This window comes from Rhizobium sp. CC1099, assembly GCF_029714385.1.
Taxonomy (GTDB): domain Bacteria; phylum Pseudomonadota; class Alphaproteobacteria; order Rhizobiales; family Rhizobiaceae; genus Rhizobium.
On the sequence record NZ_CP121642.1, the window covers coordinates 864,257 to 921,045 of the forward strand.

The window sequence follows — 56,789 nt, forward strand, 5'->3', positions numbered from 1 at the left end:
ATCTTCCGCACGCTGTTCTTTTCGCCGGTCGTCGTCTCGCTGGTTGCCTGGACAATTGTCTGGGGGTTCCTGCTTCAGAAGAATGGCGGCATCAACGGCGTACTGCAGGTCTTCGGCATCGAAGGGCCGAACTGGCTTCGCGAGGAAACGACCGCGATGATCTCCGTCATCGTCGTGCAGGTCTTCAAGAATGTCGGCCTCAACATGATCCTGTTCCTGGCGGCGCTGCAGGGCGTGCCGAACGAGCTCTACGAGGCTGCGCGGATCGACGGCGCGCCGCGCTTCAAGCAGTTCCGCCGCATCACCCTGCCGCTGATCAGCCCGACGATGCTCTTGACCTCGATCATCACCATCGTCGGATCGCTGCAGGTTTTCGCGCAGATCGCGGTGCTGACCCAAGGCGGCCCAGGGCTTTCGACGACGGTGCTCGTCTATTACCTCTACCAGCAGGCCTTCCAGTTCCATTTCTTCGGCTATGGCTCGACGCTGTCGATCCTGCTCTTCGCGATCGTCGCCGTGCTGACCTTCGCCCAGTGGCAGATGCGCAAGAGGATCGTCTTCTATGAAAGCTGAGTTCTCCCCGCGCATGAAGGTTTTTCTCTACGGGTTGATGTGCGTGCTGCTCATCCCCTTCGTCTTTCCGACCTGGTGGATGGTGACGTCTTCGGTGAAACCGATCAGCGACATCTTCGCCTTTCCGCCGCAACTCGTTCCGGCAAGCTATGACTGGACGACCTACCGCAAGGTTTTCGAGCTGCAGCCTTTCGTGCAGCAATACTGGAACTCGGCCTATATTGCCGCGGTTGTGACGGTCGGCACGATGATCGTCTCCTCCATGGCTGGTTACGCCTTTGCGCGCATTAAATTTCCTTTCGCTAACACGATCTTCATGATCGTGCTGCTCGGGTTGCTTATCCCGTCTGAGGTGACGATCGTGCCGCTTTTCCAGATGTTCCTGAAAGCCGGCATGGTGAATACCCACTGGCCGCTGGTCCTTGTGCCGATCTTCGGGGCGCCGAGCGTCTTTGCCACGTTCGTCATGCGGCAGTTCTTCGTGACGCTGCCGGCGGAGCTGGAAGAGGCGGCACGCGTCGACGGCCTCGGCCGCTTCAAGATCTTTCGGAAAATCGCCCTGCCGCTGGCGAAACCGGCGCTCGCCTCAGTGGCGATCTTCACTTTCCTCCATTCGTGGAACCTGTTCCTCGAACCGATCGTGTTCCTGTCGAGCGCGGAAAAATTCACCCTGCCTCAGGCGCTGACCCAATATACCGACGCCTATGGCGGTCCGATGTGGAACATCCAGCTCGCCGCCGCGACGCTGACGGCGCTCCCCGTTCTCATCGTCTTCATCATCGCGCAGAAGCAATTCGTCGAAGGGCTCGCGCATACCGGCCTCAAGGGCTGAAGAACCGGAAACCTGATTGATGGCTGAAGTTACCCTTTCCCGTGTCCGCAAGAGTTATGGCGCCGTCGACATCATCCACGGTGTCGATCTCGGCATAAGCGACGGCGAATTCGTCGTGCTGGTCGGTCCATCCGGCTGCGGCAAGTCCACGCTTCTGCGCATGATCGCCGGGCTGGAAACGATCACCGGCGGAGATATCAAAATCGGCGGGCGTGTGGTCAACGACCTCGACCCGAAGGATCGCGACATCGCCATGGTCTTCCAGAACTATGCGCTTTATCCGCATATGACCGTCGCGACCAATATGGGCTTTTCGCTGGAACATCGCGGCACAGGCAAGGCCGAGATCGCGGAGCGGGTGAAGTGGGCGGCGGACATTCTCGGCCTGTCGCATCTGCTCGATCGCTATCCGCGCCAGCTTTCCGGCGGCCAGCGCCAGCGCGTCGCCATGGGCCGGGCGATTGTCCGAAACCCACAGGTCTTCTTGTTCGACGAACCGCTGTCGAACCTTGATGCGAAGCTCCGGGTCGTCATGCGCGGCGAGATCAAGAGCCTGCACCAGAAGCTCAAGACCACGACCATCTATGTCACCCATGACCAGGTGGAGGCCATGACCATGGCCGACAAGATCGTCGTGCTGAATAGCGGGCGGGTGGAGCAGATCGGCGCCCCGCTCGATCTTTACGACCGGCCCGCCAACCAGTTCGTGGCAGGTTTCATCGGCTCGCCGGCCATGAATTTCCTATCCGGCACGATCACCTCGACGGGTTTCGCCGCACCCGGCATACTGCTGCCGCTTCCGCAAGCCGCCCACGAGTTCAGTGACCGCAAGGCGGTTTACGGCATCCGGCCTGAGCATTTTGTTCTCGACGACAACGGCGTGCCGGCGGAGGTCGCGCTCGTCGAGCCGATGGGTTCGGAGACACAGGTAACGATGAAGCTCGGTGAAACGCAGGTCAAAGGCGTCTTTCGCGAGCGCGTATCGCTCTCAACCCGCGCAACGATCCGCGTCCGTCCGGAACTCGCCAATATCCACCTCTTCGCAAGTGGCGGCCAGCGACTGAACTGAGGTTTCGTCCAAGCCGACTTACCCGGAAGGTTTCTTACGAGGAGACGCCGTCGTAGGAATGACGCAGTCCACCCATAACACCGTCGGACTAGCGGGCCAGGCGGTGACCACCGCTGGCTGCGATCAAGGCTGATGAGACACAATTGAGTGTTGTTCAACGCTGCATCGAAATGGCCAGACCGACAACAATATGAGCGATGAGAAGACCTAGACCGAAGATCTGCGTCAATGTGAAGTGCGGTTGCGCCGGACTTATACGGACCATACAATCTTTCCCGAAAGCTCCTTCGAAGCAGCATTGTCGAGCATGGCATCCGCCGGGGTTCTGCTTCGTGGTCTTGTCTTAGAGCGTCTTCAGCCGCTTGGAGAGCGGCAGGCCTTCTGTGGACTATCATCGGCGAAAAGGTGTGGGCGCTGCGGGCCAACATCGATTTCGCCAAATGCCGGGCGAATGATCCTTCGGCGAGCCGTGAGCGCAATGGCTAGATCGAGGATGGTGGCGCTGGTCACGGGCGGCTATCGTGGCCGATCCTTGCACCAGACTTCCGGTTAATGAACGCGTTGGCATGGCAGCGGCGTTCATCTCGCGTGAGGCAACATAGGACGCTGCCCCTGGCTTGGCGTCAATTTTAAGTTGGGAGGAGGACGTGGTAAAAGCGAGCTTTAACGTTGCAAGGAGATGGTGCTTCCCAGGTTGGTGGGCCGCCACAGCGTTGGCGGGTGCCACCGCCCTTGCATCAGTCGCCGTTGCCGACACGATTGAACCGTTAACGGTAGCCGTTGCCAATTTTGACTTTAAGGACACGTCCGGCGAAGCTGGTCACCAGCTCGGCGACCACGATGCTCGGTTGACGGCGTTTGTCTCAACCCTACGCGACAGTCTCTCGAAACGTAGCAAGATCAGCATCACTTCGTTGGCTTGCCAGAATGGGCGGTGCACGGCGCGCGAACCGGGGATCGCGCAGCTTTCGAAAGAGGCGAAAACGGCTGGCGCGAATTACTTGCTGATAGGCGAGATTCACAAGATGAGCACCTTGGTGGGCTGGGCGAAGTATGTCCTGTTGGACATCCACACCAACAAGCCCACCTGCGACCGGTTTATAACGTATCGAGGCGACACAGGCGAAGCCTGGAACCGTGCTGCAAGATTTGTGGCAAATGACATTGAAAATAACTGCATTCCGTGAGGCAGTTGTTGCGACCGCGGATCGGACCGTCGAGGTGCCGAAGTCTAGGCGTTTAACTGTCCCTCGATCATCACCTGCATCTCGGTGCTGCGTTCGCTCAGCGCGTGCGGCGGCCTCTTTCATGCCGACGGGGCCTCAGACATTGGTCCCGAACTATGATTGAATGAACACTAGATCGTTCATAGCAACATCCGTCTTGAGCTGCAACGACTAGAATGAGCTGTCGCACTTCGTCGCCAACCAATCGAAAAGTCGACCGAAGGATGGATGAGATTGAACAGCCCCCGCGGGTCAACTCGTGTGCTTCTCGATGCTGTTAGCCTCCATCGGCGGTGGCCGCGGCTTCACGAAGACTCCTCGTCAATTGCTCGCTGTCGCCCGACAGGAGTTGACCATAGACGTGGAGCAAGGCGGCAAGGGCGATGACAATGACGACGGCCGCCACGCTCCAGCCACTTTTGCCACGGGTGGATCCATCGTCCTTCATTGCAAACCTCCTTTGACAGTTCTTCCGGCACGCCACCCCAATGCCGGGCAGTGAATGACGTTCCCGATCCGGGACCACAGTCTGAAATTCAGAAGGACTTTGGACTTGGTTTTTCATGGGGCCAAAGTCCGATCGATCTGGGACCGAAGTCCGACACAGGAGATCGGGCCGGCGCGCTAGCGGAACAAAAAAGCCATCCAACGCTTCCCTTATTCATCAGAAAGCGGAGAATGAAGATGACGTACGACCCTAACAATCCGAACGATCCTAATCGCACAACGATCCCGAACCCCGATCTGGACCTCCGCACGACACCGGTGGAGCACGCCCGATCCAGCGCATGGGTGGGCTGGGCCGCCGCCATTGCAGCGATCGCCGTGATTGCGGTTGCCTACACCCTGTGGAGCGGTGCTCCGGATACAGATCCGCAGCCCACGGCATCCACGACGAATTCTGAGCCAACCCCTGGTCCGGCAAAGCCGATGGCACCAGCTGATAACAACGCGACGCCGGCACCGGCTACGCCGCCGGCCTCTCCCGCGCAGCAGTAGTATCGGCAGATAAGGAGGCGTTCAAAATGATGAGAAAAATTGTCCTTGCGAGTGCCTTCGTTGGTGCCCTGGCATCTTGAACAGCGACGGAGAAGGGAACGGCCATTGGGGCCGGCACCGGAGCAGTTATCGGCGGGGCCGTCAGCAATAGCTGGGAAGGTGCTGCGGTCGGAGCCGTCGCCGGCGGCGTCGCCGGCGCCCTGATTGGCCGCTCGACCGAACGTCGCCGCTACTGCGTGTATCGAGATCGCTATGGACGGACCTACGAGGCGCGCTGCTAATACGGCGGAATCGCATCCACCCAACAGATAGAGCTGGCTCTTTGGCAGATGGCGGCCCATTTAATGTTTTTGCGGCCTTTGCCCAGGAACGTGTCGCGCCAGGTGTCGCAGCGTGGGGTAAAATGCTGCGGCGCGCACGCCCACCCAACCCCTCGTCCCGCGATGCCAGTGGCGCACCAGGGAGATAAAGCGAGATCGGCCGGATTTCATAGACTGCGGAGGGATTGGCGCGGCGCAGGTCGCGCGCTGCGGCGACGGCTGCCTCAAGCGTTGGATAATCCACGACGTAGAAGCCGAGCAATTGCTCCTTGGTTTCAGCAAAGGGCCGTCGGTGATCATGCCGGCACCCGTCCCCCAAGCCGCGCAGCCGATCCCAAATGCTTCTCCTCGACGAGGCGATCATTGACCTGGAGCAGTTCGCTCATCAGCGCCGCATCCTCCTCTTTGGTCCAGGATTCGACCACTTTCTCTTCGTGATAGGCCAGGATGGCGTAAAGCATGGAATGTCCTGTGCGCCCGTCATTTTCCTCAAGGTCTGTCACCGGTCTTGCTTGAGCTTAGAGCTACCGGCACAACGGCATCGACACCTGCCGCGAAGATCGAAACGTGTTACCGATATCTCCGGCTGGGAATTCCGACAGCCTGAGCGATGAGTGCGGAATTTGCCGGAGACAAGTGTAACGTGCCGAACGGCCTAGTCGAGCACCTTAATCCCTTACACGGGTCTGTGCATACTCAGGAATTCTGAAACGCCGTCGATAGCCCCCTGGCGTCAAGCCGGTGACTCGCTTGAAGAGACGGCGGAAAAAAGCCGGTTCCTCGTAACCGACCTGCCAGCCGATCTCGTCGACCGATGCCTCCGTGCGCTCCAAACGGCGTTTCGCGTCCTCGATCCTTAGGCGCTGCACGTAGGCGATCGGGCTCAATCCGGTCGCGACTGTGAAACGGCGTTTGAAGGTGCGCTCGGCAAGTCCGGAGCGGCGGATCATTTCCTCAAGCGGGCTCGCCACGGGGAAATGCGTGGCCACCCATTCCTGAGCCGCCTGGACAGCGACGTCTCCATGATCGTTGCGCCCCTCGAATACCATGTAGGGCGTAAGTCCGTCCTGATGCCATTGGAGGGCAAAGCAGCGCGCAACTGCCTGTGCGGCGGTCGCTCCCGCATGTCTAGCAATCAGGTAGAGGACCAAATCATGCCAGGTCATGGAGGCTCCTGAACTTACAAGTTCTTCGCGCCCGCCCGAGACGACCAGAACCCGCTCAGGGTGGATATGGACCTGCGGAAAAGTTGCCGCGAAGGCGTTGGCGTAACCGAAATGTACCGTCGCCTCTGCGCCATCGAAGAGCCCTGTTTCGGCGAGCAGGAAAACACCGGAGCAAGCCGAGCATAGAAGCGCACCGCGCCGGTGCATGGCTCGCAGCCATTCTACTAGTTCCGGGTGTCGACCTTTTCGCCACCCCTCAGGGCCAAGCAGGATGGAAGGGACGATAATGATGTCGGTCGTATCAAGTGCGGCAATGCTGCGTTGGACCATGACGGGGACGCGACTGGCAAGCGACAGCGGCCCGGATTCGAGCCCAACAATCTCGGCCTGGAACGGTGGCGCGCGGCGCTGTGCGTCGCCTAGCGGAGGCATAATAACAAAGGCGTTCATCACGTCGAAGATGCCACTCAGCGTCGACACAACGGCCTCGGGAATAGCGATGAGGCTGACATGGAGCGGCTCCGGACCCGTCTGCTCAGCGTTTTGCAGCATGTTAGATTTCCTTTGACGCAAGGACGACACGATAACGCGGATGGGGCAACCGCGCCACGCCCCGGTGATGTGGCACGATCGGCCCGTTTCTGGACAGTTCCGCTCTGCCGGGCACTCCCTAAAACTGCGATGCTCTCCCCGCCCTCCGCTTCCGAAGGCTCTTGAACAGGGGAATTGAAATGGGACATGTCCAAATCAGCACGATCGATTCTGCAAAGCTAGATACGCTTCTTTCGCGCGTGGTCGGAGATCTTTCGGCCGGCTATGGCGGCGTGATGGTGAGTCTTGGAAACCGGCTCGGCCTTTATAAGACAATGGCCGAAGCAGGCCCGCTTACATCGCACGAGCTTGCCCGCCGCGCCGGATGCGCCGAACGCTACGTTCGCGAATGGCTCAATTCGCAGGTCGCTGGCGGCTATGTCGCTTACCACGCGATCAGCGGTACATATGAGCTCACGCCGGAGCAAGCGCTTGTCCTTGCCGACGAGGATAGCCCTGTCTTCATTCCTAACGCCTGGGCAGTCCCTGCTTCAATGTGGGCGGACGAGGACAAGGCGGTAGAGGCCTTCCGCACTGGCAACGGCGTACCGTGGGGCGACCATGACGGACGTCTCTATTGCGGAGTTGCCGCCTTCTACCGCAATGCGTACAAGGCAAGCTTGGTCGCCGAATGGCTGCCGGCTCTCGATGGAGTCGTCGAAAAGCTCAAGGCCGGGGCATTTGTGGCCGATATCGGCTGCGGACACGGACATTCCACCGCCCTCATGGCCAAGGCATTTCCGGCTTCGAGATTTTGTGGCTTCGACACTCATCAGGGCTCCCTGATCGAAGCCCGGAAGGTTGCCACCATGACAGGCGTTTCGGAGCAGGCAACCTTCGCGGCAGCTCCGGCCGACAACTATCCAGGAACCGGCTACGACCTGATCTGCTTCTTCGATTGCCTGCACGATATGGGAGATCCCGTTGCCGCGGCCGCACATGCCGCTAAGGCGATTGCACCAGATGGTACGGTCGTACTCGTGGAACCCTTCGCCAACGATCGGGTGGAAGACAATATCTCGCCGGTTGCCAGAATGTATTATGCGGCTTCCACGACGATCTGCTGCGCCCACGCAATTGCAGATGGCGGCCGTATGGTACTTGGTGCGCAGGCCGGCGAAGCCCGCCTGGCAGGAGTCTTCCGCAAGGCGGGCTTCACCCGTTTCCGCCGCGCTATGGAAACGCCGTTCAACCTGATCCTCGAAGCGCGGCTCTAATCCGGCGATCGTACACTCAGCAGGAGTGGCCTGCATTAGGACGGCAGTGCCTCTTCCGTGAAAACATCCGGCGGAGACCACTTGCCGGCCCAAGGCAAAAAGGGAACCGGTGATTGCGTAGCCTCACGCCGTCCACCTCTGCAGAGTTCGCAAATTGCAGCCGCCAAATTGGAGAGCATTGCAAATGACGTCAGCCACAAAACGGCCGCTCCGAACGGTGGAGTGGATGCTCAAAATATTGCGGGCCGTCATTGGAACATTTGGCGGCAGGGAGGAACCGCCAGCCACCAGCTGTGCGCTTTCGGCTCTAAATGATCACCTGCTGAAAGACATAGGAGTTACCCGCTTGGAAATTGATTTTGGCCACCTGGCACCCGCGGATCAGCGACCCTGCTCAACGTGCGATCCCGCCAAATCCCGGGGCCTCCTCAGCCCATCAACCACTTGGTGAGCGTTCGAAGTCGAAAATGTCTGCGTCGCGAGTGCGGCAGCGCCCCTTGCCCAGGAACTCGGAACCCAATCTGCGACGAGTTCCGGCTTGGTGAAGAACGCGAATTCCTCCATTGTTTTGCGGATCGGGTCGAGTAGCGCATCACCGAATTGCACGGCTTCTCCGCCCACGACGATGATCTCCGGATCGAACAGATTGACCATGTCGGCCAGATGTCGTCCGATCCTCGAACCACAGTCCGACAAAATCGAAAGTGCGAGGTCTTCTTGATGTTCGACGGACCTGGCAAACTCATCGCGGCTTATCGAAGAGCCGGACCGGCTCTGCCATTCGTCCAGCATGTAGGGCTCGGCTGCATGCGCCATCAGGCATCCCCGCCGGCCGCATTCACACAATCGGCCATTCGGAACGGAGGTCGTGTGGCCAAGCTTGCCGGCGGCACTGTGGCTTCCGTGATAGATCTCGCCCTTGATCACGAGCGAACAGCCGATACCCGGACGTCGAGGTGCTTGGGCAGTGGAGCAGCCGCTTTGCCAGCGGGCGGGCAGCCATTACGAACCGCAAAGTGGGCAGGGGTCGTGCTGTCTACATAGGCACGTATCTTACGGAGGCCTTGGTCGAAGGCCTGGCTGACCAGCTCTTCGCACACACCGGTATCGCGCCGCTGATCGCCGACCTTGCCGCGAATGTGGAAGTGACCGTCCGTGAAGCTGCCGACAGGAAACTGCTGTTCGTGCTCAATACGGATGAAGGCAGAGTCGAGGTCTCGTCACTGCCAACCGGCGTCGACTTGCTCACAGGTAAGGAGGTGAACGGTTGCCTTTCACTTGGGCCGCATGAAAGTGTGGTCATTCGGTTCTGAGGATGCGTTCTCGTTTGAAGAAATGGAAAATCGCATTGGCAATTCTTCACCTTCGCGGCGACTTGCCGGTTTTAAAGGCTACGCAATTGCGTGTGGCCGGTTCGCATTCCTTTCGACGAAATGCCTCTTAGCGTGGGCAAGCCGAAGCTGAGGCCGCCGTCTAGCGTCTCAAGCAGGCCGATGAGATCCTTTCAGCGGGACCGCTTGAAAGCGGAACGCTTCGGCTAGTAGGGAAGCCCAACATAGTTTTCCGCAAGCGCTGTCGCGGCTGCCTGGGAATGCGTCAAATAGTCGAGTTCGGCTTCCTGGATCTTCTGGTCGAAGTCGCTCGTATCGGGGAACCGGTGCATCATCCTCGTCATCGACCAGGAGAAGCGGACGGCTTTCCAGACGCGCGAGAGCGCGCGTTCGGAATAAGCATCGATACCGGCATCCGAGCGATCCTGATAGTGCTCGATAAGGCCGCCAAAAAGGTAGTGTACGTCGCTGGCGGCGAGGTTGAGGCCCTTGGCGCCCGTTGGCGGAACGATATGGGCGGCATCCCCGACCAGGAACAGCCGGCCGAAACGCATCGGCTCGGAGACGAAGGATCGAAGCGGTGCGATCGACTTTTCGAACGACGGTGCGGTGATCACTGCGTCTGCGTGGTGAGTTGGAAGGCGGCGGCGGAGTTCCGCCCAGAAACGGTCGTCGCCCCAGTTCTCGATTTTTTCATCGAGCGGGCACTGGATGTAATAGCGGCTGCGGGTCTGCGAGCGCATCGAACAGAGCGCGAAGCCGCGGGGATGGTTGGCATAGATCAACTCGTGGCTGACCGGCGGCACGTCAGCCAAGATGCCGAGCCAGCCGAAGGGGTAGACCTTCTCGAAAGCGCGGAGCGAACTTTCCGGCACGGCTTTGCGGCTTGCACCATGAAAGCCGTCACAGCCGGCGATGAAATCGCAATCGATACGGTGCGTGGTGCCGTCCTTATTATAGGTGACGCAGGGGAGCCGGCCGTTGAATTCGTGCGGCTGGACGTCAGCCGCGTCGTAGATCGTCAAGGTGCCGCTCTTTTCGCGATGGTCCATCAGGTCGCGTGTGAGTTCCGTCTGGCCATAGACCATGACGCGCTTGCCTCCGGTAAGCCCAAAGAGATCGATGCGGTGATCGCGACCGTCGAAGGCAAGCGAGAAGCCGTCATGCGGCAGGCCTTCGGCATGCATTCGGGCGCCGGCCTTTGCCTGATCCATAAGGTTAACCGTGCCTTCCTCCAAGACCCCGGCACGAACGCGTCCGAGAATGTAGTCCTTGCCGACCCGATCCAGAATGACGTTTTCAATACCGGCCTCCGTCAAGAGCTGGCCGAGCAGAAGTCCGGATGGCCCGGAGCCGATAATCGCAACCTGTGTGCGCATGCTTCCTCCCCGCGCTTGTCTTTCGTCAAATTCTCCTCTCAGGCGACAGCCCCGGCAATGGACTTTTCATCCGAGAAATTGCACAAATCGAACATCAAGGGATGTGCGTGCGATGACGAAATTCGTTCCGACCTATGAGCTCTATGGCGAGAGTGCCGGCAAAAAGCCGGATTTCTGGGTGCATTGCGAGACAATTCCATCGCGCAGCAGCCTTCATCACTGGGAAATCCGGCTGCATCGGCATGAAAGCTTCCTTCAGATCTTGTACATCGATTCCGGATCGGGCGATGCGATCTTCGGCCAGGAGCGGCATGCAATCCATCCGCGCTCGGTGATCACCGTACCGCCCGGCCTGAGGCATGGCTTCCGCTTTTCGAAAGATATCGATGGCTTTGTTATCACGGTGCTCGCCTCGCATCTGAAGGCCACACCTGGCGATCGCAGCTGGTTCGGGGAGTGGCTGGCGAAACCGCACCTGACGGAGCTCGATATGCAAAACGAGGATGCCGCTTACGTGGCGCAGACGCTGACGCGGTTGGGAGAAGAGTTTTCGGGGCGGCGGAGCGGCCGGAACGATCTGCTGGATGCCTATCTGACTTCCGCACTGCAACTGACGGCGCGGATTTGCGAAGGTGCCGAGAGTGAGATGGCCGATGAGAATAGCCGACGCATGGAGGTTCTAAGCGGCCTGATGCAGCAGCATCTAAGGGGACATAAGCCGGCCGCCTTCTACGCTCGCGCGCTCGGCATCTCGCCGACGCATCTGAACCGCATCGTCAAGGCTTCAACGGGACATAGCATGCACGAACTCATCGCCCGCAAGCTGACGGATGAGGCAAAACGCGAACTGGTCTTCACCTTCGGCAGCGTCCAGGAGATCGGCTACCGGTTGGGCTTTGCCGATCCGGCCTACTTCTCGCGCTTCTTTCTGAAACGGACGGGCGAGACGCCGCGCATATGGCGTATGGCCGAGCGGACGAGGCTCGGGGTATGACTTCGCTTCGGCTTGCGGGGAAGGGCTTTCGCCCGCTATCGCAAAACCAGCCGCAAGGCCCTTTGCGTCTCCTGTAAAAGAGGCAGATAGCGCCCGGCCATTTCCGATGCAGGGGCGTGGGCTGCCGGCGCTCCGATGTTGATTGCCGCAACCGTCTGACCTCGATCGTTTTCGACCGGAACGGCGATGGAGCAAAGGCCGATTTCAAGCTCTTGATCGATGATGGCATAGCCTTTTGAGCGGATGCGGCGGAATTCGGCAATCAGGTCTTCCAGGTCGGTCTTGGTGTTCGGCGTGTTCTGCTTCAATTCCGTCCGGCCAAGAATAGCACGCGCTTCACTTTCCGGCAGTGCTGCGAGCAGCACACGGCCCATCGAGGCGCAATAGGCAGGCAGACGGCTGCCAGGCGTCAGATTGATCGACATGACGCGGCGTTGCGAGGCGCGGGCGATATAGACGATCTCGCTGCCATCGAGAACCGAGGCCGAGGCGCTCTGCCCGGCCTTTTCGGACAATTGGTCGAGATGCGGTTGGATCTGCAGGGGCAAGGGCGTTGCCGAAAGATAGGCATGGCCGAGTCGCAGGATCTTCGGCGTCAATGTGAAGAACTTTCCGTCGTAATCCGCATAACCGAGCTCTGCGAGCGTCAGAAGCGAGCGGCGGACGGTGGCGCGGTCAAGGCCGGCGAGCTTGGAAGCTTCTGTGATCGACAGACGCTGGTGCGTCTCACCGAAGGCTTCGATGACTTTCAAGCCGCGGGCAAAGCCGCTGACGAAATCCGTTTCCCGCATTTTGACCTCCAATCAGAATTTTAACTATGTGCGATATACGAACAAAAGTCAAATAGCGCACAAAGTATCTTGCCGCCGATTTCGTCTCGCACTATTCGTGATCACGGGCATGGGAGGAGCGTGTCCCGCCTATTCGGCAAGGAGAGATCCCGCATGGACAAGACAATCAGGAGCGCGGCGGAAGCTGTCTGCGAAATCAGTGACGGCGCCAGCATCATGATCGGTGGTTTCGGCGGCTCAGGGGCACCGATCGAGCTTATCCACGCTCTCATCGACAAGGGACCGAAGAACCTGACCGTCATCAACAACAATGCCGGCAACGGCCGCATCGGCATCGCCGCGATGATCGACGCCGGCATGGTGCGGAAAATGATCTGCTCCTTCCCGCGTTCCTCGGATCCGCGTGCCTTCACGCAAAGATATCTTGCCGGGGAGATCGAGCTGGAACTCGTGCCGCAGGGGACGCTTGCCGAACGCATCCGTGCGGCCGGTGCCGGCATCCCGGCTTTCTACACGCCGACGGCCTACGGCACCGAGCTTGCCGAAGGCAAGATAGTCGCCGAATTCGATGGCAGGCACTATGTCCAGGAGCGCTGGTTGAAGGCCGATTTTGCGATCGTGAAGGCGCATATCGGCGACTTGCACGGCAATCTCACCTACAACAAAGCCGGCCGGAACTTTAACCCGCTGATGTGCATGGCGGCTGCAAAGACGATCGCACAGGTCTCGAAGATCGTGCCTGCGGGCGGGATCGATCCCGAACATGTCGTCACACCTGGCATCTTCGTCGACCGTCTCGTCGAGATATCCAATCCGCAGCAGGAAGAAGAGCTCGTTCGAGCCGGAGTGGCTTACCTATGACCGTCGATACCCGACCCGCGACAACGCGCGAAGACATCAAGCTTTCCAATGCTCAGATCGCCTGGCGTGCCGCTCAGGATATTGCCGACGGCGCCTATGTGAACCTCGGCATCGGCTTTCCCGAAATGGTGGCCCGCTACCAGCCGCCCGGTCGGCAGGCGATCTTCCATACCGAGAACGGTATCTTGAACTTCGGTGAAGCGCCACCTGTCGGCGAAGAGGACTGGGATCTGATCAATGCCGGCAAGAGGCCGGTGACGCTGAAGCCTGGTGCGTCCTTCTTCCACCACGCCGACAGTTTTGCCATGGTGCGCGGCGGTCATCTCGACGTCGCCATCCTCGGTGCCTATCAGGTTGCCCAGAGCGGCGATCTGGCCAACTGGCGCGTCGGCAGCAAGGGCGTGCCGGCCGTCGGCGGCGCGATGGATCTCGTCCATGGTGCCAAGCAGGTCTTTGTCATTACAGAACACGTCACCAAGAACGGCGAGCCGAAGCTCGTCGCCAGATGCACTTTCCCGCTGACCGGCGTCGGCTGCATCACGCGCGTTTATACGAGCCACGCCATCGTCGACATTGTGAAGGGACATTTCGTGCTGCGTGAGAAGCTGGCGGCGATCTCGATTGAGGAACTGCAGGCCATGACCGGTGCGCCGCTCCATGTCGAGGAGCCGGTTGCCGACCTTGTCGTTCCGGAACTTTGAGGAAGAGACCATGAGCGACGCCTATATCTGCGACTATATCCGCACGCCGATCGGCCGCTTCGGCGGCTCTCTGTCATCGGTGCGCGCGGACGATCTCGGGGCGGTGCCTCTCAAAGCACTGATGCAGCGTAACCCATCGATCGACTGGGAGGCCGCCGACGACGTCGTTTTCGGCTGCGCGAACCAGGCCGGCGAGGACAATCGTAACGTGGCGCGGATGTCGCTGCTGCTTGCGGGCCTGCCGATTGCAGTCCCGGGGACGACGATCAACCGGCTCTGCGGCTCGGGCATGGATGCGGTCATCGCCGCTGCGCGCGCCATTCGCGCCGGCGAGGCGGAACTGGTGATTGCAGGCGGCGTGGAGAGCATGTCGCGCGCACCATTCGTGATGCCGAAGGCGGACACGGCCTTTTCGCGCAATGCCGAAATCTACGACACGACGATCGGCTGGCGTTTTATCAACCCGCTAATGAAGAATCAGTATGGTGTCGATTCCATGCCGGAAACGGGCGAGAACGTCGCCGAGGATTACAAGGTCAGCCGCGAGGATCAGGATACCTTCGCACTGCGTTCGCAGGCTAAGGCCGCCGCCGCTCAGGCAAACGGCCGGCTGGCGAAGGAGATCACGCCAGTCGTGATCCCACAGCGCAAGGGCGCTCCCGTGGTAATCGAGAAGGACGAGCATCCGCGCGCAACGACGATGGAAGCCCTAAGAAAGCTTGGTACGCCGTTCAAGAGCGAAGGCGGCACGGTCACGGCCGGTAATGCGTCTGGCGTCAACGACGGCGCCGCGGCATTGGTCTTGGCCTCCGAAGCAGCGGCGAGGAAGCATGGCCTGAGGCCGATCGCGCGTATCCTGGGCGGTGCTGCCGCCGCCGTGCCGCCGCGCGTCATGGGGATCGGACCGGTTCCGGCATCGCGCAAGCTGATGGCGCGGCTCGGCATGACCGAGGATCAGTTCGATGTCATCGAGCTGAACGAAGCCTTTGCTTCGCAGGGGCTGGCCGTGCTGCGCGAACTTGGGATTGTCGATGACGATCCCCGCGTCAACCCCAATGGGGGCGCCATCGCGCTCGGCCATCCGCTTGGCATGTCGGGCGCGCGCATTACCGGAACGGCTGCGCTGGAGCTCATCGAATCGGGCGGGCGCTATTCGCTCTCGACGATGTGCATCGGCGTCGGCCAAGGGATTGCGATAGCTCTCGAAAGAGTTTGACGGCGCACAGCGGTTCTCGCTTTCGCGCGTTGTCCATCCGCAATTTCGCCTGCTAAGACGCTCGTCAAATCCATTTCACTATCTATTTCATGTCTTTTCGGGAGGCTGCTGCTGCCATGGCTAATCTTGCTCAATCACTCGCGTCCATAAAAATACCTGATCTGAACGGCAAAGCGGTTCTGATCACCGGTGCATCGACCGGCATCGGTGCAGCTCTTGCCCGGGCGTTCGCGGCGCAGGGCATGAAGGTTGGCATCCACTATAATGCAAGCCGCGAGCCGGCCGAAAAGCTTGCCGAGGAGATCAGAGCGACTGGTACCATTGTGCATCTGGTGCAGGGCGACGTTTCAAAGGAAGGCGAGACGGAACGCGTTGTAGAGGAGACCGCTAAGACCTTCGGACATCTCGATGGCCTCATCAACAATGCTGGCGGCATGCTTGGCCGCAAGCCGACCGCGGAATATACCGACGAGCATTATGCCAAGGTAATGGATCTGAATGCCCGTTCTGTTCTTGCCGCAACGCGCGCCGCGCATCCCTGGCTGAAGAAGCAGGGCGGCTTTATCATCAATACCACCTCGATCGCTGCACGAAATGGCGGCGGCAACGGTGCGATTCTTTATGCAGCCTCCAAAGGCTTCGTCTCGACGATCACGCGGGGCCATGCCAAGGAGTTCGTCGGCGACCGCATCCGCGTCAACGCCGTCGCACCGGGCGTCATCGCAACGCCGTTCCACGAACGCTATACCAACGTCGAACAGATGGAGATGCAGCGCAAAACCATTCCGATGGGCTTCGTCGGTACATCGGAAGACTGCGTCGGTGCTTATCTGTTCCTCGCTTCGCCGACGCTGTCAGGATACATCACCGGCCAGATCATCGAGGTGAATGGCGGCCAGCTCATGCCGTAGCGCCCTTGGCGCCGGCGCAGGGAACTTTCGCACTGCGGTAACGTTTCCCGCTCGGCGATCCACCAAGCGGAGTGATCATGAGTTTTTCTTTTTCCGAACTCGATTTCATGAAGCCGGAACTGGGCGCCGAATATACCGGGACCGGGACTCATTTTGCTGTCTATTCCGCTCACGCCGAGCAGATCGACCTTTGTCTCTTTTCCGACGACGGCAAAAAGGAAATGGCACGCATGCCGTTGCCCAAGCGCGAGGGCGATATCTGGTCGGGCTATATCGCCGGTCTGAAGCCGGGCACCGTCTATGGCTATCGCGCAAGCGGACCCTATGATCCAAAAAGCGGCCACCGTTTCAATCCCAACAAGCTTCTACTCGATCCCTACGCCAAGCAGGTGGTTGGCGATCTAACATGGGACGATGCGCTCTACGGCTATACGATCGGCAAGGACGATCTCTCCTTCGACGAGCGCGACAGCGCACCCTTCATGGTGAAGGGCGTGGTGCAGGATCCCGATTTCGACTGGGACGGCGATGAGGCAATCCGGCGCCCGTGGACGGAAACGGTCATCTATGAAACGCATGTGCGCGGTATGACGATGACGCATCCGAGGGTACCGGACAGATTGCGCGGTACCTTTCTTGGCATGTGCAGCGACCCGATCATCGATCATCTGACGAAACTCGGTGTCTCGGCCGTCGAATTGCTGCCGATCCAGTTTTTTCCGAACGACCGGTATCTGGAAGAGAAGGATCTCACCAACTACTGGGGCTACCAGACGCTCGGTTTCTTCGCGCCGCAGTCGCGCTACATGTCGAGCGACAAGATCACCGAGTTCAAGACGATGGTGAGAAAGTTTCATGCCTCCGGCATCGAGGTGATCATGGATGTGGTCTATAACCACACGGCCGAAGGCAGCGAGAGAGGTCCGACGCTTTCCTTTCGCGGCCTCGACAATGCAAGCTACTACATCCTTTCACCTGACGATCCCCGCCACACCTTCGATACGACAGGTACCGGCAACACGCTGAACGTTGCCAATCCCATGGTGATGCGCATGGTGCTCGACAGCTTGCGCTATTGGGTTGGCGCCATGCACATCGACGGTTTCCGCTTCGATCTGGCGAGCACGCTCGGCCGGCAGGATATGGAATTCGACCGGCAGGGCATCTTCTTCAGCGCGATTCGGCAAGATCCGATGCTTGCCGGCGTGAAGCTGATTGCCGAGCCTTGGGATGTCGGCGAAGGCGGCTATCAGGTCGGCGGATTTCCCCACCCCTTTCGCGAATGGAACGACAAATTCCGCGATGACGTTCGACGTTTCTGGAAAGGCGACGGTGGCCAGGTGTCGGAGATGGCAGAGCGCGTTACCGGCTCGGCGCTGCAGTTCAACCATTCGGACCGTGGCTCGACATCGTCCATCAATCTGCTTTCGGCTCATGACGGCTTCACGCTGATGGATACGGTCTCCTTCAACGGCAAGCATAATGAAGCGAACGGCGAGGACAACCGGGACGGCCATTCCGACAATCATTCGGACAATATGGGAGTGGAGGGCGCGACCGGCGACGCCGATATCAATGACGCGCGCCGCAGGCGGCGGCGCAACATGATGGCAACGCTGCTGCTCAGCCAGGGCGTGCCGATGATCCTTGCAGGTGATGAGGTCGGCAACAGCCAGGGCGGCAACAACAATGCCTATTGCCAGGACAACGAAATCGGTTGGATCGACTGGAGCGGGCTTGACGATCCATTTCTGACCTTCTGTCAGAAGATGATTGCTTTCCGTAAGGCGCAGCCGGAGCTTCGGCAGGAGCGCTTCCTGACAGGTGAAACCGCAGAGGACGGACGGATCGAAATCGCCTGGTACAAACCGGATGGCGACTTCATGGACGATGGTGCCTGGAACGACAACGAATTGCGGGTGCTGAGCGTTTACGTGTCACGGAGTGTCCTCGCATCGGATGCGGAAAAGATGGATGGTCTCTTCATGGTATTCAATGCTGGCGGTGATTGCGAAGTCACGCTTCCGGGAGTGAACGGCATCAAGACGTGGCAGCGGGTGGTCGACACTGGTGCCGACGATCCCTTCACGGTATTCGATCCGGAAAACCCGGTGATGGTCTACCGCGAAAGCATTGCCGTCTTTGCGCCGAAGGGTGCCTCGGTGCCACCGAAGAATGCCACAAAGACTGAACGTCAACGCTGGTTTCGCTTCGGCCGCCGGAACAGTTAGCAATCGAACAAAGCGATGAGTGCTGAAGCCCTAAGTGACATTGGCCTGGTTTATGTGAGCGACACCGAACCCGGTATTCGCAGGCAGAGAAAGGGCCGAGGCTTCTGTTACCGGCTACCGGACGGCCAGTTGGTCTGCGAGCCGCAGCAGAAGCACCGTATCGCCGCACTCGGGTTGCCTCCCGCATACGAAAACGTCTGGATATGTCTGAAGGAAAACGGCCATTTGCAGGCGACCGGATTTGATGCACGGGGCCGAAAGCAATATCGCTATCACAAGGATTGGCAGTCCTTCCGCAGCATCGCAAAATTCGATCAGCTGATTGCCTTTGGCCACGCCTTGCCAAGGATACGGCGGCAGGTGCAGCGCGATCTTGAGGTCGGTGCGGAAAATGTCCGCGGTGTCCTCGCGGCGTTGACGACATTGCTCGATGAGGCACATCTTCGCGTCGGCAGCCAAGCCTATCTTAAGGAAAACGGCACTTATGGCGCAACGACGCTGTTGAAGCGGCACATCACGCTGGTGGAGGGCCGGATCGAACTGAAATTTCGTTCCAAGGGCGGAAAGCGTGTCGGGCGCAGCCTCAGGCATCCCAGATTGCAAAAGATGCTGGAAGAAATCGCCGACCTCCCCGGTCGCCAGCTTTTTATCTGGAAGGACGAGACGGGCACGCTGAAACCGATCGAATCCGGGCGTCTGAATAGCTACCTGGCGGAAATTTCAGGTATTGCGATCACCGCGAAGACCTTTCGGACGTGGGCAGGCTCGCTCGCCGCCTTCGCCGTTGCGCGCAATGCGTTCGAAAGGGGCAAACGGCCGACCGTGAAGGACATGGCGGAGGCTTCAGCCGCCGTGTTGCACAACACGGCGGCTATCTCGCGCTCAAGTTACATTCACCCTTCCATCATTGCGCTCGCCGACAAGGACTATTCTGGAGGCGAGGGGATTTTGCCCGCCGCTAAGCCGTTGTGGGGGCTACGGGCGGCGGAGAACCGACTGCTCGATTTCCTGTCTCGCGATCGGCAGTCGGCGGAGACGCCTGTCCGCAAAGCCTCATAAAAAAGAGCCCGCGCAGGGGTGCGCGGGCTCAGCGAACAGGAGGTCCTATCAAGCGGCTCGCTTCTCGTGGCGGCCTTCCTCGATCTCTTCGACGATCTTTGCAACGAATGCGTCCAGATCGTCCGGCGAACGGGAGGTGATGATGCCTTGGTCGGTCACGACCTTTTCATCTTTCCAGGTGGCGCCGGCGTTCTTCACGTCGGTCTTGATCGACCAGTAGGAGGTTGCCTGCCGGCCTCGCAACGCATCGGCTTCGATAAGCAGCCATGGTGCATGGCATATGGCGGCGACAACCTTACCCGATTTCACGAATTCGCGGACGACGCGCATTGCATTCTCGTCGGCGCGCAGCTTGTCGGGATTAATCTGGCCTCCGGGCAGGACGAGGGCATCGAAATCGGCAACCTTTACCTCCTTTGCCAGAAGGTCGACACTGATGCTATCGCCCCAGTCGCCTTTGCTCCAGCTCTTGATGCTGCCCTCCCTGATAGAGGCAATCTTGACGGTGGCGCCACGCCTTTTCAGCTCCTCATGCGGTACCCGTAGTTCGGAGCGCTCGTAACCGTCAGTTGCAAGAACAAGAATTTTTGCAGAACTGATGGAAGGCATGGACATGTCCTTTCCTTCTCCTGTTGAATTCGAGATGCATATGCACAACTACCCGAAGCGCGGTTGGTTCCCCAGATTTTCGGGAACCCCTGGAGGCAATGGCGATTATCGTTCAGTGGAGGAAAGGCGCACATATGGAACCCGAAGCAATCCGGCTTGAGCCTGGCAATGTCATTCCGAACAATCCGACATTTCCGCTGCTGCTTTATCGTGGCGTGCTGAAGGGTGACGACCGGGTAGCCGGCTTTGAAGCGCTGTTCGGACGAAACGGCTGGGGCAATATGTGGCGGAATGGCGTCTATCCGTTCCATCATTATCATTCGAAAACCCATGAGGCGCTGGGTTTTGCCATCGGTTCGGCGACGTTGATGCTCGGCGGGCCAACGGGCCTCACGGTCGAGATCCATGCCGGCGATGCAGCGGTATTGCCTGCTGGAACCGGCCATTGCCGGCTTTCGGCAAGCAGCGATTTCCTGGTGGTCGGTGCCTATCCGGCTGGAGCCGATTATGACCTCTGCCGTGACGAGCCAACGCCGGAACAAAAGAAACGGATTGAAGACCTCGCCGCGCCAATCACCGATCCCGTTACCGGCGGAAGCGGCGGGCTTATTGCGCTGTGGCGCTGAAATGCCGGAACTTTTGGCCGCTCGCCGAGATTGAATTGGAGGCAGAGGGAGGACGGAATGTGTGGGGCTGGTCAGTGGCTTGATTAACATGGCCGCGAGCATCATTTGAGTTGCGATTAACCTGTAACTGACAGCTTCTTGCTCTTTTGTAGACGCTGCCGGTCATCAACGTGACGCGTCCTGCGTCCGAGGAGTTTTTCAATGGGCTTCATTGATCGCGACATCCAGCCGTCTTCGGACACCGGATTGCTGGATGCCTATTCTTTAGCAGTGTCTTCATCGGTCGATCTTGTCGGCCCTGCGGTCAGTCGGATCGAAAGAGCCGGTGGGCGTGCCGGTCATGGATCGGGCTTTGCAATCTCGCCGGATGGCCTTGTCGTCACCAACAATCATGTCGTGGATGACGCCAAGAATATCCGGATCACCACGCCGGAAGGAGCGGTCGTCGATGGCAGGGTGCTAGGACGCGATGCTGACACCGACCTCGCTTTGATCCGCGCGAACGACTGGACGGGTGTTTGGGCGAAACTGGGAGACTCAAAAAGCCTTAAGCGCGGCCATATCGCCATAGCAATCGGTAATCCTCTGGGCTTTGAATGGACGGTCACGGCAGGAATAGTATCCGCATTGGGTCGGTCGATGCGCGCGGCCAGTGGTCGTTTGATGGAGGACATCATCCAGACCGATGCGGCGCTCAACCCAGGCAATTCCGGCGGTCCACTGGTGTCGTCTGCGGGTGAGGTGATCGGCGTTAACACCGCGGTCATCCAAGGCGCGCAAAGCATCGCGTTCGCGGTCGCGTCCAATACGGCAAAGCATGTGGTCTCCGAGCTTCTGCGCTTCGGTCACGTTCGTAGGGCCTATGTCGGCATTGCTGCGGACACCGTCGAGCTCCATCGAAGGATAGCTTTGGAAGCGGGTATCGTGCAAAAGACGGCTGTCCGACTTCGCCGCGTCGAGCCGGGCAGCCCAGCCGAGAAGGCGGGGCTGCAGGAGGGCGACTATCTCCTGTCAATCGACCGCCATCCGGTTTCGGGCATCGACGACGTCGTGAGATTGATGGACGGAGAAAGGATCGACACGGACAGCGATTTCCTGATCTTCTCGGTGGCAGGCCGGATAGAAAAACGTACGGTCAGGCCGCAGCGCAGGCATTCATAGCGCCCCAAAGCTGTGAGTCCTGTCATTGGTATCAATGCCCGATAATGCCGCCCGCAATCGCTAGCAAATGAAGGGCCGGAAGGGGTAGCGCGCTGCCAGCGGAGCCCTTTAGTTCCGGCACGACGCGGTGCACCAGATAAATGGGAAAGGCATAGGCAGCAGGGTCGTCACATACTGGCGGTTGCCCCGATCCAGACCCCCTTCCAGAAGGCGATAGTCAAGCATGTTACTGCAACGGCCGTCAGAACGAGGCTCTTTGCCGGATCATGGTGGCGCCAAAAGGTCCCCCGAGCTGAAAGACTCAGTAGATCGTGAAGATCTGACGCGGACCGAAGTCAAAGACCAGCGGCAGTGAAAAGCGGTTGTGCAGCGCCAATCTTTGGAGCGAAATTGCCCGATCCTTCGAATATGTTGACAATCATAGTCATGTTATCTAACACCCCTCAAACCAACGGCATCTTGCACCTGTCGAGGCAGGCGAAGTGTTTGATTGGTCCGCGCATGAGAGGGGCTGTGTATGGAACTGCGTGTTGGACTGCTGACTGTTTTGCTGGCGACGGTAAGCCGCGCCGCACTGGCGCAAGATGCTACGGTGTTGGAGCGCATCGAGATCAAGGCGGGGTCTTCGACATCGACGATAGGCACGGCTCCGGACGAATATCCGGGCGGACAGGTGGCGCGCGGCGGTCGCATTGGATTGCTCGGCAACCGGGACTTCATCGATACGCCGTTCAACATTACCAGCTACACCGCGGAGACGATCGAAAATCGAGGCGCTCAGACGGTAGCCGATGTTGTGGCCAATGATCCATCGGTGAGAAGCACCCATGCGTCCGGCGGTATGCTCGATTCCTTCTATGTCAGGGGATTCCCGCTCAACGAGGGGAACTTCGGCGAAGTCGCCTTCGACGGCGTATTCGGTGTCGCTCCGACCTACCGCCTGTTCACGGACTATGCAGAGCGCGTGGAGGTTCTTAAGGGGCCGACGGCGCTTCTTTACGGCATATCGCCGAACAGCAGCGTCGGCGGCACCATCAACATTGTGCCGAAGCGCGCTTCAGACGTCGACTTGACGCGGGTGACAACCGATTATGCTTCGGATCTTTACGGCGGCAGCCATCTGGATCTGAGCCGCCGCTTCGGCGAGGAACGCCAGTTTGGTGTGCGCTTCAACGGCAGTTTTCACGGTGGCGACACGCCGATCGACAATCAGTCGCGCGACATTGCGGTGGGCGCTCTCGCTCTCGACTACGAGGGCGAAGATCTAAGGGCGACGCTCGACTTCATTGGCCAGCGCGAAGACTTCGACGCTCCGCAGCGTCCGTTCTTTCCGATGGCCGGCATAGAAATTCCAGACGCGCCAGATGGCCGGTCAAATGTTCAGGAACCTTGGGAGTGGTCGAAGAGCAAGGATCTGTCCTGGCTGGGGCGCCTCGAATATGATCTCAGTGACACCGTGACAGTCTTCGGTGCCGTTGGCGGCGGCAATTCGCGCGTCGAACGTCTTTTCGGCACGCCAACCATTCTTAACTCCGCCGGCGACGTCAGCATTACGCCGCAGAATTTCATTTTCGATGTCGACCGGCTCACGGCCGAGACAGGCATAAGGGCTGCGTTCGAGACGGAGGCCGTGGAGCATACCGTCACGTTCCAGGTCAGCGGTCTCCAGCAGACCCTCAACCGAGGCTCGAACTCGGGTACCGCGCAACTTACCAACCTCTTTGATCCGCTTTTCCGCCCCGAACAGGACGTGCCGCAACCGAGCCACGTGCCGAAGGTGTCCGAGAACACGTTCTACGGTTTTGCTCTCTCCGACACGATGTCAATGCTGGACGAGCGTGTGCAACTGACGCTGGGTGGGCGCTGGCAGCATATCGATACCGAAAACTTCAGCCCAGTGACGGGCGACGTCACCAGCTCTTCCGATGAGGCCGCAGTGACCCCACTCGCTGGTATTGTCGTCAAGCCGTGGGAGAACGTCGCCCTCTACGCCAACTATGTCGAAGGCCTGAGCGTCGGCGACACCGCTCCCACGACAGCCGTCAATGCCGGCGAGACGCTCGCTCCCTATCGGTCCAAACAATACGAAATCGGCACGAAAATCGACCTCGGACGAGTGGCGGTAACCGTCAGCGCGTTCCAGATCGAAAAGCCCTTCGGTCAGCTTGAGACGCGCGGCAGTGACCTCGTCTTCGTCGAGGGCGGCGAGCAGCGCAACCGCGGCGTGGAGCTCAGCATCTTCGGCGAAGTAACGCCTGAGATCCGGGTGCTTGGCGGCGTGACCTTCATTCATGGCGAGTTGACGAAAACGAACAGCGCAACAACCCAAGGCAATACCCCGATTGGCGTGCCGTCGGTGCAGCTCAATGTGGGAGCGGAATGGGATACGCCCTTCCTGCCGGGCCTAACGCTTGCCGGCAATGTCATCCACACGGACGAGCAGTTCGTCAACACGGCGAATACACAGAAAATCCCCTCATGGACGCGCCTTGACCTCGGCGCCAGATATCACACCGAAATCAACGAAAAGCCTGTCACCTTCCGCGCCGAAGTCGAGAATGTCTTCGATCTCGATTATTGGTCCGGCGTCGCGAGCTTCGGCACGATCTCGCAGGGAGCACCGCTGACGGTGAAGGTCTCGATGACGACTGATTTTTAACGGCGCGGTGAGTGCCGCCGCCGACGGGCGAACCACCTTAGTGATACGCACCGAAGCGCCGGCCAAATGCCGGCGCTTCGGCCGTTTGGAGCTCGACTGACCGGAACACGTAAAAGCGATTTTGCCGATCAACCAATTGCGGCTACGGGGAAGCAATCTTCGCTTCAGCTTGCGTTGCGGACAAAGAAGAGACAAGAAGAGGCTCTCCTAGTATCAAGAGCCTCGCCTGCGGAAAGCCAATTGCGCGGCTGGTTCCTGTCTAATTCGCCCTGTCAGAAAGGCTGACGGCATAGCCCGGCCGATAGGGGATAGGCAGGAAGCGGCGGTGGTATTCCGCAAATGTCACGTCCGGATCAAGATCGGCGAACAGGTCCGGATGGAACCATTTCGCCAGTTGCTGGACCGCAAAGAACTCGTAGGGGCTGTTGTAGAACTGGTGCCAGATACCGTGGAAATTCCGCGTCCTCTGCGCGGCGATGCCGGTATAGGCGCTACGGGTGGTGAACCATTCGAGCTTCTTGCGGGTCACCTCGGGATCGGCGCCCGGGCCAAGCGGGATCCACTTGCCACCTGGGACATAGGCTTCCCAGTCGGCGCTGGTAACCACCACCTGCTCAGGATCGGCGGCGATCACCTGCTCGGGGTTGATCTGTCCGAAGGTGGAGGGAAGCAAGTCGCTGCCGATATTGTGGCCGCCGGCAAGTTCGACATATTTGCCGAAGTTTTCCGCACCAAATGACAGGCAGCAATCATCGGCATACCCGCCGATCCGTTCGACGAACACGCTCGGGCGTTGCGGCTTGGCACGGGCGAGCACATCGGTCACGCGGGACATGGCCTGATGCCGGAAAGCGATAATCTCTTCCGCACGCGTATCGCGCGCCATGATCTTGCCAAGGAGGCGAATGGTCGGTTCGGTGTTCTTCAGCGGGGCATGACGGAAGTCGATATAGAGGACCGGAATCTTCAGCTCCGCCAGCCTCTCGATATAGTTGACGTCCTGATTGGCCCTCATCGCTTCGAGATTGAGCAGGACCACATCGGGCTTCTGGACGATGGTCGATTCGATGTCGATCAGCCCATTCTCCTTTCCTGCGAAGGCCGGAAGCTTCGCCAGTTGGGGAAAGGCGTCGAGATACTGGGCGTAGGTGGCCGGATCGGCCTCGACCAGATCGTTGCGCCATCCGACGACGCGGGCCAACGGGTCTTCCTTGTCGAGCGAGGCGATGAGATAAAGCTGCCGCCCCTCTCCAAGGAAAATCCGCTTGACCGGCGCGTTCACTGTCACCTCACGGCCGGCGATGTCGGTGACAGTGATCGGTGCTTGCGTTGCCTGTTCGCCGGCGAATATGATCGCCGGGCCCATTGCAATCAACACAAAAGCCGCAATCACGGCACGCAAGGCCGATAGGTCTCTCCTCACGATAATTCTCCTTTGTCGGATGACGGGCGCGATTTGAGCCATAGGCCAAGCGCCACTAAAAAAGATAGGCCGTAAAGGCTCGCAACGAGCGGGAACGCGATTTCGAGACCGTACCGTTGCGTGGCAACAACGCCGGCGATGATCCCGACGACCGAAGCAATCTGCTGGCAGCTCTGCGCGAGCCCCAGGACCGATCCCTGCCGGTCGCTTTGCGTGGCTGCCGAAACGAGGGACAGCAGCACCGGCGTCGTTCCTCCAAGGAGCGCGCCCCAAGCGAAATAGAGCGCAGCGAAAAGGCCGATGGCACGGGTCGAGCCGGCAAAACCGGTGACCGCGAGGCAGCCGGCTGCGATCAACACGCTCCATCCGAGTACAAAGGACGGCGCGCGATCCTCGAAGAGCCGTGCCCATAGGGGCGCGGTGACCACGAAACCGAGCGCCATGAGCCCGTAGCTTAAGCCGGTGATCCAATGATGAGCGCTGTAGACCTCCGACATGAAGAGCGAAAACGGGACCTGCAGGACCATCCTGCTTGTCAGCAGTATCCCCATCAGTGCCAGGAGTCCGGGCACGGATAAGCCGGCCGATGGTGCAAGACCCGCCGTGCTCCGCTTTGCCGGACCCTTGAAGCCCGCCCCTCCTGGCGGTACCGGCAAGCTACCCCAGGCAACAATGGCGCAGAGCGCACAGATCACGCCGGCGGTGAGATTGACGGCCGCGAACGGCAAGGCATCAAGGATAAGGCCACCCAGGAAGGCGCCACCAAGAGAGCCGACATTGGTTGCCACCTGGAGCCAGGCGAAGAGACGCGCGCGATCGCGCCCGCCTGTGACCTGCACGCTATAGGCCTGGGACGGGGCGATATAGCCGGCGCACGCCCCCTGCAGGAAGCGCAGAGCCAGAATGGTCCACACGTCGTTCGCAAAGGCGACAAGTAGTTGCGTGACCGCCAGGCCCGCCAAGGCGCGGACCATCATCAACCGATTGCCGTAGCGGTCGCCCATGCGCCCCCAAAAGGCGCTCGTCAGCGATACGCCGAGCATCGGACATACATAGACGCCGATTCCGGCGAGACCGAAGATGGTTCCGGAAGTGCTCAACGCCTTGATCTGGATCGGCCAGAAGGGGCCGCTCATTTCCATGGCGCCCATGGAAATGAATTGCAGGCCGAACAGCAGCGCGAAGACAGGTCCGAAGCCACGCAGGACGGCGACTGCACTGGTCATTGCGCCCCCGCCAGCGGGTTGGGCAATTGGTGTTCGAGCCGATAGTCGCGATAGCGTTCCAGATGCATCCGCAGGACCGAACGGGTCGGCCAAGGCAGTTCAAGAAAAGCTTCGCGCTCCGCAAGCCAGAACGCATCAGACAGCATCCGGGGCCGCAGTGTCTGGAACGCCTCTTCTGTCTCCTCCCGCAGGATGCACCATAGAAGGTCGCCGGAAAGCTTATAGTGCTCGGTAAGGCAAAGGGCGATCTCATGAAGGTGGCAGACAAAGCAGGCATCGATGACGAAGGAGCGGACGAGACTGATGTCGTCGTCGAACGTCGTCGGCAGAATCCCCTTGCGGCTGAACGGCTTCAGCGCGTAACCGCGCTCCTTGAAGAGCGGCACGAAACTGCGGCCGTCGCCGAAGTCGCGGATCAGCAGTTTCCGCGGCTGGCCACGATCGTCGAAGAGAATCGTACTGTTTTGCTGATGCGCCTCGAAAGCAATTCCGTAGAGAAGATACATGGCGAGCGCCGGCCGGACGACGGTGCGCGCATAGGCGCGGAAGAATGCGGCAACCGCCGCCTCGCTCTCGTTGCCATTTCTGGCGATGAGCTCGCAGATGAGAGGGTTGCCGTCCAGCGGGCTTGCCGTCAGCAGCGCCGCGACGGTTACGGGCAACATGCCATCGCCGCGTGCCAAGGCACCGGTGCTGCGATAGACCACCGACAGGAAACGGCCGGGATGCTCGTCGCCCGTGTCCGGATGATGCAGAATGGCGCCCAGCTCTTCGGTGAAAATCTCCAGCTCATTTTTGAGATCTTCCTCCTTCGACAGAACGTCGGAAATCAGCGCGCTGAGGCGAGGCCCCATATGGATCGATTTGGCCTGCAGCGTGCGCTGCTCGCTCGTCATCCAGATTGCTACCGGCAGCTTGATGAAAGGTCTCGGTGCCTCTGTCTCCGGCAGCATCGTGCGGAACGACATGGACGGCAGCGTGACGATCTCCGGGCCTTCCGGGTCGAAAACACCCGCCGAGATCTCGGGCGCGAATTCGCGATGCACAAAATTCTTCAGGTGCCATGTGTGGACAGGGAAAGGAAGCCAGTCTTCGGGTAGTTTCCCGCGCTCTCTCAGGCGATCGCTCCAGTCCTGCCAGAGGTCGGGGAAGTTCTTCGAAAACCATCCCGAATAGCTTTCCACATGCGGCATCTTCTCCACATAGGTCCAGTCGTTGCGCAACGCGGCGATGCGAAGCCGCACACGGGCGCCGAACTCCGGTGATAGTGCAATAACGTCTTCGGGCGGCAGGCCGGGCTTTGCCTTCCATGTCGGATAGAAGGGGTGGCCCTCAAGCGCACCCCATTGGTCGAGGGTCATGGCAGCCAAGTGCGGGGACAGGTTTCCTTCGAGATAGGCAAGGAAGCCTGATGCATCGGCCTCAGCGATTTTCTGGCGTAGTTCGGCGCTCCAGCGTTCCCGATGGCGCCGTGCGAGAACGTCGTTGCGCATGCTATCGTCTACGTCGCGGAGCAGGTGCTCTAGTCCGTCGGGCGCAGGCGTAAGCGCGAGAGACGGCGCAACCTCCCGCATCAGGGCGGCGGGACCATCGATCCTGTATCGGATGCCTGTTCCGTCCAGCACTTCGATTTGCCCGCGATTTTGCAATGTTCCGGCCGGCGCAAGGTACAGGTCGGCAAAGTGCAGCACACGCCGCGAAACCCAAAGGGGAATCCAAGCCTGCCTGCCGTCATGAGCCCACAACAATGCATTCGGATCCAACAGACGTTCCGCGAACAGGCAGCGGACCAGGCGGCTGATCGCATTGCACGCCGCCTTCTCCAGAAGCTCTGTCTCACCTGTCGCAATTTGATCTGTTGCAGAAGAAATTTTCTCGTCCATTAAGCTGCCTCCGGCCAGTCAGATGGTACATAGTCGAGCGCTCCGTCGGCCAATCCGCCATGATAGTCGCGCGCCCATTGATAGGTTTTGGCAATGGCGGGAACCGCCACATTGAGCCGTTCCGCCATTGTGACGAGCAGGGCCTGTCCGAAGGCGATATCCTCATGGAAGGCGCGGCTTTCGCGATCGACGATGAGTCCCGGACCGTAGGGGTTGGCAACGAGGGGCGCACGGATGCCCGCATAGGCGCGATTTGTGCGCAGAAGCGTGTACAGAGTCCGGTCGTCCGCGATCTGGTTCCCATAGGCCTCCACGAGTTCCTGCTGAAGCGGCTTTACGGAACTCAAATCAATGCTGAGACGCGCCTCACTCGCTCGCCGGATCGCCTGATTCTCCGCGTCGCAAGCTTCCAGGAGCTCGGCGCCTGCTTGAGGGCAATCGCTCCACCAGCACAGGGGTTCGTTGAATGGCCTGTTCTCGAAGGGTGCGCCAGGGCCGATGAGAGTGTAAAGGATGGCGGGATGCATCAGTGCGTTGCCCGGCGTCAAAGTGATCTCAAGGTAGTCTCGCAAAAGGGTGACGGGCGCCACGTAGAGGCGATTCAACATTGCCGTGAGTCCGGCGCCGCTGGCAGCGCTTTCGCGACGATGAAGAGCGACAAAGAGTTCTGCTTTGGCCCCACCCATTCGCACCTTCTGCCCCGCGACCAGGTCGAAGGCGATGTGGGGCACGTCCTTCATGCCCCAGATCACTACATTCTCGCATCCTGAAAGCGCTTTTGCCGCGAGCCAATCGAAGCCACAAAAGCCGGGAATTGCTCCGACATACACGCTCTTATCCCGAGGCAAATGCGGCGCGATTCGATGCAAGAGTGCCGGTCTAGCCTGGGCTGGCTGCGTGATGACGACCATATCGGCATTCTCAAGCGCCTTGGCAGGATCGGTTCCGACATGGTCGGGCCTGGCGCTCAAGATGTGATCGTCCCGGGTCTGTGCTTGCCAGAGATCGTCGCCACTTGCCCATCGCCCGGCGACCGTGTTGGAAGTGGTCAGGACAGAAACCTCAATACCTGGAACCTGCTTGAAAAGAACCGCGTTCAAGTGGCCCGTGCGGCCAGCGCCACAAATGGTCACCTTCATGCTGCGCGCGCCCGTCCGGAGAGCCAGCCATCCAGCTGGATGGCGATTGCCGGGTCGAGAAGGCGGCGCTTTGCCATCCATTCGTCGTCGAAAATCGAACCCAGATATTTCTCTCCGCCATCCGCGACCGTCGTCACGACCGTGCCTGTCAGCTTGCCGGCGGCGATAAGCTCCAGCGCCTTGTAGATGGCGCCGCCCGTTGAACCGCCCACCAGCAGTCCTTTGCTGCGTGCGATGTAGCGCGCCGTCTCGAAGGCTTGGGTGTCCGTCACCTGGACGCCCTCGTCAATGCAGCCATAGTCCAGCACTTTACCGACCTCGTCACCTGCCGGCGTTCCCGTTCCGGATTGATAGTAGGGATGCCCAGGCTTGCCGAAGACAATCGATCCTGCCGGCTCGACCGCGATCGTGCGCACGGCCGGGTTGTGGCGCTTGAGGCGCTGGGAGATCCCAGTCATAGAGCCGCCTGTCCCGACGCAACCGACAAAGGCATCAATGCCGTCCGGGAGTTGGGTCAGCAACTCGTCGACGAGACCGGCATAGCCTTCCGGATTTGCCGGATTGTCGGATTGGTTCATGAACAACGCGCCTGGAAGCTGGGCTCCTAGCTGTGCGGCCAGCCTTTGTCGCTCGACGACGGCAACTTCGTCCTCGCGAAAATCGCCTTCGACGTAGCGGATCTCGGCGCCGAGTGCCCGCATCATGCGGACCTTGTCGGGTGCCGCATGATGGTCCACCACTGCGATAAAGCGCAGCCCGAACTCCAGTGCAGCGAGCGCAAGGCCGGTGCCAGTATTGCCGGAGGATGATTCGACGATGGTGCCTCCCGGCGCGAGGCGCCCGTCTTCGAGAGCGGCGACAACCATGCTGCGTGCCATGCGGTCCTTCATCGAGCCGCCGGGATTGTTCTTCTCTATCTTCAATACCAAGACGGCTTCGCGGTTCGGCACGTCAATCGACATTACCGGAGTTTGGCCGATCAATTGCGTTACGGTCGTGTGCAGCATTTAAACCTCTTCGACTGCGTCGGGAATGAGGATGGGATGCCCTTTAGCGTCCCCGACGACGCATAGGCGGGCGGGCATCGGGTGGCGGTGGAATTCGTTTTCGAGAAGATCCATCTGGTAACCGCCAGTATTGGCGAAGACCAGGAGGTCTCCGGCTTGCGGGGTGACGGGGAAGGTCAGCCACCTGTTGCTGAGAACGTCCTCGTCGAGACAACTATGTCCGGCGAGATAGGCCCGGATTGGGGAAGACACGGAGAGCGGTCTGGCGGCTGGCACGAGAATCGGATCGACCAGAAACTCGGAGGCAAACCAGGTTTCGCAGGCGCTGAAGCTGCTGCCTTCAACGAAGATGACGTACGTGCCCGCATCGAGGGATTTCACGCGCGTTACCCGAACGACCGTAATGGCCGCCTGGTCCGCCAAGGCGCGGCCCGGCTCCATTGCCAGAACGAGCTGCTCCTGCCTAAAATAGGTCGCGACGCTGCGGCCTTCGCTCATCTCAGCCTGCAAGAGGCGGCGCAGCCAATCCGGCGCTGCGAGAGCGCTGCCGTAGGGATAGAACGAGCCCGGTATTTTTCCGGTACGATAGTCCTCAGGCGTCTGGGCTGCGATATGCGCCTGATATTTCAACTGATCGACGTATTGAACTGGCAAGCCCCCACCGATGTCGATCATGCGCGGAGAAAGTCTCATGGCCCGCGCTTCGGCAATGAGTTCAGCGGCCTCGTTCAGTGCTGCCAAGCGGGTCTCCCAGCCATATCCGCTGAGATGGAAATGTAGCCCGTCGAAGCGCAATCTGCTTTCCCGTGCAATACGGGCAAGGCAAGGAATGACGGTCTCCGCCGGCATGCCGAAACGGCTCTTGCTCTGATCCCTCGCCCGAAGCCGCAGGAGGATCGGGTGCGGGCTGGCATGTGCCGGCAAGCGAACGACCAGTTCTTCCAGCTCCTCGGGCGAGTCCACCGATATCAGCGCGTTGCAATCAATGAGCTCTTGATGGAATGCCCCCGTTTTCGCCGGTCCGGTCGCCACGAGCCGGGCACCATTGGCCCCAAGCCGCCTTGCGTCGCGAAGTTCATAAAGACTGGAGACGTCGAGTCCAGCGCCTGAGCCGAGCGCCGCCTGCATGAGGCCGGGCGATTTGTTGACTTTCACTCCATAATAGATCGCATGCTCGACGCCGCCCTCCGTCAGCACGGTTCTTAACGCCGCAAAGTTGTCCTGCAACGCGTCCGGCCAGACCAAATTGAGCGGTGAGCCGAAACGGGCAACCCAGTCGAGAAGAAGAGGATCGTGCCGGGTGAGAAGGTCCGCAGTCGCCGATCGTAAAATCGGCGGCAGGTCAGAGTCGATCTTGTGGCAATGCAACGTCATGACAGCGCCCCGGAAGCGCGTAGAGGCGCCATTTCTGACGAAGCGGGCTTGCACAAAAGCTCAAGAGGGACATCGCATGTCGGCACGCCCTGGGCAAAGATGTGCCGTGTTGTTTTGTAGGGAAACTTGCGGCCGCTGCGCGCCATTTCGAAGATTTCCGCAGGGGTGATCTCCTCACCCAGGCGCCAACTTTCCACCCGCACTGAATTGTAGTCGAGAAGGACCACGGGTATCTTGGCGAGCTTTAGGCGATGTGCAACCGTCAGTCGGTGATGGCCGTCCATGACGAACAGGGCATCTTTTTCTGCCGTTATTGGCGCGGTCCATGCACCTGCTTTCAGGATTTTGGCTTGTAATGCATCGACTCTGTCGAAATTCACCTCTTCTGTTGGGATCAATCGTGCTGGGGAGAGAAGGCAATATTCCATGCGGTCCGGCCTCATGCTCGCTTTGCATCGCATTTTATACTTGAGTCAATGACTCAAGATAATGGCCGCTATAACCAGCGGTGATTGCGGCGTCAACAGCGCCTCAATGACCGATTGCTACACGAGTTAGAGAACGCCTAATAGCGTTACCGCTTTCCTAAAGGCCGTGGATCCATCTCGTCCAAAACGAGACAAGCCTCGGACGTAGCGACGAAAGAGGCCGTTTGCCGTTGGGCAATGCTTCGCGGGCATGACAAGCGAGACTGCGGCTGAAATCATTCCTTTTCGTAAGGGTCAGCCAGCGCTGCATCTGGCTGGCTTACGGGATAGTCGATGTTGGAGATCTTCTCTGCCAGCCTCTTAGGGCCGTTCTGCTTGAGAAGCACTCGAAAGCTTGGGTGCATGCCGCCGTCGACATAGGCTGTCAGATGAGAAGGGCCGTCCTTTTCGAGCAGCGCGGCAAGCTCGGCATCTTCCGTCTTTATCCTGGCGGCGACTGCAGGATCGGGGGTGTCGATGCGCGCAGGGCACGCGGCCAACGGATCGTCTGGATCGCCTCCCTGAAATTCGGCGTTAACGACGTATTTTCCCCCACATGCGGAAATCCTGGGTTCCGTCCTCGTCGCCTCGAAGGCGTCATATCCCGACTTCAATGTCTTCCAGAAGGCGAAATTGGGGTCGCTTCTGTGTTCGGCCATGTTTTTCGCCGTCATACGGAAGGGGAGCGCCTGAACCTGGAATGATGTTTGGCCGCCGCCCAGCGAGGCATTGACGATTGCATAGATCTCGCCGACGCCCTGGTCAGTCATCGCGTAGCAGCCGGCGGAGGAGCACGCACCATGCACCATGAGCGCCGTGCCGCTATATCCAAGGGCGGATTCGAGCCTGTTGGGATAACCCAGGTTGAAGGAAAGGTAGTACTGGGACCTAGGGTTCAGCATGCTCTTGCTGACCGAATAAAAGCCTTCGGGAGCTTGGCGGTCGCCGTCGGTCTTCTTGGGTCCGAGCTTGCCCGACCACCGACATATCGGGAAGGATTTCAGCAGGCGATAACGCCCCGTGGCGTCCTGCTTCCACACCTCGAGCTCGCTCTCCTCCTTGAAGGTTCGAACGAGCACCGGGCTTTGAGGCGACATTTTCTTCTTACGCATCTCCGCCATTGTCTTGGTTGAGATCTGAGGAGCAGCGTCGCCGAGATCGTCCAGCGCCGTCTGCACGCAGCCGCTGGTCGCAGTCGCGATCAGGATCATCATGGCAGCCGGCACGACGCCTCGCAGGCGTGACAGGCGGTCAAGAGGACTGCGACAGAGTTTGGTATCATTCATGTCTTGTCTTCCGGGGCGGCATCGCGCGGTGCCTCGAGGTGGCTCTTTGCCGGGAAGACAAAGACAGCGGCAGTCACTTCTTATCCCAGTCCGTTTCGGAATTCGACGGGGAAGGTGGACGAAGGATATGGATGTCGGCCTTCCTGCAGTTCGAGAGGGCGGGCCTGATCTCCGCAGCAAGGGCCGACGGGGACGACCTGCGGAGGATCACGGCCGCCGCCGCGATGACGAATGTGCTTAGCCCTCGGGGGGTGAGGCAAACCGGTCGGCGTCGAACCGGTCAGTGGCGGCGACCGGAATGATGTTCGTACCGGATGCGGCATCCGAATTATGCTGAACCGTGCGGCGCGAAACGCGAGGCGCTCTCATTCCAATCACCGCGCCCGGGGGATGCAGCGCCCAATTCATCAGCGCCCCGTCTGAAATCGATCCGAATAGATCTGCCTCCTCCCAGGAGGCAGTCATTGGCAGGGAGGCGATCACGTTCGCGTCCTCTTGTGAGGCGCGATGTGCGGCAGCGAAAGGCTTGAAGCCGCTATAGGTCGGCAATGCAGATGTCCGTTTATCCGGAAGCATGCCGATTGGGCCAATCGAAGCAATCTCCAGCTTGGCGTCGGCCCCCAAGTCGGCTGGCCGCATTGCCGGTATCGGGATCGGGAACGATGAAAGATCCAGGGAGGACCGTTCGTCGTCCCGCTCGGCCGCGTCGGTCTGCAAGGCCAGCGCATTCAATGCGCGGCTTCGCGGCGTGGGCAGGAGCGCCGTCACGAGGCTATTGTCTATCGCGTCGCGGCCCGACGTTCCTGCGTCATCGTCTTCTCCAGCGGTGCTGGCGATCTGGATGGAGGCGGCGCCGGCGCGCTTCCTATAGTTGGCAACCGCCTGGTTATATCCCGGCAGCGGCCGGCCATCGGCTGGAAGATGCATCGTCTGCCCGTTCGGGAATATTCGAGCAAGTTCTTGCCGAGACATGCGGGGCCAAGCCCGGACGTTGCCGACGTCGAGATGCACGAACGGCGATCCCGATGTCGGATAATATCCGACACCACCGGCCTGCATCTGCATTGCAAGGGTACGCAGCGTCGAAAGCTTCACACCTGGAACGTAGAAGTCCATCGCCTTGCCAAGCATGTGCTGGCTCTTCTTGGCGACGCCCGTACTGCGCGAACGGTTGCGGAGCATGTTATTGGTGGCCGGAGAACGGTAGGCGGAGACGATGTGGATGTAGTCCTTCGCGGCGCTGCGCTCGTACACTTCCCAGACCAGGTCAAGCAGCCGGGGATCCATCCGGGTGGGCTCGTTCCTTCGCCAGTCGCGCAGAAACCGATTTATCTGGGACAGGCCCTTTGGATCGAACCTTCCGTCGCGCTTGTAGGTAATCGTGGCCCTCTCGCCCGTATGGGTAAAGAACAGCTTCAGCGTACGATCTTCCGCGGAGGCAAAAGATGCAGAACCGATAAGCGCGGGGAGCGCGAGCAGAGTTCGCAGGATGGTCTGCGCGACGAGCCGTCCCACACGCGAAAAGAGTGCGGCGACCGCGCCGTCCGATGCTGCACCCCAGAACCCTTTCACTGGATATTTCGACACGAACAATCCCGTCTCACACAAAAACACTCGACGACGTGCGGGAACGTCCGCATCAATCGCGCTCAGTAGAACCACTTTATGGTCAACAAATTCCTAACAGACGGATGCTTAGGCTCGGTGAATCGAGGCAGCGGGGCCATCCGAGGACGGCCAGCTTTTCAAACGCGAATATCGTCTCCATTTTCTGGCTTGGGCTTGCCAGATCGTGCAGCCCCTCGGACTGAACTCATTGATCGGCTTTGCGTTCACGAAAACGTTGGTTGTTGCCACGATTTCGGCGCCTCGACGACTTCCAGGTCCTGGACTGCAGCGCCTCAGCCTCAGGGTGCCGCTCAGGACCCGGTTGCGTGTCGGGCAGAGTCCGAAGGATGGCAGGGACTCAAATCAGAAGCCGAGCTAGGTAACAAACCGCATCCCGGCTCCATTCGTTTCCGAGCTGCTGCTGTGATGTGACTTTTCGCGGGAAAACTCGGTTTCATCATGGACTTTGCTCATGGCACCTGCCCTCCAAGGACAGGTGATCCGCAGCCAAGCATCGCCCAGTCGCGCTTTGGTGCTGAAATATCGGAACTTTTCGGGCTGTAATCAGTTGAAAAGCTTTGATCAGGAGAAATCTCGAAGGGCCACCTGCATGCCGAACATCCGGAACATGGCGCCGAAGAGCGGGTTCGATCCCCGCGACCGGCTGATCGTGGCACTCTATGCGCAGCTGAAGGCAGAGCGGGAAACGCGTGAAACATTGGAATGGGCAATCCGCAACGGCGCGCTTTCAGACGAAGTGCTCGAAGCGATCGCCGCGGACCCCGTGCGGCCCGTTACCAGCGACGATATCGCATCCGTCGAAAAGATTATCGCCTTGGATGAGCGCCGCAAAGCAGCGCCACGCGATGACGACTGAAGAGAGGACAGGATTATGGTCGACATTACCTATCAGATTGTGCCGCATGACGAAGGCTGGGCATACAAGCTCGGCGGCACGCTTTCCGAAACCTATGCGACCGTCGAAGAAGCGATCAATCACGCCAAACGCGCAGCGTCCCGCCAGAAGATCGGCGACGGCGACGCTACGCTGGCTTTTCCGGCTCCGGACGGCGGCTGGCGGTTTGTGCCGCTTGAAACGGATAAGAGCGGAAGCAGGCTCTGATCGACAACGCAGGAGACGGGGATGGCAGCGCGGGCAAGCTGGAAGGGTCATCTGAGGATCGGCGACCTCGTCTGCGCCGTCGGGCTTTATACGGCAATTTCCGCATCGGACCGGCTCTCCTTCAATATCATCAACCGGAAGACCGGCCATCGCGTCGAGCGTCAGTTCGTGGACAGCGAGACCGGCAAGCCTGTGGAGCGTGAGGATCAGGTCAAGGGTTACCGGATGGACAATGGCGAATACATCGTCATCGAAGGCGACGAGATTGCCAATGTCATGCCCGAGAGCGACAAGGTCATGGATGTCCAGAGCTTCATTGCTCTCGATGAAATCGACAAGCTCTATTTCGACCGTCCTTACTATCTTGCACCTGTCGATGAGAATGACGAAGAGGCGCTGCGCCTGATTGCGAGGAGCATGCGTGAAAACAAGGTGGCAGCGCTTGCCGAGGCCGTGCTCTTCCGGCGCAACCGGACCCTGCTGATCCGCCCGCGTGAGGACTACGTCATCGCGACGATGTTGAACTTCGACTACGAGGTTCGTTCTGCCGATCCGGTCTTCAAGGACATTCCGGACATCAAGTTCGACAAGGAGATGCTCGAGCTTGCCGGTCATATCATCGGTACGAAGAAGGGCGTGTTCGAGCCGAGCGAATACGAGGATCGCTACGAGGCGGCGCTGACCGAATTGGTGAAGGCCAAGGTCGAGGGAAGGGCACTGCCGAAGAGGAAGCCGAAGCCGGAGGGCAAGGTTGTCGATCTGATGGAGGCGCTGCGCCAGAGTGCCAAGTTGAGTGAAAAGAAAGCGCCTGCGAAAGGGACGGCGCAGCGCCCTGCCTCCGATAGCCGCCGCACGAAAGCTGGCTGACCATGGCGCTCGAGACCTATCAGGCAAAACGCAACTTCAGGATCACCCCTGAACCGCGTGACGCTAAAGGCCGCAGGCTTAGAAACAGTTTTGTCATTCAAAAGCACGATGCCACGCGGCTGCATTATGACTTCCGGCTGGAGATAGACGGGGTCCTGAAAAGCTGGGCCGCGACCCGGGGACCAAGCCTCAATCCGGAGGACAAGCGCCTCGCCGTCCACGTGGAGGATCACCCCCTTTCCTACGGCGATTTCGAAGGTATCATCCCGAAGGGGCAGTATGGCGGCGGTACTGTGATCATCTGGGATCGTGGCACCTGGACGCCGCTTGCCGATGCAAAGATCGCCTATCGAAAGGGTCATATCGAATTCGAGCTTGATGGCGAAAAGCTGAAAGGACGCTGGCATCTGGTGCGAATGCACGGGCGCCCGGGTGAAAGGCATGAGAACTGGTTGCTGATCAAGGGAGACGACGCCGAGGCGCGCCATGACGGCAAAGACATTTTGGAACAACGGCCGGAATCGGCAAAGACCGGACGGCGCATTGAAGAGGTCGCCAAGAATCCGACCGATACCTGGAATTCCAAACCGAAGGGCGGCGACAAGACTGTCACGTCAAGGACAAAGAAGGTTGGACCGCAAGTCCACGATTGGCCAAAAGGGCGCCAAGAAAGCGGCGATGCCCGATTTTGTGGAGCCGTTACTTGCCAAGCTGAAGGCCAGGCCGCCGGCCGGCGACGGCTGGATCCACGAGATCAAATTCGATGGTTATCGGCTGCAGGTCCGGATCGAAAAGGGAAAGGTGACGATGCTGACCCGCACGGGGCTCAACTGGACGGAAAAGTTCGGCAGGGACATCGTCGACGCCTTCATGGCATTGCCAATCCAATCGGCGATTATCGACGGGGAGCTGGTGGTAGAGCGGGATACCGGCGCTTCCGATTTTTCCGCGCTTCAGCAGGACCTGAGCGAGCGACGCTATGATCGCTTCATCTTCTACGCTTTTGATCTGATGTATCTTGACGGCCGTGATCTACGTGCCGCGCGTTTGATGGAGCGCAAAAGTCTGCTTGAAAAAACGCTGCTTGGCGGAAACAACAAGCTGCGTTTCAGCGAGCATTTCAACGAGAACGGCGGCCTGGTTTTCGATCACGCCTGCAGGCTGAGCCTGGAGGGCGTCATCTCCAAGCAGTGCGACAGCCCCTATACGTCCGGCCGCAATGGCAATTGGATCAAGGCCAAGTGCTCGCACCGGCAGGAGCTTGTCATTGGTGGTTATGTGCCATCGACCTCCATGAAGAATGCGATCGGCTCGTTGGCGATGGGTTACTATGATAATGGCAAGCTGAAGCATGTCGGACGTGTCGGCACCGGCTACACAGCCACGGTGGCCCAGGATCTCTATGAGCGGCTTTCCAAAATCGAAGAGAAGGGGAGTTGTTTTGACGGTAAGCTGACGTCGGAGGAACGGCGCGGGCTTATTTATGTGAAGCTGGAGCTTGTCGCGGAGGTGGAATTTCGCGCGTGGTCCGCCGATGGTAACCTGCGGCACGCCGCTTTCCGCGGTTTGCGCGAGGACAAACTGGCGAAGGACGTGGTGCGCGAGATGGAAAAGACGACCGCAAAAAGCCTGCCGAAATCGCAAGTGACGCTGACCCATCCGGATCGCATTTACTGGCCGGATGAAGGCGTTACCAAGGAAGGACTTGCCAATTATTACGCGCAGGTCTGGCGCTTCATGGAGCCTTACGTGGTCAATCGTCCTTTGGCTCTGCTGCGTCTGCCAGACGGCATTGAAGGACATCAGCGTTTCTTCCAGAAACACGCCTGGAAGGGCATGAACGAGAATATCGAACAGATCACGGATCCGAAGGACAGGGGCGGAGAAAAGTTGCTGCGCATTGCCGATTTCGATGGTTTGGTGGCCCTCGTGCAATCGGCTGTGCTCGAAATTCATCCCTGGGGCGCGACGACGGACAATTGGGAAAAACCGGACATGATAACCATGGACCTCGATCCGGGCGGCGAGGTTGCGTGGGATAATGTCATCGCTGCCGCGCGCGAGATCAAAGAGCGCCTGGAGGCCGAAGGACTTGCCGGCTTCGTCAAGACCTCCGGCGGCAAGGGCCTGCATGTGGTCACGCCACTGAAGCCAAAAGCAGGTTGGGCGGAGGTGAAGGCCTTTGCGAAACGGCTGGCGGACACCATGGCCGCAGAAAGCCCGGACCGCTACATCGCAAAGGCGACGAAAGCCGAACGCACCGGCAAGATCTTCATCGACTACCTGCGCAATGGCCGCGGCAACACCGCAGTCGCCGCCTATTCGACGCGTGCCCGGCCGGGAGCGGCCGTCTCGATGCCGCTGGAATGGACCGAACTCACCGCCGACATCGGCCCGGCCTATTTCACCATCGAGAACACGCCGCCGCGGCTCGACGCGCTGCCGAAAGACCCGTGGGACGGGTTCTTTGCGGCAGCAAAGCCGCTTGAGAAAAAGAAGAAGCGTTAGCGCCTGGCAGTGGCCTGCCGTCAGCCTCTCCCGTGGAGGAGAGACTGACAATGCGTTGGTTCCAGCAACTAGGCTGCCTTCGCAACTTCGCCGTGCGGGTCGAGCACGAATTTGGTGGCGGCTCCCTGGTCGAAGCTCTCATAGCCTTGCGCAGCTTCCTCCAGTGAGATCACCTTGGCATTGACGATGTCGGCAATCGGTAGGCGGTCGTGGAGGATCGCCTGCATCAGCTGACGATTGTATTTCAGGACAGGCGTTTGGCCGGTGTGGAAGGATTGGGCCTTTGCCCAGCCGAGGCCGAAACGGAGCGAGAGGTTGCCGTGTTTTGCGGCATTGTCGACGGCGCCTGGATCTTCGGTGACGTAGAGGCCCGGAATTCCGATCGAACCGGCCGCACGGGTGATCTCCATCATCTGGTTGAGCACGATTGCCGGCTGCTCGCCGCCCGAATGACCGCGGGCTTCGAAGCCGACGGCGTCGATGGCGCTGTCCACCTCATTGGTGCCGACGACCTGAGCAATCATGTCGCCGAGGCGGTCGCTCTTGGAAAGGTCGATCGGTTCAAAGCCAACCTTGGCGGCATGGGCCAAACGATCCTTGTTGAAATCGCCGATCATGACGACGGCCGCACCGAGGATGCGGGCAGAAGCGGCAGCGGCCATGCCGACCGGACCGGCGCCTGCGACATAGACCGTCGAGCCGACGCCGACGCCGGCGCGCACTGCGCCGTGGAAGCCCGTCGGAAGGATATCGGAAAGCATGGTGAGATCGCGGATCTTCGCCATTGCCTTGTCGCGATCGGGAAGTTTCAGCAGATTGAAATCGGCGTAGGGGATCATGACGTAGCGGGCTTGGCCGCCGATCCACCCGCCCATGTCGACATAGCCATAAGCCCCGCCAGCGCGCGAAGGGTTGACCGTCAGGCAGACGCCGGTGTCCTGGGCTTTGCAGCAGCGGCAGCGGCCGCAGGCAACGTTGAAGGGCACGGAAACGATATCGCCGATGCTCAGCATTTCGACATCGACGCCCTTTTCGATGATCTCACCGGTAATTTCGTGGCCGAGAACGAGACCGGGCATGGCTGTCGTGCGGCCGCGGACCATATGCTGGTCGGAGCCGCAGATATTGGTGGAGATTACCTTCAGGATGACGCCATGCTCGATGCGGCGGCCATCCGGCGCTTCCAGTTTCGGATCGTCGATGTCGCGGACCTCGACCTTGCCGGGCCGCAAATAGACGACGCCTCGGTTCTTGCTCATTTTCATCTCCTCCGTTGAAAATGTGACCAACCGAGCATGGCTCCTCTCCATGCCGGCTGCTTCGAACAGATTAGTGCAGAATGGCGGGCGCGCCGTTCCGTTTACGACGATTTGGGGCCGGAAATGGCCGCTGCCCTCAGTGAGATCTTGGCGACCTCGGTTTTTCGCCTTCGGCGGCCAAGCTCTTCTTCAGGGCGTCCATGATGTTGATGACATTGCCGGTCGATTTGACAGCGGGCCGTTTCTTTGTGGGGGCAGCCTGCTTGAGGCTCTTCGTCTTGTTGCGGATCATTGTTTTCAGCCGCTTCTGAATCGGATCCTGCACCATAGAGACATTCCACTCTTTCGTCTCTTCCTTGACAAGGCGCTTCATCATGGCGAGCACCTTGTTGTCGACTTTGGTGTCGATATCCAGGTGCGCGACCGGCTCTCGGACCTCGTTGCCGTAATGCAACGTCCAGAGAATGATGCCCTTGCCTTGAGGCTCGAGAAGCACCGCCCTTTCACGGCGATAAAGCACCAGCCTTGCGATGCCGACCACGTTGTTTGCCCTCATCGCTTCGCGAATGACGCAGAAGGCCTCTGTACCGACCTTGTCCTCCGGCGCCAGAAAATGCGGCTTGTCGTACCAGATCCAGTCGATCGAGCCGCGCGGCACGAACGTGTCGATGTCGATGGTACGGGTGCTTTCGAGCCCGACCTCCTCGATCTCATCGTCTTCGAGAATGACGTAATCGTCCTCGCCCTTCGGATAACCCTTGACCTGTTCCTTTGCGGACACGGCCTTATGGGTGACGCTGTCGACATAGCGGCTTTCGACCCGGTTGCTGGTCTTGCGATTGAGAACATGGAAGCGGACCTTATTGCTCTCGGTCGTGGCCGCCGTCAGCGAGACTGACGCCGTGACGAGCGACAGCTTGAGATAGCCTTTCCAGAAAGTCTGCCGCGCCATGGCCGTCTCCTTAAGCCGCCTTGTCGAGTTCCGGATAGTGCCGGAAGATGCCATCCTCGTTGAAAGCGATGCGCCGCTCCGATTTCAGGTAGGCGGCGATGTTCTGGCGCCTGGCCACTGCATCATGCAGGGCCGATAGCGCCGGGTATCTCGCCCGATAACCTGCCATGCCCTTGGGGAAGGCATAGTTCAGGCCCTCAATGATCTGAAAGAGCGAAAGGTCGACATAGGTAAGCGCATCGCCGAGGATATGTTGCGGGCCTTGCGGGTTCTGCTGAAGCACGCGTTCGAAATAACCGAGGTATTTCGGGATGCGCTCCTTGATAAATTCGGCCGAGCGCGCCTTTGCCTCGTCCTTCTGATCTTCGTAGTAGAGCGAGGTGGCGATCGGATGGTGCGTGTCATGCACCTCAGCGACGAAATCGGTAATCGTGAGTTGCAAGCCGTTCAATACGTAGCGCAAGCCTTCCTCCTTAGGCGCCAGACCAAGCTTCGGCCCGAGATAAAGCAGGATATTGGCGACGTGCGGCATGATGAGGTCGCCATCTTTCAAAAAGGGAGGCGCAAACGGGATATGCGGTTCTGAGCCGCTCCGCATGAGGCTCATCATTGCGCTGGTTCCCCGGCCGCTGCCGGATTCGCGCGCGACGTCGACATACTCGGCGCCCGCCTCCTCCAGCGACAGGCGGACGAATTCCCCCCGTCCCTGGATGCCGTCCCAGTAATAAAGCTCGTATGCCATCCATTCCCTCAACGCTCGGTTTTGCGACCGAAATCTTTTCGCAGTTCATCCTTTGCTTGTTCAAGTGTGTTCTTTTTCTTCTTCGTCAACTGGTCGCCGGCGCGGTTGATATAGAAGCTCAGCATCGACATGGCCGAGCGAAAGGGGCTCGATTTTCGGCGGCGGCTCGCCACCGCGGAGTGTTTGATCGAAGCGGCGATCTTCTTCGGATCGTCGGATTTGAAAACGCTTTCCTTGAGGTCCATGGCGTCGCTGTGCTCGGTCACCTCGTGCGACCATTTCCTTTTCGCCTTGGTCATCGGAACCTCCTCGATCAGGAACGGCGCACTTTGGCGGCGGGCCATTCCAAAGATCAGTGATGGGCTTGATGTTCGTGGCGCTTGCGCGTCGCGGCTGCCTTCTTGGCGGATGCCGAACGCTCGGCTGCGGAGCGGGATGCCGATGCCGCGCCGCCTTTGCGGCCGCCTTTTTCAGAGGCTTCGTGCGTGTCTTTCTTTCCGCGACCCGAACCGGACTTGTTGCCGCCGCCGCTTTCCTTGTTGACGGTAGCCCAGGCCCGGCGCTCTGCCTCTTTCTCGGAAACGCCACGTCCCTCGTAGCCTTCCTCGATGTGCTCTGCCTTGCGTTTCTGCTTGCCCGTATAGGTGGATTTGTCACCTCTTGGCATATTTTCCTCCTCTTGTTTGCAAAGAGATTGAACCGCGAGGCACTGCAAAAAGTTCCGGAGTCATGCCTGGATTTTGACGCAGGAGGAGCGTGCTTGGCGCAGCTAAGCGATCGGCCTTTGCTCAGCCGCGGTCTTCACCGCCAGGTCGAGGGCTCTGCTGCTGAAGGGTTTCGACAGCAGGACCGAGCCGGAGAAACGGCTGGCGTCCGGAAGCTGGCTGTTTCCTGTGGCAAATACCAACCCAACGGATGGTAGTACTTCTCTTGCCTTGGCAGCGAAGGCGGGGCCAGACATGCCCGGCAAGCCGACATCGACGACGATGATATCGATCTTTGTATGCACCAGGATCTCGACACCCTGTTCCCCGCTTTCGACATCGATCACCTCATAACCCAGGTCGTGAAGTATTTCCGTCGTGTCCATACGGATGAATGCATCGTCCTCCACCAGCAACAGTTTGAGTTTGGCATGCATGATCTCCGGCGGCGTGGTACCTGGGATGTCGGCCGGTCCGGCCGGGGCATGGAAGCGTTGGGCGTTGTGGGCAAGCACCAGGCGGATCTTCCGCGCAAGCGCCTCTCGCGTATAGGGCTTGGAGAGAAGTTCGAGGCCGGGATCGAGGCGGCCGTCATGGACGATCGAGTTTTCCGTATAGCCGGAGGTATAGAGAACTGCGATGTTCGGCAGGCGTTGGCGCGCCATGCGCGCGAGCTCGGGGCTCTTCAACGGACCTGGCATGACGACGTCCGTAAATAGCATATCGATATGCACACCGCTTTCGATGACGGTGAGTGCGCTCTGCGCATCGCGGGCCTTCAACACGTAATAGCCGAGATCGGTCAGCATCTCGACGACGGTGGCCCGCACGCCCTCGTCGTCCTCCGCGACGAGGATGGTTTCCGTGCCGCCGACCGATGGTGGTGCTTCGTTGCTGGCCACGCGGTCCTCGGTCTGGAACGAGCGAGGCAGATAGAGCTTGATCGTCGTTCCTTCTCCAACCTCGCTGTAGATCTTCACATGCCCGCCGGATTGCTTGACGAAGCCGTAGACCATCGAAAGCCCGAGGCCAGTGCCCCTGCCTTCGGGCTTGGTGGTGAAGAAGGGCTCGAAGGCCTGCACCATGACCTCCGGAGGCATCCCGCACCCGCTATCGGTAACGGCGAGCACGACATACTGACCAGCAGTCACTTCCGGATGGATCCGGCAATAGGAATCGTCGAGAAATGCATTACCCACCTCGATTGTCAGCTTACCGGATCCTTCCATCGCGTCCCGCGAATTGATGGTGAGGTTGAGAACCGCATTTTCAATCTGGACCGGATCGGCAAAGGTGTTCCAGAGGCCACCGGAAACCATGGTCTCGATTTCGACCTCCTCGCCCAGCGCGCGGCGAAGCATATCATCCATGCCGGTCACGAGACGGCCCATATTGATGACCTTCGGCTCCAGCGCCTGACGGCGGCCGAAGGCGAGCAAATGGTTTGCCAGCCGTGAGCCCCGCTCCACGGCGGCAAGCGCGTTTGAAATCCGCTCCTTGGCGCGACCATCGTTCGGGACGTCCTTTCCCAGGAGTTGGAGATTGCCCGAGATGACCTGCAGCAGATTGTTGAAATCATGGGCGACACCGCCCGTGAGCTTGCCAATCGACTCCATTTTCTGTGATTGCTGGAGGGCAGCCTCGGCCTGTTGGCGCTCGGCGATCTCATTGGCAACGCGCAGTTCCAGCGTTTCGTTGAGTCTACGCAGTTGGCTTTCGATGCTGCTGCGCCGGGCGATCTCCATGTCGGCAGCGTGCAGCAGCCGGGCATTGTCGATTGCGACAGCCGCCTGACCGGCAAGGCTGACAAGACTCGCCTCCGCCGCGCCGGTGAAGCGGCCGGGCTGCGCGTGGCCGAAAAAGAGGCCGCCGATGACTGCCCCGCTGCGGGATTTTACCGGCACTGCGAGATAACTTCGTACCGGCAGATGGCCGTTTGGCATGCCGGCATAAGGAGCGTTGTGCCCGTAGCGGGGGTCAAGCAGGATATCGTCGGAACGCACGACACCTTCGCCGCTGAAGGTCGGCGCGAAGACCTTTGTATTGCGCGGCATCGGAAACTTTTCGAAGTTCTTCCGCTCGACGCCCGAAAGCGCGTAGAGCATGTAGCTTCCGCCTTCTCCGTCATCGACATTATAAAAGAACGCGCCAAATTCCGCTCCCGTCAGTGCCACGCCGGCATCAACGGCAATCTGTGTCAAACGGTCGATATTGAGTTCGGCCGTGATTGCAGCACCGGCTGCATTGACGATCGAAAGTGCGTCGGATTTCGACCGCAGCTCTTCAAGCGCGTGACGCTCGCGCCGCTTGGCGATGACTTGCGCCGAAACTTCCATGGTCGCACAAAGCAGACCGCCAATTGCGCCTGTTTCGTCGCGAAGCGGCGTATAGGAAAAGGTGAACCAGGTGTCCTCCGTGCGTCCGTCCCGCCGCATCGGAATCAGCAATTCCTCGAAGATATGAGATTCGCCTTTGAGCGTGGCATGGACGATCGGTTCGAATTGCGGCCAGATATCGCTCCAGACTTCAGTGAAGGGTTTGCCCAGCGCGCTTGGATGACGATCCGGGAAAATCGGCACGTAGGCGTCGTTGTAGATGAAGGCAAGGTCGGGCCCCCAGGCGACGAATTTCGGCTGGCGCGAATTCAATACAACTTCGACAATATACCTGAGGCAAACAGGCCAGCCCTTCACAGGCCCAAGGCCTGAAACGCTGAAGTCGGCATTGCGCAGTATGTCGCCGATATTTCCGCCACCCTTCGGCCAAACGCCGTCTTCGCGCCGGGTCATTCAAACCGCCTTCATGATCGGACCGCAACGAGGCGAATTCGCTCGGGAATTCAGGCCATCTGCCAACGGCAAGATAGAGGCCTTGGGGCGTTCGGAAAGAGGATTTTGGAAATAACCTTAACGTTGAAGAAGCAAGGCTACCGATCTGGACTTTCGCCTGTGCTATTTGCGAGAAAGCCGGTGGAAACCGGACAATGCCTTGCCGAAATTAAACAGGCGGCCGGACTGCGAGCGGGTTTCGCGGAAGACAAGGCCAACCATGTTGTCGATTGCGACGACGAGACCGAGCGCAAGGACGAGGTAGAGAAACGCGGCGAGTGATAAAATCAGCATATCCGCCCTCACAAAGGCGCGATCAAAATGTAGCAACCCGCCACGATAAGCGAAACGAGAATGGTGTCGAAGTAACCCCTATTCATGGCAAGACTCCCATTTCGCCACTAACAGCCGACGAAAAAATTGGTTCCGCCATTGCTGGCCGTTTTGCAGCCTTTTTTGAAGCGGACACCGCTTTAGGGTCATTCGGCCGATCTATCCTCACGTCAGAACGTTCCACGCTTTACAAACACCCTAAAGCGCAAGTAATTCAACCATATGACAACAGCTGCGGGCGCAGCTGGCGCAGCGTCCGCATCTTGAAACTTAAATATCGAATGCGTTCAGGCAGACTTGCGGCTGACGGCACGCTTCGGAGCCGGCTTTGCAGCGCCGTTGCTTTTCGTCCCGGGGGGTGCGGTGCGTTTGCCCCTGGTCTTGACTTCCTTGCCGTCCTTCGACGCAGCAGAACCTTCGAGCTTTTCACGCTCTTTCTTTGCCTGCTCCCAATGTATGGAATCTCGTCCGGTAGGATGTCCCTCTTCTTCCCAGAGGGCGTATGCACGTTTTTTAATCCACTCTTCCCGAGTTTCTGTCATCGCTGATCTCCAGTCACATCATCCCGCAGTCAAACGCTAGACTGGGGAGATGGTTCCAGAGGAATCGGGGATATTCAAGAAGAATTTTGACACGATGCAAAATATTATTTGCACTGCAGCATAAAATGCCGGTCAACCGACCTGAAATGCTACGGCCTTTGCCAGATCCTGCACGAAATGCTCGCGGTTCGCGCGGGCATCTTCCTCGTCGCGAATGCGCAGAAGGTAAGAAGGATGAATGGTCACCAGAACCGGAGGATGGTTTGCCGGCTGAAGAACATGGCCCCGCTCGGCGGTGACCTTCACTTTAGGGCCGAGCAGCGAATAAAGTGCTGTGGCACCCAGCGCAACGACGAGTTTCGGCTGGAGAATATCGAGCTCGGCGCCGAGCCACCACGCGCAGCGCTGGATTTCTCCGGCATTTGGCTTGGAATGCATACGGCGCTTGCCGCGCAGCTCGAATTTGAAGTGCTTGACGGCATTGGTGACGTAGCAGCGGGAGCGGTCGAGGCCCGCCTCTTTCAGACACTGATCGAGCAGGCGTCCAGCGGGGCCGACAAAGGGCTTGCCCGCCAGGTCTTCCCTGTCTCCGGGCTGCTCGCCAACCAGCACGATCTCGCCCGTTGGCGGGCCTTCGCCGAAGACGAGCTGGGTGGCGTTCTTGTAAAGGTCACAACGCGTGCAGTGTTCGGCCTGCCGTTTCAATTGATCGAGGCCTTTGGCCTCTGCATTCTCAAGTGTGAAGGCCGGACCGAATTTGGGTACGATGGTCATGGAGGCCCCCTTCTTTCGTCTTCATCTGCAACCGATCCACGCGGTGTTTGTTCCAGCCTGGGAACAAGTGGCGCCCTTCATGACTTTGAAGAGGAGTTTTAAGCACTCATGTCAGTCAGGGGCAATTTATGCATCAGGTTTCGAAAGCAGGCTCTGCCGCGCAAGGCCAAAAAAGCTGGGGTCCTAAGATCGGGGCGAACTGCGTCGATTTTCGCATCTGGGCGCCGGGGCAAAAGGAGATGACACTCCGTTCCTGCGGCAAAGACAGGCTCATGAACCGGTCCGCCGGCGGCTGGTTTGAGCTGACGGTTGCAGAGGCGAAGGTGGGCGACGCATATGCCTTCGTTCTTGAAGATGGCAGCGCCGTGCCCGACCCTGCTTCTCGGGCGCAGGCCGGCGATGTGCACGGTCCGTCGCTGATCGTGGAGCCTTCCTATCAGTGGGTGAATGACGCCTGGAAGGGAAGGCCCTGGGAAGAGGCGGTGATCAGCGAAATCCATATAGGCGCCTTCACAGGGGAGGGCACCTTCAAGGCGGCCGCCGAAAAACTCGGCCATCTCGCCGAGATGGGCTATACGGCAATCGAAGTCATGCCGGTTGCGCAATTTTCAGGCACGCGCGGATGGGGCTATGACGGCGTCCTGCACTATGCGCCGCATTCAGCATACGGAACGCCGGACGACTTCAAGGCATTCATCGACGCAGCACATGGCCACGGCCTCATGGTGCTGCTCGATGTTGTCTATAACCATTTCGGCCCGGATGGAAACTACCTGCACGGGTATGCGCCCGAGTTCTTCCGCTTCGATCGCAATACGCCGTGGGGTGCGGCGATCGATTTCGGACAGGAGCCGGTACGCCGCTACTTCGTCGAAAATGCGCTCTATTGGATCGGTGAATTCCGGCTCGATGGCCTGCGGCTCGATGCGGTGGAGCAGATTTGCGATACGTCGAAGCAGCACATCCTCGAGGAGCTGTCGGCGGAAGTCGGCAACGCCTTTGCCGATCGCGCGGTGCATCTGATCGTCGAGGATCAGCGCAATCTCGTGAGCCTGCTCGAGCGGGACGGCGGCGGAAGGGTCAAGACCTTTACAGCGGAATGGAACGATGACTTCCATCACGTCGCTCACATCATCGCGACCGGCGAAACCGACGGCCACTATCGGCCCTTTGCATCCGATCTCTGGGAAAAGACGAAGCTCGCGATGCAGCACGGCTTTGTGTTTCCAGACCGTGGCAATCCGCCTGAAGTGCCGAAGGATGAGCGGGTTTATCTCCCGCCGCAGGCCTTCATCAACTTTCTCCAGAATCACGACCAAGTTGGTAACCGTGCCTTCGGCGAGCGCTTGGTCAGCCTTGCAGGGCCCGACATGGTCGAGATGCTGGCCGCGATCTTGATTCTCTCGCCGCAGGTCCCCTTCCTCTTCATGGGGGACGAATATGGCGAGACGCAGCCGTTCCACTTCTTCAGCGACTACGCCGGCGAGCTTGGCGAGATTGTCCGCAAAGGGCGGGCGGCGGAAGCGGAAGGTTTCGGCGGTCTGAAGGAAGGCAAGACGCCGGACGATTTGCCGGATCCGAACGCAGTCTCGACCTTCGCGCATTCAAAGCTTCAATGGCAGCGGTTCGACAGTGACGAAGGCACACGCTGGAAGACCTATGTACGCGAGCTCGTCGGCCTGCGGCACAGCTATGTCGTGCCGTTGTTGAAGAAGCCGGAACGCGTCGCAAGCACGGCATTGGAAAGCGTCGATGGCGCGCTGGCAATCGACTGGACCTTCGGTACCAGCACGCTGGAGCTTCGGGCGAACCTCACCGGCACCCCGCTCGCCGTGCCGGCTTTCGACGGTGCGGCAATCTTTGATCGCCTGGGCCGCAACGCTGTTCAGCCGGGGGATGGCAAGCTTGCAGCCCGTTCTGTGGTGTTTGCGATCGATCCTCGGCTGGTAAATTAGCAGCGCGGAAATTTTCACGTTTTGAGGGAGCGGTGGCGAATTGAACGCCGCCGCTTTCCAGCTATATCTTCCTCCAATGTTTTATCTCATATCGACCTATTGGCCGCATATCCTTTTCGTCATATCCCTTGGCATGGGGACCGCCGCGGCAATCCATGCGGCCATGACGAAGGAAGAGGTACGCGCCGCAATTGGCTGGGTCGGCGTCATCATCCTGTCTCCGATTATCGGCGCGGTACTTTACGCGATCGCCGGGATCAACCGCATCCGCCGCAAATCCCTGAGCCTGCGCCGCGATGCCTTGCTGCCGGCAGCCGACCTTGATGAGCTTGAAAGTTTCGATGCGGAGCCGGAGATGATCATCAGCAATTATGGGCGGCGCTTTGCAGCTTTGCAAACGCTCGGCGATCGCGTCGCTCGCTATCCGCTGACGACCGGTAATTCGATCGACATGCTGGAAACGGGCGATGATGCCTACGCAGCCATGAAGGCCGCGATCGACGGGGCTGAGCGGAGCGTTCTGCTTGAGACTTATATTTTCGATCGCGACAAGATCGGCCTGCGCATCGCCGATGCGCTGATTGCGGCGGCAAAACGCGGCGTTGAGGTGCGCGTGCTGATCGATGCCGTCGGGGCTCGATACTCGGTGCCCAGTATCCTCGGATATCTCGCCGATGGCGGGGTGACGGTTTCAGTCTTCAACGGCAATGTCATCATGGGCCTGCGGTTGCCATATGCAAATCTCCGCACGCACCGGAAAATCATCATCGTCGACGGGCGTGTGGCACTGACGGGCGGCATGAATATACGCCAGGGCTTCAGCCAGGCGATGACGGGCGATGATTTTGCGCGCGATACCCATTTCTCCGTAACGGGTTCAGTCGTTGCCGATCTCTTTGATGTCGCGGCCGAGGACTGGCGCTTCACGACAGGCGAGGTTCTGAACGCAGAGGCGTGGCGGATCGAAGCGCCTGAACGCCAGCCCGGCGATCCGGTCCTCATGCGTGTCGTCGCCTCCGGACCGGACCGCAGCGTCGAGACCAATCACAAGATGCTGATGGGTGCCTTTTCCGTTGCGCGGCAATCGATCCGCATCATGTCGCCCTATTTTCTGCCGGATCGTGAGCTGATTAGCGCGCTGACGACAGCCGCACGGCGTGGCGTCGAGGTCGATATCATCGTCCCGGCCGTCAACAACCTTGTCCTCGTCGACCGGGCGATGACGGCACAGTTCGACCAAATCCTCAAGAATTACTGCCGCATCTGGCGTTCGACTGGCAGCTTCAGCCACTCGAAGCTGCTGACGGTCGATGGCGTCTGGACCTATGTCGGTTCGTCCAATCTTGATCCGCGTTCGCTCAGGTTGAATTTCGAGGTGGATCTCGAAGTTCTGAACGAGGGGTTTGCGGCGGAGATCGACGAGCATATCGACGAGATGCTGAAATCTGCAGCCCCGGTGACATTGGAGAGCCTGTGGTCGCGGCCTTTCCCGGTGCGGCTTGTTGAAAAAATCCTGTGGCTGGGTTCGCCTTATCTTTGATTTTCTCGGATAGAAGCATGGCAAGTTTTACCCGTGGGCCTATACTCCGAACCGGAGCCGTTTTCGATCAACGGAGCGCGTGTTGATTTCGATGCATGCCAGGAAAGACAGCCTTCCCGCCAGCATTCTCGCCTCGATCCGCAACCGGAAAAAACGGCTGGAGGCCGTGCTGGCTGCGGCAAAGCCGCGGGCCGAAGGCACGCTGATTGCTTCATACAACGTCCATAAATGCGTCGGCGGCGACAGGCGCTGCGATCCCGAGCGGACGAGCCGGGTTATCCACGAAATCGGCGCTGACGTGATCGCCCTGCAGGAGGCTGATACGCGCTTCGGAGAGCGAACCGGGATTCTTGACCTGACGCGCCTGGAGCGCGAGACGGGGCTTATTCCGGTTCCGGTTTCGGGCATGTCGAAGGCACACGGCTGGCACGGCAATGTCGTGCTCTTCAAGAAAGGGCTGGTGCGCGACGTGCACCAGATTAAATTGCCGGGCCTTGAACCGCGCGGGGCGCTTGTTGCAGAACTCGAACTGGAAAATGGCGGAGAGCTCCGCATCATCGCTGCCCATTTCGGGCTTCTGCGCCACTCGCGGGCGCGCCAGGCGCAGATGCTGGTCGAGCTGATGGCCGATCGAAGCGAAGCGACGACCATTCTGCTTGGTGACCTCAACGAATGGCGACTCGGCGACCGTTCCTCACTCAACACGCTTCAATCCGCTTTTGAGGCCCAGCCCCCGGCCGTCGCAAGCTTTCCGGCGCGCCTGCCGATCTTGGCGCTCGATCGCATCATGTCGAACCGCAAGGGTGTGCTGACGAATGTCGAGGCGCATGATACACCGCTTGCCCGCGTCGCCTCCGACCACCTGCCGATCAAGGCGGTTCTCAACCTCAAGCGAGTGGAAGAACTGACGGCGACCGCGTGATTTCCGCATTATAGTCAAATGGTTGGAGAGAATTTCAATTTGTGCGCGGAAAGGACGGTGCTCAAATGTTGGGCTTCTGTTTGCTGTTCTACAGGTGGCCTCGGTTCAAATCGCGTGAGCCTATCCATGAATGTTATAGTCGGCTCCTGCATTGACGCAGCTGTATCGGCAGGTTCTTGGGAGCCCGTAGCGGCACCGCCGGTGCAATGGCACTGAACAGGACGCAAGGGGTATAAACCGGCCAGCGCGCCGGTTTATAAGACAGCTTTCGCAGGGGAGGTCTAGTTTATGGTTGCAAGGGGGATAGCGAACATTGGGCGGAAGCCGCAGCGCAATGGATAGCGTGGGCGCGTGCACCAAATCACGATGCCTTTTGGGCTTATCGAGACGCGCTCGTTGACTATCTTGGCACAGGGGGCGGCGAAGCGCTTGACGTCGGATGTGGGGAGGGACGCGTCTCCCGGATCCTAAAAACTTGCGGCTACCAGGTGACAGCAATCGATCCTGTTGCGGAACTGCTAAAGGCCGCAGAGCAATATCTGCTCATCGTGAACCTCGCGGGATACCCCGGCGTTCATGGTTGCGCTCCTTGGACCAATTGATAGAATCGTAACATGATCCACCGCGCTTTCCGCTACAAGCTCGCTCCGACCGCCGAACAGGAAGTCCTGTTGCGGCAGTTCGCGGGTGTTGTGCGGCTGGTCTATAATCTGGCGCTGGAGCAGCGCAGGGACTGGTGGCGGCATTACCGGCGGCAGACCGGGAACCGCTTGAACTCCATCGCCCAGGCGCGGGAATTGACCGCACTGCGGGCCGCGTTCGACTGGATTGCCGCCGTGCATGTGACGCCCCAGCAGCAGGCCCTGCGCGATCTGGATAAGGCGTATGCCAACGTCTTCGCCGGGCGCGCAGGATATCCCTCGCGCCCCGCAAGAAGGGCGTGAACGGCGCCTTCCGCTTTCAGGGGCGGGAGATCGAGGTCAAGCGCCTGAACGGCAAGTGGTCCGCCGCGCGCCTTCCCAAGATCGGCTGGGTGAAGTTCCGCGACACGCGGCGCCTGCGTGGCAAGACCATGAATGTGACGGTGAGCCTGGCGGCGAACGGCTGGCACATCGCCTTCGCCTGCGAAATCGACCATGCCGTCCCGCAAAACGATTTGCCCGCCGTGGGGATCGACCGGGGCGTGGCGAACACGCTGACGCTTTCGACCGGGGAGCATTGGTGGATGCCTGCCGGCCTTGCGGAGATCGAGCCCAGGAAGCGCCGGGCCCAGCGCGTTCTGGCGCGGCGCAAGCGCGGGTCGCGCCGCCACGCCAAGGCCCGCCGCCGCGTTGCAGCCTTGCAGGCCGGTGCTGCCCGCATCCGGCAGGATTGGCGGCACAAGGCCAGTCTTGATATCGCCCGTCGCTTCGCAACGGTCGTGCTGGAAGACCTCGCCACGCGCAACATGACGCGCAGCGCCAGGGGAACCGTGGACGCGCCCGCAACCCACGTCTGCCAGAAGGCCGGCCTGAACCGGGCGATCCTCGAACAAGGCTGGCACGGCTTTGAAACCGTGTTGGCCGACAAGCTCGAAGAACGGGGCGGATACCTGTGCAAGGTCGATCCCCGCCACACCTCGCAGACCTGTTCGGCCTGCGCCGCCGTGGACAGGGAAAGCCGCGAAAGCCAAGCGTCTTTCCGCTGTTGCCAATGCGGCTTGCGCGCCCATGCCGACCACAATGCTGCAATCAACATCCTGCGTCGGAACACGGCGTCTATGATCGTGGAGGAAGGGCAGCGGCTCTCCGTTGAAGCGATAACGATCGGCGGAGCTTCGCGCCCCCTCGGGAAGATGTTAAGATTATGCCATCGCACCGGCCAAGCGAACTGCCGTTCGAGAACGAGAGCTTCGATCTTGTCGTGGCCTACAATGTTCTGATGGACGTCGTCGATGTTCCTGGGGCGCTTAAGGAAATCAGGCGCGTGTTGCGAAAGGAGGGGACGCTTTTCATTTCGATCGTTCACCCGCTGGCGGATTTGGAGCTCCTCGCCGAGACCGCGCCTAATGCGCCTTCGGAGCCCCGCGCGACGTACTTTGATCGGCGCCGTTTCGAGACAAAAATCGAGAGCAGGGGGCTGACGATGCATTTCGCTGGTTGGGCGCAGCCGCTCGAGGCTTATGTCGGTGGTCTGGAATCAGCAGGCTTTGCGATTACCTCTCTTCGAGAGCCTACTGCGGACCTGACAGAAGGGCGGGACCACATGAGCCGCTGGAGCAGATTTCCCTTGTTTCTTTGGTTGAAAGCGCGGGCGCTGGCTGCCTGATGCCCGGTTTTCTTAAACGGAGCCGCCTCCGGGTAACGGAGGTGTTACCGGTGCGTCCATGGCCAACAGGCAGACTCTGCCGTAATTTGGGCACCGTGAAGATGCTGCGATGCTCGCTGGAGCCCTTCCGGATCCAGCAAACCGGGAGGCCGGCCATGGTTACTTTCACGCTCAACGGACAGACGAAGACTTTCGACGGTGATCCGGATACGCCGCTGCTCTGGTTCATCCGCGATTTCGAGAAACTCACGGGAACGAAATACGGCTGCGGCGTGGCGCAATGCGGGGCCTGTACCGTTCACATGGACGGCTTTACGCGCCGTTCCTGCATTACGCCGATCTCGGCTGCCGAGGGCTCGGAAATCTTCACCATCGAAGGTGTGGAGGGCAAGGAGGCCGAGGTCGTAAGGGCGGCCTGGGTTGCCATCGATGTCCCGCAATGCGGATACTGTCAATCCGGCCAGATCATGTCGGCTGTCTCACTTCTGCAGAACATTCCGAAGCCGACCGACGAGGATATCGACGGTGCGATGGCCGGCAATATCTGTCGATGCGCCACCTATCACCGGATCCGTCAGGCAATCCACAATGCCGCCGCAGCGATGGAGGGTTGAGCCATGACTCTCCAGCATATTTCCACGACCCGCCGGGCGTTTCTTGCCGGCAGCGGCCTCGTTATCGGATTTGCGCTAACGCCGAGAATGCCTGCCCTTGCGGCCGTAACGGGCGTTCAGGCCGGCGGCGATGACGCGCTTGCGATGCTCAACACCTTCGTGAAGATCGGCAACGACGACACGGTGACGGTCCTCTCCAAGCATATCGAATTCGGCCAGGGGCCGTTTACCGGCCTTGCGACGTTGGTCGCTGAAGAACTCGATGCTGATTGGGGGCAGATGCGCGCGGTGCATTCACCCGCCGATGACAAGGTATACGCAAATCTCGCTTTCGGAGTGCAGGGTACCGGCGGCTCGTCGTCGATCGCCAATTCCTACGAGCAGTTCCGCAAGGCAGGCGCCACGGCGCGCGCCATGCTGGTTGCGGCGGCGGCGGATGAATGGAAGGTTCCGGCAGGTGAAATCACCGTCGAAAAGGGCCGCATCCGCCATTCGGCCACGGGCAAGGAGAGCGGCTTTGGGGCGTTCGCCGCGAAGGCTGCCGCGATAGCGCCACCGGCGGAGGTGAGCCTCAAGGATCCGGAGAAATTCGTGCTGATCGGCCAGGAACTGCCGAAGCTCGACACTGTTTCCAAGACCAACGGCGCGGCGATCTTTACGCTGGACGTCATTCCTGACAACCTTCTGGTCGCCGTCGTTGCCCATCCCGACCACTTCGGCGCGACCGTCAAGTCCTTTGACGACAGCCAGGCGCGCAAGGTGACGGGCGTCATCGATGTGAAACAGATGACTCAGGGCGTGGCCGTTTATGCCGAACACACCTATGCGGCCCTCAAAGGGCGCTCGCTGCTGAAGGTCGACTGGGACCTTTCCGACGCCGAGAC

53 protein-coding genes and 4 pseudogenes (2 of these 57 running past the window's edge) are annotated in these 56,789 nt (G+C 59.7%); 32 read left to right on the forward strand and 25 right to left on the reverse strand.

The features are described from left to right. The 4 genes from QA644_RS25290 to QA644_RS25305 all read left to right on the forward strand — a co-directional run. A protein-coding gene (locus tag QA644_RS25290) for a sugar ABC transporter permease (protein ID WP_074071602.1) crosses the window boundary here: on the forward strand, window positions 1–573 show its 3' portion. The gene continues 360 nt to the left of window position 1, outside the view; only the last 573 of its 933 coding nucleotides appear in the window; its start codon lies off the left edge, out of view; its stop codon occupies window positions 571–573. Further along, window positions 563–1,405: a carbohydrate ABC transporter permease gene (locus QA644_RS25295; RefSeq protein WP_283073765.1), complete on the forward strand. Its 843-nt coding sequence runs from the start codon at window positions 563–565 to the stop codon at window positions 1,403–1,405. Before QA644_RS25290 ends, QA644_RS25295 begins: the two co-directional genes overlap by 11 nt. 19 nt (window positions 1,406–1,424) lie before the next feature. Then, window positions 1,425–2,474, forward strand: coding sequence for a sn-glycerol-3-phosphate ABC transporter ATP-binding protein UgpC (gene ugpC / locus QA644_RS25300; RefSeq protein WP_283073766.1), 1,050 nt, complete (start codon window positions 1,425–1,427; stop codon window positions 2,472–2,474). Between the two features lie 647 nt (window positions 2,475–3,121). After that, complete coding sequence (locus QA644_RS25305) at window positions 3,122–3,661, forward strand: DUF2380 domain-containing protein (protein ID WP_283073767.1); 540 nt, start codon at window positions 3,122–3,124, stop codon at window positions 3,659–3,661. Between the two features lie 316 nt (window positions 3,662–3,977). Here the strand turns inward: QA644_RS25305 and QA644_RS25310 are convergent, their stop codons facing one another. Further along, window positions 3,978–4,148, reverse strand: coding sequence for a hypothetical protein (locus QA644_RS25310; protein ID WP_167377989.1), 171 nt, complete (start codon window positions 4,146–4,148; stop codon window positions 3,978–3,980). A 236-nt stretch (window positions 4,149–4,384) separates the two neighbouring features. Here QA644_RS25310 and QA644_RS25315 point away from each other — a divergent pair, with 236 nt between their 5' ends. Then, on the forward strand, window positions 4,385–4,699 hold the full coding sequence (locus tag QA644_RS25315) for a hypothetical protein (RefSeq protein WP_283073768.1): 315 nt from the start codon (window positions 4,385–4,387) through the stop codon (window positions 4,697–4,699). Between the two features lie 26 nt (window positions 4,700–4,725). Then, window positions 4,726–4,980: pseudogene (locus tag QA644_RS25320) on the forward strand (glycine zipper domain-containing protein). A 148-nt stretch (window positions 4,981–5,128) separates the two neighbouring features. Here QA644_RS25320 and QA644_RS25325 read toward each other — a convergent pair. Beyond that, window positions 5,129–5,480: pseudogene (locus QA644_RS25325) on the reverse strand (YciI family protein); the annotation flags it as partial. Between the two features lie 207 nt (window positions 5,481–5,687). Next, on the reverse strand, window positions 5,688–6,737 hold the full coding sequence (locus tag QA644_RS25330; protein ID WP_283073769.1) for a helix-turn-helix domain-containing protein: 1,050 nt from the start codon (window positions 6,735–6,737) through the stop codon (window positions 5,688–5,690). 179 nt (window positions 6,738–6,916) lie between these two features. On the opposite strand from QA644_RS25330, the gene QA644_RS25335 reads away from it, so the two are divergent. After that, the gene (locus tag QA644_RS25335) at window positions 6,917–7,993 is read left to right on the forward strand and encodes a class I SAM-dependent methyltransferase (RefSeq protein ID WP_194731371.1); all 1,077 of its coding nucleotides are present in this window, start codon (window positions 6,917–6,919) and stop codon (window positions 7,991–7,993) included. A gap of 381 nt (window positions 7,994–8,374) precedes the next feature. Here the strand turns inward: QA644_RS25335 and QA644_RS25340 are convergent, their stop codons facing one another. Continuing rightward, on the reverse strand, window positions 8,375–8,920 hold the full coding sequence (locus tag QA644_RS25340) for an ROK family protein (protein WP_283073770.1): 546 nt from the start codon (window positions 8,918–8,920) through the stop codon (window positions 8,375–8,377). Between the two features lie 29 nt (window positions 8,921–8,949). Here QA644_RS25340 and QA644_RS25345 point away from each other — a divergent pair. Together QA644_RS25345 and QA644_RS25350 are read left to right on the forward strand one after the other, a co-directional pair. Beyond that, a pseudogene (locus tag QA644_RS25345) lies at window positions 8,950–9,042 on the forward strand (hypothetical protein); the annotation flags it as partial. Between the two features lie 15 nt (window positions 9,043–9,057). Further along, window positions 9,058–9,306, forward strand: a complete 249-nt coding sequence (locus QA644_RS25350) for a Beta-galactosidase C-terminal domain (protein WP_283074023.1) — start codon at window positions 9,058–9,060, stop codon at window positions 9,304–9,306. A 224-nt stretch (window positions 9,307–9,530) separates the two neighbouring features. On the opposite strand, the gene pobA is transcribed toward QA644_RS25350, so the two are convergent. Further along, window positions 9,531–10,703, reverse strand: a complete 1,173-nt coding sequence (gene pobA / locus QA644_RS25355) for a 4-hydroxybenzoate 3-monooxygenase (RefSeq protein WP_074071616.1) — start codon at window positions 10,701–10,703, stop codon at window positions 9,531–9,533. 112 nt (window positions 10,704–10,815) lie between these two features. Here pobA and QA644_RS25360 point away from each other — a divergent pair, with 112 nt between their 5' ends. Beyond that, a complete protein-coding gene (locus QA644_RS25360) occupies window positions 10,816–11,697 on the forward strand; it encodes a helix-turn-helix domain-containing protein (RefSeq protein ID WP_194731368.1) in 882 nt (293 codons plus the stop codon). A 35-nt stretch (window positions 11,698–11,732) separates the two neighbouring features. Here the strand turns inward: QA644_RS25360 and QA644_RS25365 are convergent, their stop codons facing one another. Next, complete coding sequence (locus tag QA644_RS25365) at window positions 11,733–12,488, reverse strand: IclR family transcriptional regulator (RefSeq protein ID WP_239601001.1); 756 nt, start codon at window positions 12,486–12,488, stop codon at window positions 11,733–11,735. 153 nt (window positions 12,489–12,641) lie between these two features. Here QA644_RS25365 and QA644_RS25370 point away from each other — a divergent pair, with 153 nt between their 5' ends. The 6 genes from QA644_RS25370 to QA644_RS25395 all read left to right on the forward strand — a co-directional run bounded on the left by QA644_RS25370 (window position 12,642) and on the right by QA644_RS25395 (window position 19,467). Next, a complete protein-coding gene (locus QA644_RS25370) occupies window positions 12,642–13,349 on the forward strand; it encodes a 3-oxoacid CoA-transferase subunit A (RefSeq protein WP_239600999.1) in 708 nt (235 codons plus the stop codon). Beyond that, on the forward strand, window positions 13,346–14,050 hold the full coding sequence (locus tag QA644_RS25375; protein WP_283073771.1) for a CoA transferase subunit B: 705 nt from the start codon (window positions 13,346–13,348) through the stop codon (window positions 14,048–14,050). Before QA644_RS25370 ends, QA644_RS25375 begins: the two co-directional genes overlap by 4 nt. A gap of 10 nt (window positions 14,051–14,060) precedes the next feature. Beyond that, entirely contained in the window at window positions 14,061–15,266 is a 1,206-nt protein-coding gene (pcaF, locus tag QA644_RS25380; RefSeq protein WP_283073772.1) for a 3-oxoadipyl-CoA thiolase, read from the forward strand. 116 nt (window positions 15,267–15,382) lie between these two features. Next, a complete protein-coding gene (locus QA644_RS25385) occupies window positions 15,383–16,177 on the forward strand; it encodes an SDR family oxidoreductase (RefSeq protein ID WP_239600995.1) in 795 nt (264 codons plus the stop codon). Between the two features lie 77 nt (window positions 16,178–16,254). Beyond that, a complete protein-coding gene (glgX, locus tag QA644_RS25390; protein WP_283073773.1) occupies window positions 16,255–18,408 on the forward strand; it encodes a glycogen debranching protein GlgX in 2,154 nt (717 codons plus the stop codon). A 15-nt stretch (window positions 18,409–18,423) separates the two neighbouring features. Continuing rightward, window positions 18,424–19,467: a DNA topoisomerase IB gene (locus QA644_RS25395; RefSeq protein WP_283073774.1), complete on the forward strand. Its 1,044-nt coding sequence runs from the start codon at window positions 18,424–18,426 to the stop codon at window positions 19,465–19,467. Between the two features lie 48 nt (window positions 19,468–19,515). Here QA644_RS25395 and QA644_RS25400 read toward each other — a convergent pair whose 3' ends face one another. Next, complete coding sequence (locus tag QA644_RS25400; RefSeq protein WP_283074024.1) at window positions 19,516–20,076, reverse strand: type 1 glutamine amidotransferase domain-containing protein; 561 nt, start codon at window positions 20,074–20,076, stop codon at window positions 19,516–19,518. Window positions 20,077–20,210: 134 nt separating this feature from the next. On the opposite strand from QA644_RS25400, the gene QA644_RS25405 reads away from it, so the two are divergent. From QA644_RS25405 to QA644_RS25415, 3 genes are all read left to right on the forward strand, one after another. Then, window positions 20,211–20,702 (forward strand): cupin, encoded by a 492-nt coding sequence (locus tag QA644_RS25405; protein ID WP_283073775.1) that lies wholly within the window; start codon window positions 20,211–20,213, stop codon window positions 20,700–20,702. A 201-nt stretch (window positions 20,703–20,903) separates the two neighbouring features. Beyond that, on the forward strand, window positions 20,904–21,863 hold the full coding sequence (locus QA644_RS25410; RefSeq protein WP_283073776.1) for a trypsin-like peptidase domain-containing protein: 960 nt from the start codon (window positions 20,904–20,906) through the stop codon (window positions 21,861–21,863). A gap of 517 nt (window positions 21,864–22,380) precedes the next feature. Further along, the gene (locus tag QA644_RS25415) at window positions 22,381–24,522 is read left to right on the forward strand and encodes a TonB-dependent siderophore receptor (protein ID WP_283073777.1); all 2,142 of its coding nucleotides are present in this window, start codon (window positions 22,381–22,383) and stop codon (window positions 24,520–24,522) included. Between the two features lie 259 nt (window positions 24,523–24,781). On the opposite strand, the gene QA644_RS25420 is transcribed toward QA644_RS25415, so the two are convergent. The 9 genes from QA644_RS25420 to QA644_RS25460 all read right to left on the reverse strand — a co-directional run bounded on the left by QA644_RS25420 (window position 24,782) and on the right by QA644_RS25460 (window position 35,920). Next, window positions 24,782–25,888, reverse strand: a complete 1,107-nt coding sequence (locus QA644_RS25420) for an ABC transporter substrate-binding protein (protein ID WP_283074025.1) — start codon at window positions 25,886–25,888, stop codon at window positions 24,782–24,784. Window positions 25,889–25,941: 53 nt separating this feature from the next. After that, window positions 25,942–27,171, reverse strand: coding sequence for an MFS transporter (locus QA644_RS25425; RefSeq protein ID WP_283073778.1), 1,230 nt, complete (start codon window positions 27,169–27,171; stop codon window positions 25,942–25,944). Continuing rightward, the gene (locus QA644_RS25430; protein WP_283073779.1) at window positions 27,168–29,054 is read right to left on the reverse strand and encodes an IucA/IucC family protein; all 1,887 of its coding nucleotides are present in this window, start codon (window positions 29,052–29,054) and stop codon (window positions 27,168–27,170) included. Before QA644_RS25430 ends, QA644_RS25425 begins: the two co-directional genes overlap by 4 nt. Then, complete coding sequence (locus tag QA644_RS25435; protein WP_283073780.1) at window positions 29,054–30,193, reverse strand: NAD/NADP octopine/nopaline dehydrogenase family protein; 1,140 nt, start codon at window positions 30,191–30,193, stop codon at window positions 29,054–29,056. The genes QA644_RS25430 and QA644_RS25435 overlap by 1 nt, the downstream gene beginning before the upstream one ends. After that, window positions 30,190–31,200, reverse strand: a complete 1,011-nt coding sequence (locus QA644_RS25440; RefSeq protein ID WP_283073781.1) for a cysteine synthase family protein — start codon at window positions 31,198–31,200, stop codon at window positions 30,190–30,192. Before QA644_RS25440 ends, QA644_RS25435 begins: the two co-directional genes overlap by 4 nt. Beyond that, complete coding sequence (locus tag QA644_RS25445) at window positions 31,201–32,574, reverse strand: Y4yA family PLP-dependent enzyme (RefSeq protein ID WP_283073782.1); 1,374 nt, start codon at window positions 32,572–32,574, stop codon at window positions 31,201–31,203. Further along, entirely contained in the window at window positions 32,571–33,002 is a 432-nt protein-coding gene (locus QA644_RS25450; RefSeq protein WP_283073783.1) for a ParB N-terminal domain-containing protein, read from the reverse strand. Before QA644_RS25450 ends, QA644_RS25445 begins: the two co-directional genes overlap by 4 nt. 275 nt (window positions 33,003–33,277) lie before the next feature. Then, window positions 33,278–34,327, reverse strand: a complete 1,050-nt coding sequence (locus QA644_RS25455; protein WP_283073784.1) for a murein L,D-transpeptidase family protein — start codon at window positions 34,325–34,327, stop codon at window positions 33,278–33,280. Window positions 34,328–34,564: 237 nt separating this feature from the next. Continuing rightward, entirely contained in the window at window positions 34,565–35,920 is a 1,356-nt protein-coding gene (locus tag QA644_RS25460) for a DUF882 domain-containing protein (protein ID WP_283073785.1), read from the reverse strand. Window positions 35,921–36,545: 625 nt separating this feature from the next. Here QA644_RS25460 and QA644_RS25465 point away from each other — a divergent pair. The 4 genes and pseudogenes from QA644_RS25465 to ligD all read left to right on the forward strand — a co-directional run bounded on the left by QA644_RS25465 (window position 36,546) and on the right by ligD (window position 40,433). Then, window positions 36,546–36,812, forward strand: a complete 267-nt coding sequence (locus QA644_RS25465) for a hypothetical protein (RefSeq protein WP_022716615.1) — start codon at window positions 36,546–36,548, stop codon at window positions 36,810–36,812. A gap of 15 nt (window positions 36,813–36,827) precedes the next feature. After that, window positions 36,828–37,058 carry a DUF2188 domain-containing protein gene (locus QA644_RS25470; protein WP_074064889.1) on the forward strand — a complete coding sequence of 77 codons (231 nt, stop codon included), beginning with the start codon at window positions 36,828–36,830 and terminating at the stop codon, window positions 37,056–37,058. 21 nt (window positions 37,059–37,079) lie between these two features. Beyond that, on the forward strand, window positions 37,080–37,925 hold the full coding sequence (locus tag QA644_RS25475; protein ID WP_239600977.1) for a Ku protein: 846 nt from the start codon (window positions 37,080–37,082) through the stop codon (window positions 37,923–37,925). 2 nt (window positions 37,926–37,927) lie between these two features. Continuing rightward, window positions 37,928–40,433: pseudogene (gene ligD / locus QA644_RS25480) on the forward strand (DNA ligase D). Between the two features lie 68 nt (window positions 40,434–40,501). Here the strand turns inward: ligD and fdhA are convergent. From fdhA to QA644_RS25525, 9 genes are all read right to left on the reverse strand, one after another. Continuing rightward, entirely contained in the window at window positions 40,502–41,692 is a 1,191-nt protein-coding gene (fdhA, locus tag QA644_RS25485) for a formaldehyde dehydrogenase, glutathione-independent (RefSeq protein WP_074071636.1), read from the reverse strand. Between the two features lie 136 nt (window positions 41,693–41,828). Continuing rightward, a complete protein-coding gene (locus QA644_RS25490; protein WP_283073786.1) occupies window positions 41,829–42,644 on the reverse strand; it encodes a Ku protein in 816 nt (271 codons plus the stop codon). Between the two features lie 10 nt (window positions 42,645–42,654). Continuing rightward, the gene (locus QA644_RS25495) at window positions 42,655–43,386 is read right to left on the reverse strand and encodes a glutathione S-transferase (RefSeq protein ID WP_283073787.1); all 732 of its coding nucleotides are present in this window, start codon (window positions 43,384–43,386) and stop codon (window positions 42,655–42,657) included. An 8-nt stretch (window positions 43,387–43,394) separates the two neighbouring features. Beyond that, on the reverse strand, window positions 43,395–43,685 hold the full coding sequence (locus QA644_RS25500; RefSeq protein ID WP_283073788.1) for a DUF3175 domain-containing protein: 291 nt from the start codon (window positions 43,683–43,685) through the stop codon (window positions 43,395–43,397). 53 nt (window positions 43,686–43,738) lie between these two features. Further along, window positions 43,739–44,053 (reverse strand): plasmid stabilization protein, encoded by a 315-nt coding sequence (locus tag QA644_RS25505; protein WP_239600969.1) that lies wholly within the window; start codon window positions 44,051–44,053, stop codon window positions 43,739–43,741. Between the two features lie 102 nt (window positions 44,054–44,155). Next, window positions 44,156–46,879, reverse strand: coding sequence for a response regulator (locus QA644_RS25510; protein WP_283073789.1), 2,724 nt, complete (start codon window positions 46,877–46,879; stop codon window positions 44,156–44,158). A gap of 162 nt (window positions 46,880–47,041) precedes the next feature. Then, window positions 47,042–47,212, reverse strand: coding sequence for a hypothetical protein (locus tag QA644_RS25515; protein WP_283073790.1), 171 nt, complete (start codon window positions 47,210–47,212; stop codon window positions 47,042–47,044). A gap of 326 nt (window positions 47,213–47,538) precedes the next feature. Beyond that, complete coding sequence (locus QA644_RS25520) at window positions 47,539–47,793, reverse strand: DUF2934 domain-containing protein (RefSeq protein ID WP_040115247.1); 255 nt, start codon at window positions 47,791–47,793, stop codon at window positions 47,539–47,541. A gap of 132 nt (window positions 47,794–47,925) precedes the next feature. Further along, window positions 47,926–48,567, reverse strand: a complete 642-nt coding sequence (locus QA644_RS25525) for a UdgX family uracil-DNA binding protein (protein WP_283073791.1) — start codon at window positions 48,565–48,567, stop codon at window positions 47,926–47,928. A 128-nt stretch (window positions 48,568–48,695) separates the two neighbouring features. On the opposite strand from QA644_RS25525, the gene treZ reads away from it, so the two are divergent. The 9 genes from treZ to QA644_RS25570 all read left to right on the forward strand — a co-directional run. Continuing rightward, the gene (gene treZ, locus QA644_RS25530; RefSeq protein WP_283073792.1) at window positions 48,696–50,522 is read left to right on the forward strand and encodes a malto-oligosyltrehalose trehalohydrolase; all 1,827 of its coding nucleotides are present in this window, start codon (window positions 48,696–48,698) and stop codon (window positions 50,520–50,522) included. A gap of 76 nt (window positions 50,523–50,598) precedes the next feature. Next, entirely contained in the window at window positions 50,599–52,062 is a 1,464-nt protein-coding gene (locus tag QA644_RS25535) for a phospholipase D-like domain-containing protein (protein WP_194731960.1), read from the forward strand. Between the two features lie 91 nt (window positions 52,063–52,153). Next, entirely contained in the window at window positions 52,154–52,984 is an 831-nt protein-coding gene (locus QA644_RS25540) for an endonuclease/exonuclease/phosphatase family protein (protein ID WP_074073047.1), read from the forward strand. Window positions 52,985–53,322: 338 nt separating this feature from the next. Further along, window positions 53,323–53,586: a methyltransferase domain-containing protein gene (locus tag QA644_RS25545; protein ID WP_349254142.1), complete on the forward strand. Its 264-nt coding sequence runs from the start codon at window positions 53,323–53,325 to the stop codon at window positions 53,584–53,586. Between the two features lie 12 nt (window positions 53,587–53,598). Further along, complete coding sequence (locus QA644_RS25550; protein ID WP_239600646.1) at window positions 53,599–53,928, forward strand: helix-turn-helix domain-containing protein; 330 nt, start codon at window positions 53,599–53,601, stop codon at window positions 53,926–53,928. Next, window positions 53,925–54,905, forward strand: coding sequence for a transposase (locus QA644_RS25555; RefSeq protein WP_283073793.1), 981 nt, complete (start codon window positions 53,925–53,927; stop codon window positions 54,903–54,905). Before QA644_RS25550 ends, QA644_RS25555 begins: the two co-directional genes overlap by 4 nt. After that, entirely contained in the window at window positions 54,830–55,291 is a 462-nt protein-coding gene (locus QA644_RS25560; protein WP_349254138.1) for a class I SAM-dependent methyltransferase, read from the forward strand. The genes QA644_RS25555 and QA644_RS25560 overlap by 76 nt, the downstream gene beginning before the upstream one ends. 155 nt (window positions 55,292–55,446) lie before the next feature. After that, window positions 55,447–55,905, forward strand: a complete 459-nt coding sequence (locus tag QA644_RS25565; RefSeq protein ID WP_074064878.1) for a (2Fe-2S)-binding protein — start codon at window positions 55,447–55,449, stop codon at window positions 55,903–55,905. A 3-nt stretch (window positions 55,906–55,908) separates the two neighbouring features. After that, window positions 55,909–56,789: the beginning of a molybdopterin cofactor-binding domain-containing protein gene (locus QA644_RS25570; protein ID WP_283073795.1), read on the forward strand. The gene runs 1,276 nt beyond the window's last position; the window shows 881 of its 2,157 coding nt (coding positions 1–881); the start codon lies at window positions 55,909–55,911; its stop codon lies beyond the right edge, outside the window.

Bases quoted from the DNA above. Each gene is read 5' to 3' on its own strand.
- QA644_RS25295 (WP_283073765.1), top strand. From the start codon at position 563: ATGAAAGCTGAGTTCTCCCCGCGCATGAAGGTTTTTCTCTACGGGTTG.
- ugpC (WP_283073766.1), top strand. From the start codon at position 1,425: ATGGCTGAAGTTACCCTTTCCCGTGTCCGCAAGAGTTATGGCGCCGTC.
- QA644_RS25310 (WP_167377989.1), bottom strand. From the start codon at position 4,148: ATGAAGGACGATGGATCCACCCGTGGCAAAAGTGGCTGGAGCGTGGCG.
- QA644_RS25315 (WP_283073768.1), top strand. From the start codon at position 4,385: ATGACGTACGACCCTAACAATCCGAACGATCCTAATCGCACAACGATC.
- QA644_RS25330 (WP_283073769.1), bottom strand. From the start codon at position 6,737: ATGCTGCAAAACGCTGAGCAGACGGGTCCGGAGCCGCTCCATGTCAGC.
- QA644_RS25335 (WP_194731371.1), top strand. From the start codon at position 6,917: ATGGGACATGTCCAAATCAGCACGATCGATTCTGCAAAGCTAGATACG.
- pobA (WP_074071616.1), bottom strand. From the start codon at position 10,703: ATGCGCACACAGGTTGCGATTATCGGCTCCGGGCCATCCGGACTTCTG.
- QA644_RS25360 (WP_194731368.1), top strand. From the start codon at position 10,816: ATGACGAAATTCGTTCCGACCTATGAGCTCTATGGCGAGAGTGCCGGC.
- QA644_RS25365 (WP_239601001.1), bottom strand. From the start codon at position 12,488: ATGCGGGAAACGGATTTCGTCAGCGGCTTTGCCCGCGGCTTGAAAGTC.
- QA644_RS25370 (WP_239600999.1), top strand. From the start codon at position 12,642: ATGGACAAGACAATCAGGAGCGCGGCGGAAGCTGTCTGCGAAATCAGT.
- QA644_RS25375 (WP_283073771.1), top strand. From the start codon at position 13,346: ATGACCGTCGATACCCGACCCGCGACAACGCGCGAAGACATCAAGCTT.
- pcaF (WP_283073772.1), top strand. From the start codon at position 14,061: ATGAGCGACGCCTATATCTGCGACTATATCCGCACGCCGATCGGCCGC.
- QA644_RS25385 (WP_239600995.1), top strand. From the start codon at position 15,383: ATGGCTAATCTTGCTCAATCACTCGCGTCCATAAAAATACCTGATCTG.
- glgX (WP_283073773.1), top strand. From the start codon at position 16,255: ATGAGTTTTTCTTTTTCCGAACTCGATTTCATGAAGCCGGAACTGGGC.
- QA644_RS25395 (WP_283073774.1), top strand. From the start codon at position 18,424: ATGAGTGCTGAAGCCCTAAGTGACATTGGCCTGGTTTATGTGAGCGAC.
- QA644_RS25400 (WP_283074024.1), bottom strand. From the start codon at position 20,076: ATGCCTTCCATCAGTTCTGCAAAAATTCTTGTTCTTGCAACTGACGGT.
- QA644_RS25405 (WP_283073775.1), top strand. From the start codon at position 20,211: ATGGAACCCGAAGCAATCCGGCTTGAGCCTGGCAATGTCATTCCGAAC.
- QA644_RS25410 (WP_283073776.1), top strand. From the start codon at position 20,904: ATGGGCTTCATTGATCGCGACATCCAGCCGTCTTCGGACACCGGATTG.
- QA644_RS25415 (WP_283073777.1), top strand. From the start codon at position 22,381: ATGGAACTGCGTGTTGGACTGCTGACTGTTTTGCTGGCGACGGTAAGC.
- QA644_RS25420 (WP_283074025.1), bottom strand. From the start codon at position 25,888: ATGGGCCCGGCGATCATATTCGCCGGCGAACAGGCAACGCAAGCACCG.
- QA644_RS25425 (WP_283073778.1), bottom strand. From the start codon at position 27,171: ATGACCAGTGCAGTCGCCGTCCTGCGTGGCTTCGGACCTGTCTTCGCG.
- QA644_RS25430 (WP_283073779.1), bottom strand. From the start codon at position 29,054: ATGGACGAGAAAATTTCTTCTGCAACAGATCAAATTGCGACAGGTGAG.
- QA644_RS25435 (WP_283073780.1), bottom strand. From the start codon at position 30,193: ATGAAGGTGACCATTTGTGGCGCTGGCCGCACGGGCCACTTGAACGCG.
- QA644_RS25440 (WP_283073781.1), bottom strand. From the start codon at position 31,200: ATGCTGCACACGACCGTAACGCAATTGATCGGCCAAACTCCGGTAATG.
- QA644_RS25445 (WP_283073782.1), bottom strand. From the start codon at position 32,574: ATGACGTTGCATTGCCACAAGATCGACTCTGACCTGCCGCCGATTTTA.
- QA644_RS25450 (WP_283073783.1), bottom strand. From the start codon at position 33,002: ATGGAATATTGCCTTCTCTCCCCAGCACGATTGATCCCAACAGAAGAG.
- QA644_RS25455 (WP_283073784.1), bottom strand. From the start codon at position 34,327: ATGAATGATACCAAACTCTGTCGCAGTCCTCTTGACCGCCTGTCACGC.
- QA644_RS25465 (WP_022716615.1), top strand. From the start codon at position 36,546: ATGCCGAACATCCGGAACATGGCGCCGAAGAGCGGGTTCGATCCCCGC.
- QA644_RS25470 (WP_074064889.1), top strand. From the start codon at position 36,828: ATGGTCGACATTACCTATCAGATTGTGCCGCATGACGAAGGCTGGGCA.
- QA644_RS25475 (WP_239600977.1), top strand. From the start codon at position 37,080: ATGGCAGCGCGGGCAAGCTGGAAGGGTCATCTGAGGATCGGCGACCTC.
- fdhA (WP_074071636.1), bottom strand. From the start codon at position 41,692: ATGAGCAAGAACCGAGGCGTCGTCTATTTGCGGCCCGGCAAGGTCGAG.
- QA644_RS25490 (WP_283073786.1), bottom strand. From the start codon at position 42,644: ATGGCGCGGCAGACTTTCTGGAAAGGCTATCTCAAGCTGTCGCTCGTC.
- QA644_RS25495 (WP_283073787.1), bottom strand. From the start codon at position 43,386: ATGGCATACGAGCTTTATTACTGGGACGGCATCCAGGGACGGGGGGAA.
- QA644_RS25500 (WP_283073788.1), bottom strand. From the start codon at position 43,685: ATGACCAAGGCGAAAAGGAAATGGTCGCACGAGGTGACCGAGCACAGC.
- QA644_RS25505 (WP_239600969.1), bottom strand. From the start codon at position 44,053: ATGCCAAGAGGTGACAAATCCACCTATACGGGCAAGCAGAAACGCAAG.
- QA644_RS25510 (WP_283073789.1), bottom strand. From the start codon at position 46,879: ATGACCCGGCGCGAAGACGGCGTTTGGCCGAAGGGTGGCGGAAATATC.
- QA644_RS25515 (WP_283073790.1), bottom strand. From the start codon at position 47,212: ATGCTGATTTTATCACTCGCCGCGTTTCTCTACCTCGTCCTTGCGCTC.
- QA644_RS25520 (WP_040115247.1), bottom strand. From the start codon at position 47,793: ATGACAGAAACTCGGGAAGAGTGGATTAAAAAACGTGCATACGCCCTC.
- QA644_RS25525 (WP_283073791.1), bottom strand. From the start codon at position 48,567: ATGACCATCGTACCCAAATTCGGTCCGGCCTTCACACTTGAGAATGCA.
- treZ (WP_283073792.1), top strand. From the start codon at position 48,696: ATGCATCAGGTTTCGAAAGCAGGCTCTGCCGCGCAAGGCCAAAAAAGC.
- QA644_RS25535 (WP_194731960.1), top strand. From the start codon at position 50,599: ATGTTTTATCTCATATCGACCTATTGGCCGCATATCCTTTTCGTCATA.
- QA644_RS25540 (WP_074073047.1), top strand. From the start codon at position 52,154: ATGCATGCCAGGAAAGACAGCCTTCCCGCCAGCATTCTCGCCTCGATC.
- QA644_RS25550 (WP_239600646.1), top strand. From the start codon at position 53,599: ATGATCCACCGCGCTTTCCGCTACAAGCTCGCTCCGACCGCCGAACAG.
- QA644_RS25560 (WP_349254138.1), top strand. From the start codon at position 54,830: ATGCCATCGCACCGGCCAAGCGAACTGCCGTTCGAGAACGAGAGCTTC.
- QA644_RS25565 (WP_074064878.1), top strand. From the start codon at position 55,447: ATGGTTACTTTCACGCTCAACGGACAGACGAAGACTTTCGACGGTGAT.